We start from the raw sequence: 57,671 nt of genomic DNA on the forward strand, positions 1-57,671 counted from the left end.
AGTTTTATCGGATAAATATGTCTATTCATCTATAGATGAGTTGATTTAGTTGTTAAAAATTTCCAATTAAAATAATTACTGTTTAAATTTGAACCTTATTATAGCCGCATAACCTAAATCAATTCATTACTAACTAACCACCTGCTATGGATAAACTTTACCCTGCTCAAATCAAGTATTTATTTCTATTATTTATTTTTTCTACTGTAACAAGTGGTTTTAGTCAATCTTTTACGGAAACGTATGATGATAATCCAGGATTTTTCATTTCTAGCAATGATTTTACAAATGATGACATTAGATATCAGATTAGTGGCATTAATCCAAACTATGAAAATGCAACATCCAATAATACGCAGGCCTTATCTGAGGGCGGGGCCGGCGACTATGCTCTTCAATTTGATAGCGGTGGATTAGGAGGGATCTCTGAAATTATCATAAGTCTAAGTTCAGGGGGGAATTTTAGCCTAAGCTCTTTATCGTTTGATATAATAGCTGATGCAAACATAACTTTTTCTAGTAGCTCTGGAGGGAATGTGAGCTTCGCTTCAAATAACATCTCCGTTCATAATCAAAACTATGACTTCTCATCTGAGACAGGCTTTGATGACATCACAAGCTTTACAATTTCAGGAGGAAACATAGTTGTAGATTTGGATGATTTATCATACACTATTGGAAGTCCGGGCAATGTAGACCCTGTCATCACAGGCTTGCCTACTGACATCACGGTGGAAGAAGATGCCACGACCGATGTGTTTGATATTTCTGCGGCTACCATAAGTGATCCGGATGCAGGCAGTGGAGAACTCACCTTGACGCTGGAGGCCACAGGAGGTATATTCGATATAGCTACCGGAACGAGCATCACGATCACAGGTCATTTGACAAGCAACTTGACCTTGATTGGTAACCTGACCAATCTGAACAATTATATCAATATACCTACAAATATTTATTTTCGACCTGATGCTAACCTTAATGGAAATAATGCTGCCAACGTAAAAGTCTACATTAGTGATAATGGCAATACGGGCCCTGGTGGTGGAAGTAAACTATTAATGGGAACGGTAAATGTGGACATCACAGCGGTAAATGATCCGCCTGATTTATCACTTCCCGTTTCAGTGACTGTTGATGAAGATGTTAGTGCTGCATTGACGGGGATTACCTTTTCTGACTTCGATGCTGCCTCAGGAAATGCCACCGTACAAATGAGCGTAGGTGCGGGGAGCCTTTTTGCCATATCAGGAGGAGGTGTGACTGCCTCAGGCAATGGAACCACTTCCATCTCACTGACAGGTACCATTGCTAATATCAACACCTACATAGCAGGATCCAATGTGGAATTCCAAAACCAGCCTGGGAATTTGGCTAACCAAACACTTTCAGTTTCCATCAATGACAATGGAAATACAGGGAGCGGAGGAAACTTGAGCGATACCGGAACCATGGCAATCACTATTACAGCGGGAAATACCAGCCCAACTGCGGCTAGTTTTGTGGCAGCCAATGGACCCTACGAAAACCTGACCTATGTATTTGGTACAGGCGATTTTGGTTATTCAGATAGTGATGGAGATGCGCTTGACCACCTCATCATCAAAAGCCTGCCAACTGCTGGTACCTTGTACATGGATGCGGACAATGACGATACCTATGATGGCGGAGAAGAATTAAGCACCAATGATCCTGTGGGCAAGGCAAATTTGGATGCAGGAAACTTGCAATATATCCAAAATGGAAGCACCAATACTTCATTCCAGTTTGATGTAAGTGATGGAACGGATGCTAGCACCGTAAATTACACGGCCAGCCTGAATGTATCATCAGTTCCCACGGTGACACTCAGTGTAAATCCAATTTCCAAAGCCGAAAACCAGACAACAGCGACCACCATTACAGCGACACTTTCCAATAGTTACGGAGCAAATACTACCGTAAACCTATCCACCACCGGAGGTACGGCTACAAGCTCGGTGGACTATAGCTTAAGCGGCACAGTAATCAACATTCCAGCTGGAAGTACCACCGGGACGGTCACATTGCAAAACATCAATGATAATTTGTACGAAAGTAACGAAACCGCCATCTTGGAAATTAGCTCCGTCTCGAATGGTATAGAAGAGGGTACCCAACAGGTAACTTATACTATTGTCAATGATGATACCCCGCCCAATGCTTCCTTGGAGATACTGGACGTTTATAACCCCATTACCAATGAAGCGGGTGGACAAGCTTATGTGAGAGGGAAGATAGATAATCCCGCCGGGGTAACGGTCTCCATTCCGTTGTCATTTTCCGGAACTGCTACAGGAGGCGGAACAGATTATTCAATAACTGGTAGTGTGATTACCATATCGCCTGGTGAGGTAAGGGACAGTATTCGAGTGACTTCCCTATTTGATGGGTTGGAAGAAGGCGATGAAACGGTCATCATTGATATGAATGCCCCTACCAATGCGGTAGAAAATGGGACGCAACAGGTAACGCTTACAATTAAAGATGCCAATCTTTCGCCTCCAACGGGATATAGTGTGGCGATTGACCAAGTTGAAATCACAGCCATCAATCAAACAGTAGCCAGCTTTACCTTTGCTGGGGCAGAAGTGGGGGCTACCTATAATTATACATTCTCCAGTGATGGGGGCGGTACCAACGTGACGGGATCGGGAAGCATCGCCACGGCTACCGACCAAATCACGGGGATTGATCTTAGTGAATTGGGGGATGGGACGGTTACCCTTTCCGTGACGTTGACAGACAGCTTTGGTGGTACAGGGACAGCTGCGACGGACACAGCACCTAAAGATACTGCCGCTCCGACAGCTTTTACTGTCTCGATAGACCAAGGTTTTATTAATAGTTCAAATCAATCTTCCGCTAGTTTTACTTTTTCAGGAGCAGAGGTGGGGACGGCCTATAGTTATTCCTTTACAAGCTCTGGAGGAGGAACCCTATCGAGTGGAAGCGGAACAATTGCCACGGCCACGGACCAAATCACAGGAATAGATTTGAGTGGACTTTCGGAGGGCATGATCACCCTTTCAGTAACCCTGACAGATGGCTTTGGGAATGAAAGCAGCCCTGCTACGGATACTGTCACAAAGGACACCACACCGCCATCAGGATATTCGGTTTCCATGGATTTATTGGGAGAATCGCTGATCAACAGTATCAATGAATCACTCATTGAGTTTTCGGGCTCGGGGCTGGAGGTGGGCGCCACCTTGGACTATTCCTTTGAAAGTGATGGAGGAGGAAGTGTCGTGTCAGGCACTCAAACGACTACATCCACTAACCAGCAGTTTGATAATGGTGGTGCTGGGTTTGACCTTTCCGGACTGTCCGATGGCACGGTCACCTTGACCATTTATTTGGTAGATGCCGCTGGCAATCAAGGGACAAGTGTCACGGATACTGAAACGAAAGACGCGGGAGCTCCCTCAGGGTATACGGTTTCCTGGGACGATGCTTTGGTAAATGCTTCGGAGGCCGTTTCTACTTCATTCACCATTTCAAATGCTGAAGTAGGCTCCATGGCAAATTACAATATTTCATCCAGCGGAGATGGCAATACTGCGATTATTACCGGCAACAAATCGGTCAATAACTCGGAAGAAACGTTGACCGTGGATGTCAGTGGTTTGATGGATGGCACCTTGACTGTTACGGTTTTCCTTACCGATAATGGAGGGAACATTGGTGCCTCTGTCAATGACAATTCGGCTGTACTGGACCAGACCGCACCAAATGGCTATAGCGTGGCGATAGACCAAGACCCGGTGGATGAATCGAACCAGGGCGCGGCCAGCTTTACCTTTGCAGGGGCGGAAGCGGGGGCCACCTATAATTATACATTCTCCAGTGATGGGGGCGGTACCAGCGTGACGGGATCGGGAAGCATCGTTACTGCTACCGACCAAATCACGGGGATTGACCTTAGTGGGTTGGCCGACGGGACGGTTTCCCTTTCCGTGACTTTGACGGACGGCTTTGGTAATATTGGGGCAGCTGCGACTGATACAGCTCCTAAAGACACCAATGAAGCCCCTTCAGTCAGCGATCTTTCCATATCGGGAGTACTTACGGTAGGGGAGACCTTGATGGCCAGTTATACCTTCATCGACAACGATGGGGATACGGAAATCGGCTCCCGTTATCAATGGTACCGTTCTGATAATGCTTCCGGAACAGGAAAAACAGCAATATCAAGCTCCGATAATCGGCAATATACTTTACAGGCAGTAGATAAAGGAAAATACATCAGCTTTGAGGTGACGCCAAGCGACGGTAAAGATGATGGACCGAGCGTGGAAAGCAGCTTGGAAGGTCCTGTAAAAGTGGATCAAAACATAACTTTTGGGGCCATCGCATCCAAGATATATGGAGACTCGCCGTTCACCTTGGGCGAACTACAGACAGATGAAGGCCTGACCGTCACGTATGTGGCAGATGATCCTTCCGTGGTAAGTATAAGCGGAAATGAAGTCACCATCCTCCAGGCAGGGACTACCCAGATTACCGCATCCCAATCTGGTGATGGCGTAACGAACCCTGCCGATCAGGTAAGCCAAACATTGACCGTAAATAAAGCAGCCCTGACGGTAGCAGCAGAAGGCAAGTCCAAGGTTTACGGCGAAGCCGATCCTGCATTGACAGTAAGCTACTCGGGCTTTGTGAGCGATGATGATGAGGCGGACCTTGGCGGCAGCCTGACGGTAGCCCGTGCCACAGGCGAAGATACGGGGACTTATGCGATCACGGCCAGTGGTAAGACTTCAGTAAATTATACGATCAGTTACACTACGGGTGAACTTGTAATCACGCCGGCAACTTTGACCGTTTCGGCCAATGCCGGTCAGATGAAGGTTTATGGTACACCTGACCCTGAGCTAACTTATACAATTAATGGCCTTGTAAACAACGATACCGAAAACGTCTTAACGGGGGCCTTGTCGAGGGCCCCGGGAGAAGGAGCGGGAAGCTATCCGATCGATCTGGGGGATTTAAGCGCAGGGGACAATTATGACATTGCCTTTGAAACTTCTGAATTTGTAATAACAAAAGCTACTCAAGAGATTGTTTGGAATCAAGAATTGAATTTTAGTTGTGGCAGTAGTCCTGAAATTGCCCTGACCGCAACGGCCAGTAGCGGACTGCCCGTTTCCTATACGGTACAGGACCCGTCCATTGCAGAGATCATGGCGGGCGTTTTAAATAAAAAACAATCGGGGAGCACCTTGGTCATGGCACATCAACCGGGCGATGAGAACCATCTTCCGGCCACTTCTGTTGAAAAACGGGTGCTTATAAGCCAGGCCGGTCTTATCCGCCGGCATTGGGGGGATGTCCTGGTATTTGATAACAGCAGCGGAGATTTTGTGGGTTACCAGTGGTATAAGAACGGTGTGGCCGTTCCGGGTGCTACCGGACAGTATTATCATGAGATCGGTACTTTGAACGGAAACTATTATGTAACGGCAACCACGGAAGGAGGCGCTGTCATTACTTCTTGTTCGCTGGAACTGTCAGGAGAAGATTTTACAAAGAAAGTGAGCCTTGTTCCTAATCCCGTAGCGGCGAATTCAACATTTGTCCTGGAGAGCGATTTTGAAGGATCGCTATTAAACGGGGCCACTGTTGGCATCATCGACATTAGTGGAAGAGTCCTACAAACGCTACCGGCGACCGGTAACCGGACAAGGCTTGGTGCGCCATCACAATCGGGAATATATGTGGTATCACTAAGCCTGCCCAATGGTGAGAGAAAAACAGTAAACCTTTTGGTAAAATAAATAGCAAAATCAATCAGCAACCGATGAAAATAAAATTATTAACAGGCTTGTTACTAATAGGGGTACTATTAGGACAAGCTCAGGAAATAACATTGAAATTAAATGGGGGACTATCGGGGATCTCTTATGAAAGCCCCGTGGGAGATGGATCTTTGGGTCTTGGAGGGGGTATTGGTTTTGGATACACCTATTTTTTAAATGATCATTGGGGCATCCAGACCGGGATAGAAGCACAATATAACAGTAATACCTTTGAGCTGGACGATGGTCGGCAGGTCACCTCCAATGAGATAGACGATCAGGAGTCGGCTTTTGAGTACAGGGTAAGCGCCGTAAGTTATAAAGAAGAGCAGCACTTTTATTCTTTTGCCGTTCCGTTGCTGTTGCAGTACAGGGGAAATATCTCGTCAAAAACAGGATTTTATATAGGTTTTGGGGGAAGGGTATTGTTCCCGACCGGACAGAAAATAAAGGCCAGTGCGCAGACATTGTCCCTGAGCGGTTACTATCCCGATCTGGACCTGGAGATAAATGACCTGCCGGTGCATGGATTCGGTACTGTCAATGACTGGGAAGATGATACCAGTGTATCTCTAAGAACATCGGTGTTATTGAGCATGGAAGGCGGGCTTAGTTTCCAATTAAAGAAGAACCTAAAGCTGTATACGGGAGTATATGCCGATTACGGCCTTACGGATTTACAAGGGGAAGGCCCATCGTCAAACTTGGTGAGTTATAGCGCCGAGGGCATTGAGGCAACCGCCGCCAATGGTGTAATGGGTACTGACGGGATAGTGAAAAAAAGCAATTACCTCTCCGCGGGGATCCATGTGAAATTAGGTTTTCAGCTCGGGAAGAAGGATGTTCCAGAACAAGGGGAAGAGCGAATAGTCGCAAAAGAGCCCATCGAAGCGGAGGAGCAGGCACCGGTAGTTGTAGAAGGGCCTAGAGAAGAGGCAACAAAGCGTCCCGTCTTTACCGGTACGGAAATCGCTTATATAGAGGAGCCATTGGTCTTCGGCAATATCGACCGGACGGACATACCCGAACCATTGACAGGACGGTTAAACACCATTGCCGGTATGTTGAATAAAGAGGAGACCGCACAGCTCCAGATCACGGGTCATACGTGCAATGTGGGAAGTGAACCCTTAAATGAAAGGATCGGGATGGAAAGGGCGGAGGCGGTGGCCTCTTATTTAGAGGCACAAGGGGTGTCCAGGGACCGGATGGAGTTGATATCAAAAGGGGAATCGGAGCCTTTGCTGCCCAACACCTCTGCTGAAAACAGGGAAAAAAACAGGAGGGTTTCCATTGATGTGATTTTTTAAGCGCCCATTGTAAATAGGGCCCTGTCAAGTTAAACAAGACCTTTTTCGGGATATGCCTATCCTGACGAACCGCTATTGTCAAACCTGTTTTTTTCTGATCGATTTGTCCGGTCCATAGGCATATACGTTGCTTTTGGTCATCAGGCCTGAGATAACTTCCAAGTTTAAGGGGACGTTTACCGTGGTGTCCTTATCGGCGAGGTAAATCGGCCAGTTTGGATGCTGCATTGTAATACCCAAATTCTTTCCCGTCGATGAGCAAAAAATTATGTTTGATATCTACATCGGCCAGCTTCCCCTTAACTTTGTTCTGTCGGATTATATCTGTTTTGTAATTCCATATGTTGACCTTGCCCATAGGCCCATCAAAGTAGATGTCCCCATTATCGGCTATATGTTTAGGGCGTATTTGCTTTAATTCATCTGGGGTATCCAACAGTTTGAAATTATTCATAAGGATTATTCCATATATAATGATTCCACTTAAAATCGAAGGTGGGCAGTATGCTGTTTATTCTTGGCCTAAGAACAGTTTCCCTTGAACCTAATTGAAACGTAATTGGCCTTTGAACTCATAGTATTCCTCCTCGGTTAATTTCAATATGTCACAGTAATATTGCTTGATTTGGTTTCACGGGAAGATGAAAATGAGTTTTTTTAGATAACTGGTCCGAATTTATTAAAGAGTCGAGGGAATAAGATTTTGAACTTTACTATTTAACAATAGTAATTATATCAACAGAGAACAATACCTGCCAGGGCGAAAACTTTTCACAAATGCTTGGTTGTATCTCATATCTGCCAAATGACAAATAGATAACCAGCAGTGATTATTGCCTTTATAAAAGGGGAACTCGTTGAATAGATACTACATTTGGAGAGTACTCAAATTGTTTTCTTCTTAGCATTTAATTGAACGATGCCCTATACTGTAAAGGTGTTTGGTGGGTTTTCTTTTTAAACATACTACTAAAGGATTGGGGGTGTTGAAAACCTAAATTATATGCTATCTCTTTAACGCTTAAATTGGTAGTTGATATTAAATCCTTGGCCTCGTTTATTATGAAATTTTGAATATAGGTCTGTGCATTTTGACCAAGGAGGTTCCGTAGCATATCACTGAGATAACTTGGGGACATATTTAATTCTTCTGATAGGTATTTAACTGTAGGAAGCCCCGAAATACTAGCTTTCGTATTTAGATAATCACGAAGTATTTCTTCTATTTTTATTAATAGATCATTGTTTTCAGCATTCCTTGTAAGAAATTGCCGGTTATGAAATCTTCGTGAATAGTTTAGAAGAAGATCTATATGAGATATTACCAGATCTTGGCTATAATTATCAATGTTGTTTTTTAACTCATTTTTGATTTGTTGGAGCAGCGACATGATTATTTCATTTTCTTTCTCCGAAAGATGGAGCGCTTCGGCAATAGCATAGGAGAAAAAACCATAGGTGTTAATGACTTTTCCTAAGGGCGAATGACGAATGAAATCTGCTTTAAAAACTAACATAAAACCGGTTACCGGATTATTTGAGATATTGGTGACTGAAAAAATCTGTCCTGGCTTGGTAAAACTCATCATCCCATCATCAAAGTCATAATCACGCTGTCCATACTTAAACTTTCCTGAAGAACCTATCTTGCAGGCAACGCAATAGAAGTCATAAAAAAAACTTTCCCAAATTTCCCTATCATCAAACTTTATATTTTCAAAGTCAATGACACTTACCAATGGATGGTCGGGCTTATTTAAATGAAATAAGCTATGGAGCTCGGGTATTGATTTTATTTTTACCGGACCGGACTTTTTAATAGACATTTTATTTAAAATCAGTTTGTAAAGATAACTGTTTCCATTTTTCTAATTCTTCCCGTTCCCTTTCACGACTTTCCTTTATTGCATTAAAACTATCAGATCCTAACGGAAGATGTACGGGTGGGGATGACATTTTGGAAATTTTCAGTAAAACTTGAGCCAACTTTTTAGGGTCTCCTAATTGCATACCATCATAGCTTCGGAAAATTTCAACTTGTTTTTCCAAGTTATAACCCTCAATTGCATTTTTGGCAATTGATAGACTATCCTCACTCATAAAACTTGTACGAAAAGTACCAGGTGCCAGAATAGTAACATTGATACCAAAAGGTGCCAATTCCTGTGCAAGAGCTTCGGACATTCCTATTACCGCAAATTTAGAAGCGTTATAGCTGCCATTACCCGCATACCCTATATATCCCATCATAGAAGAGGTATTTATAATATGTCCACTTTTCTGACTTCGAAGATAAGGAAGTACATGGCGTATGACGTTTGCCATTCCAAATAGATTTACATCCATTGTCTTACGGAATTCCGCATCACTTAATTCTTCGATATTTCCCAATAAGTTATATCCTGCGTTATTAACAACAACATCTATGCGTCCAAAATGATGACAGCCAATATTTATAGCTTCCTTAACATCCTGTTCATTTGTGACATCTAAATCAAGGGCTAACAAATCAATCAGATTCCCACCGAGCTTTTCTAACATATTTTTGGGATTTCTCGAAGTAGCGATTACTTTATCTCCATTATTTAAAATAGCTTTTGTTATTTCGAGTCCCATCCCTTTAGATGCTCCGGTAATAAACCACACTTTTTTTGTAACCATAACTTTATTCTTTTTGTATGAAGCAAAATTGCATAGTAATTATATTAACGAAGTATTCCAATTGAAGAAATAAGTATTTGAATCGAGTAGGAAGCAAAGTGTGAATATTAGTATGCCGGAGATAATAAAAAACAAAACCTTCCATGCAGATTAATGTTTTGTTCTATGTAAGATAACTTGGCTCAATTAATAATACCAATGCCTGCAATTTGAAAACATCTTAAAAAGGACAGTTTCTTGTGATTTATAGGGGTGATAGACAAAGGGTGTATCGAAAAGAAAGAGAATAATTAGTAAAGAAGCGACTTGTGTTTTTTATTTTCCGAAGACCAAAGGGGGCGTAAAGGGGTCAAACAGGTTATTATGGGGCATGAATTTCCTGATTCAAAATAAAATTTTCATTTATTTTGAAAGGCTTCGTTAGTTATTAATCAGTAGTATTATAGCCATTGCTTCATTGATTTTAGTGGTTCGAACTTTTCCAGATATTATCGTTAGTTTTTCAGGGAAAATGGAAGAAATTAACTTTTTTTAGCGAAATACATCCCTTTAAATACAGGATATCCAATTTTGATATGCAATTACATGCTTTTTTCCAGTAAGGAATTAATATTAAAATTGCCACCTTGAAAACCAGATATTTTAGGTTTTGTTTTGATGATTTCTTCTTCGCACTCTGATTTTATAGTACGGAAGTCCTAAGCATCAAAATTAGTATTTCCGTCAAGTCTTATATTTAAAAAAAAGAATAAAAGTTTTTTGAATTAATCAATTTATAGTATTATTGTGGAATAGAATAGAACAGTTTAATTAATAGTTGAAATTTAAATAATAATATTTATTAATATCATAGTAAAAATGTCAAGTACTTTATCCAATCTCAAGAAATGTTGCATTATGGCCATGGTAACATTTTTAATTCCATGCCTTTCTTATAGTCAGAAACTAGTTTCTGTTAATACCGAAACCAATGCATTGGTATTTACTGTTAATGAAAATAATGAATTAAATACATTGTATTTTGGGGATAAATTAAAAAATTCTTCAGAATATGAGCTCATTGCAAAGCATTATAAGCAAGGAACGGATTATTCTGAAATTTATAATTCTATATATACCCCGGCAGGGTCTAAAAATCTTTTGGAACCAGCAATAAATATCACGCATACAGATGGAAATACTTCTTTAAGCTTGGAATATATAAACGCTGAAACCAATGAGGTTGAACCTAATGTGCACCTAACTAAAATTGTTTTACAAGACAAAGTCTATGATCTTGAAGTAGACCTTTTCTTCAAAGCTTATTATAAAGAAGATGTTATAGAAACATGGACAGAAATACATAATAATGAAAAGGGAAGAATAAGATTGCATAAATTTGCATCGGTAAATTTGTACCTTTATGGGGATAATGATTTTTGGTTAACCCATTATAGTGGAGATTGGGCTCAGGAGATGAGACCAGAAGAAACAAGATTGTCTCACGGAATCAAAGTGTTGGACTCTAAGTTAGGAACACGAGCCAATTTATTTCAACCGTCAGTTTTTATGGTGTCTATAGGAAAACCTGCTACAGATAATGAAGGTACGGTACTAATGGGTGGTTTGGAATGGTCTGGGAACTTTCGCAATGAATTTGAGGTGGACCCATTGAATAACTTACGAATTCTTTCTGGTATTAATAACTATGCTTCTGATTTTGAATTAAAAAAAGGGGAAGCTTTTACTACGCCTAAATTTTGGTTCTCATTATCACGTACCGGAAAAGGAGATGCTAGCCGAAACATTCACAATTGGGCTCGAAACTACAAAGTATTGGACGGAAAAGGCACCCGTTTAACCCTACTTAATAATTGGGAAGCTACATATTTTGATTTCAATGAAAAGAAACTTAAAAAGTTAATTGAAGATGCTGATAAGTTGGGAGTAGACCTGTTTTTATTAGACGATGGGTGGTTTGGGAACAATTATCCGAGAAATGCCGATAATGCTGGACTTGGTGATTGGGAGGTGAATCAAAAAAAGTTGCCCAACGGAATAGGGACATTGGTAAAGACAGCGGAGAAAAACAACGTCAAATTTGGTATTTGGATAGAGCCGGAAATGGTAAATCCAGATAGTGACTTGTATCATGAGCATCCCGAATGGGTAATTAAACAACCCATGCGTGAGGAACATTACTTTAGGAACCAGCTGGTTTTGGATCTTTCCAATCCAGATGTGCAAGACTTTATATTTAATGTAGTTGATGGTCTCTTTACCGAAAATCCAAATTTGGCGTATATTAAATGGGACTGTAATTCGGTTATTTATAATGCACATTCTGATTATCTTAAAGATGATGAGCAATCTGAATTGTATATAAAGTATGTTCAAGGTCTTTATAATGTACTGGAACGAATTAGAGAAAAATACCCAAAAGTTCCAATGATGTTATGCTCGGGCGGTGGCGGAAGAGTTGATTATGGAGCAATGGAATATTTTACAGAGTTCTGGCCGAGCGACAATACAGATCCGCTTGAGAGAGTGTTTATGCAGTGGGAATATTCATATTTTTATCCATCTTCAACCATTGCTGCCCATGTTACGGATTGGGGAAATCAATCTATTAAATTTAAGACAGATGTAGCAATGATGGGGAAAATGGGCTTTGATATTGTGGTTGATGAATTGCCCAAAGATGAGCTTGAATTTTGCCAGAGAGCGATAAAGAATTACAATGAGCTGGAAAATGTTATTTGGCAAGGGGATTTATACAAGTTAAAAAACCCATGGAAAAACGAACTGGCTTCTTTAATGTATGTGGGACAGGATAAAAAGAAAGCTATTGTATTTAATTATTTGGTGAATTATCGTTACGAGAAAGGAAGTCATTCTCCAATTAAGTTAAAAGGGCTAAATCCGGCCTCCATATATGAAGTTGAGGAAATTAATGTTTTTCCTGGTCATGAACCAATTATAAATAAAGAGCATTATAGTGGAGATTTCTTAATGAAAATAGGGGTTAATCCAAAGGTAAGCTCGGGGCATCCAAGTGTGGTGCTTCGACTAAAAGAGGTTTCAAATTAGGGTAAATCCAATAGAACATAATATATTTAGCATAAAATAAAATATAAATGGATCAAATTGTCCAGCAAATTAAGGAATTAGAATCTGTTAATTCACTTTCGAAACATGAGCAGATCGTTCAAGGAATTTTGAATGCAATCAATGAAAAACATGTTTCAAAGGGAGATATGTTGCCCTCTGTTAATAAAATGATTCAGGAATTGGGTTTTGCAAGAGAAACCATTGTTAAGGCATATAAGGAACTTGTTCATAGTGGGATTATCGAGTCCAAAAATAGATTGGGATATTTTGTGGCTACTGAGGATACACAACAGGAGCTGAAAGTAGCCTTAGTTATTTTCGCTTTTGATATTTTTCAAGAAACATTTTATGAGAACTTTAGAAATGGTCTAGGCGATTCCATTCAATTAGATATTTTCTTTCATCATAATAATTTTGAAACATTTGATACAATTGTTAATAATATCAGAGGTAAATATGGAATGTATGTTATAGCGCCTATTCCTCATAAAAGCACCCCTGAATTGTTGAGACAGCTCCCGGTTAATCGGGTTCTGTTGGTGGATAGGTTTGTGAAAACAAAAGAAGATTATAGTTACGTGGTTCAGGAATTTAGAGAATCTTCTTATCAGGCATTTTGTAAACTGAAAGATAAAATCCAGAAGTTTGATCAAGTAGTTTTTTTCTTTAAATCAAATTCTGCCGAACCCAATGAGATATTGGAGTCGTTCAATCAATTTGTGAAAGATCACCATATAAACTCTGTTATTCGTGATAATTATAAGCCGGGATCTTTAGAAAAAGGAAAAGTATATTTTACCATACATAACCTGGAATTATGGGAAATGCTAAAAGATACCAAGGCCAAAGGTTTTGTTTTAGGTAAAGACGTGGGGTTTATTTCTCATAATGATGATATTGTAAAAGAAATCATCTTTGACGGCGTAACCACATTTTCTACTGACTTTTCCAAAATGGGAACACGGGCAGCAGAATTTGTTAAAAGTGGTGAGAAAATTAAAGTAGTTGTTCCAACAGTCCTTATTGAGAGAAACTCTTTGTAAAAATGAATGTAGTTGTATTTGGGAGTTTTGTATTTTGTACATTATTGATAGCGCAAACGGTTGTGTTTGAGAACCCCGACCGGATTTTAAAAGCAGTCTTGATTGGGACGAACCCGCCTGGACACAATAAGGAGCCCATTGAAGAAGCTTTTTACAAAGCTGCCCTCAAGCCCATAAACGATATAGAAGATGAATATGTTCTTTTCTTCGAACCGGCATCGGATGATAGTAAAATGGCGGCAGATGCCTCTCATAAACGTATTTATGATCGTTTGGATGTTGCAAAAATACCTTCAGACCAAGAAATTTTTCAACGTTATTTTTCAGCTTCAAAAGAATTTAGAGAAGACCCGTACCAGTATAGAGATAAGATTACGGAAATATCATGCCCCGTATTGGTAATATCGGGAGACCATGATATTAGTTTTGCTGTTGAAAATTGGTTTCCCCTGTTGAGAAAAGCAAAAAAAATTCAACATTTCATCCTGCCAGATAGCGGACATGGACCTCATCACCAAGCCCCAAAGTTAATTGCCGAATACATTAAAGTATTCATAATGAATAGCTAGTTTATTACGGTTCTCTGGTTTGCATTGGTTGTACATACATAAAAATGGTTTTGGCATATATTAATTTGACTTTCTAAGAACATAGTTTTTCATTACAAAATCTTGAGAAAACCCAACGTTTTTATAGATGTTCTTACCCATGGCTGAAGCTTGCAGTGTTGCCAAATTTTTCTTACCATCAATGGCTTGGTTGAGGAGCTTTAAGATTACTTCTTCAGCAAGGCCTTGTTTTCTATATGTGGGAACGATACCCATTCCATGAATTCCTATAACAGTACCTGTTTCGTATGTAATAGCTGTACCTATGGGTTCCGTGTCAAGATAGACCAAATAATAATTAATTTGCTTTTTTGTATGAAGGATGGTGGCTGCTGAAATAACATACCCAAAACTTTGCGGATATATGTTCTCCCAAATAGCAGCTTCTTTGTCCGTAACGATTCTTTTTAGCTGTACCCGTTTTTGATGTTCAAATTTCATTTTTAATTCAAGGGACATTCCTATCTGTTCGGATTTTACAAGAAACCCTCTTTTTTCAAAGAGCTCAAATGCATCACTCTTAAAATCATCCCAATAGCTAATGCTCAATACATGGTTTGAATGCTTTATTACTTGAGACATTTCTTCTATACTATCACGGTCGGCCAATCTGTTGAGCCAAATTCGGTTTGGCCATTGTGCGCCCGGTACAAGGCTGTGACTAAATCTTTTATCTTCGGTATATTGTCCTGAAGCAGTCCCGGCTATTTGCCATAGAGAAGTTAAATTGTGTATGTTTTCAGTTAAATTTTTCATTTTCATGCTATTTTGAAGTTATCAATAGTATTCCCAATATCATTGCTGCCATTCCCGTTAATCTTTTTGTAGTGATGGGTTCAACTGGTAAATTTAGCCAGCCAAAATGCCCGGCAATAATTGAAAAAATAAGCTGGCCGCACAGTCCTAAAGCCATCATTTTGGCGATGCCAATTTTTGGTATGGCAAAATAGTATAGTGTAATTCCGGTAACGCTAAAAAGGCCTCCGACAAACCATAAGTAGCACGGCACTTGCTTTGCTGTATGTATGCTGATATTATCTTTAGAAAATAGTAAAACAAAAACAATGGCAAATATTGCCCCGCTGGAATAGGTTGAAATCGATGCCAAAAATGGGCTTTTTAACTAGGGTTCCTAACTGTGCGCTATATGCAGATTGTACCGCCAAGCATATTCCACCAAAAAAGGCAATTATTGTTGTATAATATTGGTTCATAGCAGTTGCTTTATAAAAGTTATTTCAATATCTCAGCCAAAAATTGAAGTGCATGTTCCCATGCACGATTAGCCATGACTTTGTTGTAATCGGAAGATTTTGGATTGGTAAAAGTATGTTTGCTGTTCCCATATGTAATCAGTTGCCAATCGGCATTGCTTTCCTTCATTTCCAGGATCGAGTTCTCATAATCTTCTTTTGTAACTGTATGGTCATCTGCTGGGTGTTGTATTAAAACTTTGGCATCAAAAGCATCATTATTCCGTCTTGGGTCTTTGTAAAGCGAACCGTGGATGCAGATAATTCCGACAACGGGAAGTTTTCCCCGGGCAGCCTCCAGGGCTCCGGTTCCTCCGAAACAATATCCCATGACTGCTATTTTGTGTGGATTGGCTCCGGCTTTGATTAATTCGGTTAGCGCTACTGAAATCCGTTTTTGATAATGCTCAAAATGTTGTTTGTACCATTTTGAAGTTTTTGAAGCTTCTTCACTGTCTTCAGGAATGTTTCCTTCCCCATAAATATCGGCTATAAAAGCCATATAGCCTTCGGCCTGCAAATTTAAGGCCGCATTTTTTGCTTCGTCATCAATGCCTAGCCATGCCGGCAATATTAAGATTGCGGGAAGGTCTTGTCCTTTATTGGAAGTGATGAATCCATTTAATTTATCATCTTGGCATTGGTAGGAGATTGGCAGTACTTGTTGTGCGGGTCTCATATCTTTTCTGTTTTCTACAAAACAAAAGTATGAGCTTTACATTGTTCGACTCTTTACATATGTTGAGTGGACCTATTTTTCTTTCAATTTTTTACGGATCCGGCTCAATTGCGTGGGTGTGATTCCAAGGTTTGAAGCAATGTGCTGTAATGGAATCCGTTTATCGATATCCGGATATTTATTTAAGAGTTTTTCATATCGGGTACTTGCATCTTGCATAACGATAGAAATTTCCCTTTGCTCTTTTTCAATAACCCAATTCTTTTCCAGGTAAGCAATGTAAAAATTTTTTAGTTCCTCGTTGGAATAAATCAACTTTTTATATTGTTGGTGGTTAAGGCTTAACACGGAGGTGTCTTCAATGGCCTGTAATGTAAATTCGGACGGGGTATTTAATAGAGCTGAAACAGTAGAGCCCGCAAAATGATCTTCCATGAAGATATTTTTATTATAGGTGTTTCCGTGGTCATCGGTAAAATATGCAATTAGGGCGCCATTATGAATGTAGTATAATTTTTTGGATACCTGACCCATAGAAAGCAGCACTTCGTTTCTTTCTAATTTCTGAAATTCGGCTATGCTCGCAACTAGTTGAAATGCTTCATTTGAAATGGGGCAATAGCTCAATATAAACGTCTTCAATTTAGATAAAATTTTTTCTTCTTCATGCATATGTTTACATTTATTTGTTCGGGGTTAATTTTTCTTCGTGTTGTATACAAATTTATTCTTTATTTAGATGAGTTTTATGACATAACCCAACGTAAAACACAAAAAGATTAAGGCCTCCCTTTAAGTTAGTATTGTGGGATGATTAAAAAACCATAGCAGCGGCCGTTATATAAAATTTAATGCAGCATGCTCCATTAATTTATTTTAATAATTACATTATGTTTGGTTAACTTGGGTTATTATTGCATTATCATGAGGACTTGTTACATACCTTACTTTTTATTACTAATATCAACATGTATTTCCTGTGGGCCCAAGGAGGCCAAGAACCACATTCAGGTTGGTTTTGCACAGGCCATGAGCTCGGATAACTGGAGAAAGGAGATGGAAAAGGGCATGCAGGTCCAATCTTCTTTATATCCTCATGTAAAACTGGAAATAAAAAACGCCAATAATAATGTAGAAAGTCAAATTCAGCAAATCCATGACTTTATTGATGAACGCGTGGACGTTCTTATTGTTTCCCCCATTAAGTCCAAACCGGTAACCGCTGCTATTGAAAATGCCTTAAAGGCCGGGATCCCCACCATAATTATTGACCGTAAGATTGATGGCAATAACTATACGGCATATATTGGAGCAAATAATATGGATATAGGAAAAGATGCGGCTAAATATATTTTATCGGGAATAAAAGATTTTACTTCGGTCGTTCAAATTACCGGAGATATAGCCTCATCGCCTGCAAGGGAACGCCAGTTAGGGTTTGAATCTGTACTAAAGAAATCAGAAAAAGTGAAACTGTTGGCCACCATACACGGCGATTGGGAGAAACCATCGGTTACGGGGCCTTTGGACAAACTTCTCGATAGCATGACCCCTGGTTATATATTTGCCCATAATGACCGTATGGCCATGGGAGTTTGGGAAGTACTTAAGCAACATGACCTTCAAAATAAAGTAAAAATTGTTGGAGTAGATGGGTTATATGGTCCAAATGGAGGGATACAATATGTAAAGGACAAAATATTATTGGCTACCATTTTATACCCCACGGGTGGAGCAGAAGCAATCGACCTTGCAGTGAAAATAGTTAATGGGGAGTTTGTACATAAAAACAATACGTTGAACACAGTGGTAATCGATTCGGTAAATGTGGATTTGATGCAAAACCAGTTTAATAAACTTGTGGAGCAACAAAACGATATAGAAGGTCAACAACAAGTAATCAATGAGCAAGTAAAGGCCTACCAATCGCAAAACAGCATGATAAAATTAATGATTGGCTTGCTGGTTTTATTGTTGGCATTGGCACTATGGAGCATATATTCAGCTGTAAAAATTAGCCGCAGCAAGCGTAAATTGGAAATAATTAACGAAAAGATAAAAACGCAGCGTAACCAAATAAAAAAGTTTGCTCAACAGTTAAAAGAATCCAACGATAGCAAAATTAATTTTTTTACGGCTTTATCACATGAATTTAAAACCCCGCTCACACTTATTACAAGTTCGGTAGAAACTATTTTTGAACAAAATAAGGCCCTTGTTGGGCAATCTTCTTTTGAAATGAATCTTATTATAAACAATTCCAAACGTTTAATAAGGCTTATTAATGAATTATTGGACTTTAGAAAGTTAGAAACAGATTCTTTTACTTTAAAGCCAAGAAAATCCGATATAAAAGAAATCATGGAACACGTACTTGGCGATTTTAAACTGGAAGCTGTTAAGCACTCCGTTCAATTGAAGGTAAAGTACCCCAAGAGCCCATGCTATCTTTGGGTGGATACCAATGCCCTTGACAAGGTTTTCTTTAACGTGCTCTCCAATGCCATGAAGTTTACACCGGCTCATGGAAAAATAGAGGTCGAAATTTTTGAAGAAGAAGAAAAGGTGAAAATATGCATAAGAGATACCGGAATTGGCATTCCCCAAGAAGACATACAGAATATCTTTAATCCATTTGTACAAGCAAGTAACAATGATAGGCCTAGCTCTGGCTTGGGCTTATATATTGCCAAACAATTTATAGAATTGCACAAAGGAACCATAGCAATCCATACACAAAAGGGAACAGAATTCATTATTGTTATCCCCAAGGGAAATAAACACCTTCAACATATAAAAATATATCCCGATAATATACAAATTGCTGAAGAATTTGAGAATCACTTAAAACCTTCTGAACCTGAAAGTATATTGTTTGAGCCCGCATCTGTGCAGGATAATTTTTCTGATTTGCTTATTATTGAAGACAATACAGACCTGTGCCATTTACTGGTAAAACAATTAAAAAACGATTACAATATCTATATCTCCATAGGAAACGATGCCATTGAAAAAGCACTTGATATAATTCCAGATATCGTTATTTGCGATTTAAACCTTCCGGAAACTTCCGGTTTCGAATTGGCCAAAAAACTAAAAGAAGACCTTAGAACTTCACATATCCCGGTTATCGTTTTAACGGCCATGGGCGATGAAGATTCATATATAAAAGCAATGAATGCCGGAGCCGATTTTTATATCACCAAGCCTTTCCAGATGGATGCTCTTAAACAGGTATTAAAAACAATTTTATACAATAGGGAGCGTTTGCGGTATTATTATACAAATAAATTGGATAGTATTGCAAGTGTTGGTTTTGACAAAGACGAGCAGGACTTTGTAAAAAAAATAAATACGTATGTGCTCGAAAATTTAAACAACCCGGAATTTTCCGTCGAAGAACTGGCTAAGGAATTGCATATATCAAGGGTGCAACTTTACCGAAAGGTCAAGGCCATATTGGGGGTTTCTATCAGTGATTATATAAATGGCGTTCGCTTGGAAAAAGCCCAGGAATTATTACAGGATTCTTCACTCCATATTTCTGAAATTGCATACGGGGTAGGTTTTTCATCACCCGGATATTTTTCCACTGCATTTAAAAATAAATACGGAATTACACCAAAACGCTATAGGAATTAAAAACGATTTTTTTACTTCAACGTTATCGATAACCATTTTTATGTATCAATTTTTAAAGTAATGTTACATAATCAAAACTACAACGTTGTAGGGCTTAATTGGTTGTATGAAGTAACTTGCTGAAAATAAAATTGTTATATATGAATATGTTATTGATTAACAATTTTAGAACTTTTTGAATTTTCCTTAAAATATAGGTCGGTTTTTTAATCATAATTTAGTTTTCGAACATTTAAATTATGATATGAATAAATTGATACGCTGGTCAATTACTGCTGCACTGGCAGGATTTCTTTTTGGTTTTGATACCGTGGTTATTTCAGGTGCCGACAAACAACTTCAGGAATTATGGAACACAACCGATGCTTTTCATGGATCGGTGGTAATGGCCATGGCTTTATGGGGAACAGTGGTGGGAGCCATATTCGGCGGCATTCCAACCAACAAGTTCGGAAGAAAAAATACGTTATTCATAATAGGGATATTGTACTTGGTTTCTGCATTAGGTTCTGCTTTGGCAAACGGTCCCTTTACTTTTGCGGCTTTTAGGTTTATAGGGGGCTTGGGGGTAGGCGCTTCTACAATTGCAGCACCTACTTATATATCAGAAATAGCACCTTCAAAAAGCCGTGGACGTTTGGTGTCTTTATATCAGTTTAATATAGTGCTGGGAATATTGATGGCCTTTCTGTCCAATTACCTGTTAAGAGAAGCAGGAAATCAACCTTGGCGATGGATGCTAGGGGTAGAAGCAATTCCTGCTTTTTTATATATGCTCTTTGTGGTTGCCATTCCAAAAAGTCCACGTTGGTTGATTTCTAAATCCAAAAAAGCTGAAGCTTCAAAAATATTGAAGACCATTGGCAGTGATTTGGATGTGGAACAATTGTGGACGGAAGTCAACTCAACAAGTCAAAACAAATTTACTGGAGAATCTATTTTCATAAAAAAGTATAGTTTCCCGTTAATGTTGGCCTTTTTTATTGCCTTTTTTAATCAAATGTCCGGGATCAATGCCTTCCTCTATTATGCCCCCCGCATATTTGAAATAGCCGGATTGGAACAAAGCGCTTCGTTACTGAGTAGTATTGGCGTAGGGGCCATCAACCTTATTTTTACTTTAATTGGGGTATTCCTAATAGATAAAGCTGGAAGGAAACAATTAATGCTCGCCGGTTCTTTTGGGTATATCGTGTCTCTCTTATTGGTAGCCTCGGCTTTCTTTTTTAATTGGGGAGGCCTTTGGGTGCCCATATTCCTTTTCATGTTTATAGCATCTCATGCTGTTGGGCAGGGTGCCGTTATTTGGGTATTCATTTCTGAGATTTTCCCCAATCATTTACGGGCCTCTGGTCAGGCATTCGGGTCTTCCGTGCATTGGGTGCTGGCGGCCATTGTTCCTTCGGTGGTGCCGGTATTGTTTACATCAATTGGTGCTGGTTATGTATTTCTGTTCTTTGCCTTTATGATGTTTTTGCAACTCCTGTTCGTACTTTTTTTGATGCCCGAAACCAAAGGGAAATCCTTGGAGGCCTTAGGGGGAGAACTATCCTTGAAGACGAAATTAAAATCTAACCGGATATGAAAAATAAAATGCTAACCAATAATAATTATATATAAAAACAAGCAAACTAAAACTTTAAAACTCAAACTTATGAAGCATTATACTTTATTGTTTTTTTGTTTGTTGTGCTCCTTTTCACTTTGGAGCCAGCAAACGGAAGTTAGCGGTACTATTACCGCCGAAGAAGACCAGATGCCGTTACCCGGGGTAACGGTAATCGTAAAGGGCACTCAAAAGGGGGCCGTAACAGATTTTGATGGTAATTATTCCCTTTCAGAAGTAAACCCAGATGCCATACTGGTGATAAGCTATATAGGTTTTTCCACGGTCGAGATTCCCGTAAATGGAAATACTACCATCAATGCCGCCATGAAAATTGATGCACAACAACTGGACGAAGTAGTGCTTACGGGATATACAACGCAGAAAAAGGCAGACATTACAGGAGCGGTTTCTGTGGTTGATATAGCCGAGATGAATAAGCAGCCGCAGGCAAACCCAATGCAGGCCATGCAAGGCAGGGTTGCAGGTGTAAAAATAACTTCGGATGGATCCCCGAGCGGAGGAGGTACCAACGTACTAATTAGAGGGGTCGGTACCCTTAATAACACAGATCCTTTGTACATAATCGATGGAGTGCCTACCAAGTCTGGGATGCAGGAACTAAATCCCAATGACATTGAATCTATTCAAGTATTGAAAGATGCCGCTTCGGCCAGTATTTATGGCTCGCGGGCATCAAACGGAGTTATTGTAATTACCACAAAAACAGGTAAAAATGGAAAGATGCGCGTGAATTTTCAAAACTATACTTCTTTTTCTCAATATGCAAATAGACAGGAAGTGCTAGATGCAGATCAATACGGCCAAGTACTGTGGCAGGCCATGATAAACGACGGTATAGACCCAAATACCAATAACTTAAGCTATCAATTTGATTGGAACGAAAACGGTGGAACGCCAACGCTAAACAATATCATTATCCCTGAATATTTGGATGCCGAAAAGACCATAAAATCGGCCAATACAGACTGGTATGATGAAATATCAAGGCTGGGGATAGCACAATCTTATAATTTATCGGTCTCCAATGGGTCTGAAAAAGGAAATTACCTCTTGTCCTTGGGCTATTATGATAACGAAGGTATAATTAAGGAATCTAGCTTCAACCGAATATCGGCAAGGATGAATTCTTCATATAAGCTTTTAAACGGCAGGGTTACCATTGGAGAAAACTTTACCATTAACAGAACAGACGAGATTGAAAGTCCAAGTGTATTAGACCCTGCCTTAAAAGCACTTCCTATTATACCCGTTAGAACTGTAGACGGTCAAGGTTGGGGTGGTCCGGTGGGAGGAATGAACGACCGCCAAAACCCTGTAAGGTTATTGGAATACAATAAAGATAACAACAAGGAGTTTCAACGTATCTTCGGGAATGTTTACATAGATGTAGAACCTATTAAAAACCTTCATGTAAAGACAAATCTTGGGATCGATCAGGGAAGTTTTTATCAAAGGACGCTACAGAGGAGTTATGTGTCGGGGTATTTGAAAAACGACCAAAATGCAGTGAACATCGATCAAAATACAACCAATAAAATAACATGGAGCAACACGGCCACATATAACTTTGCCCTCGACAAACATCAGTTTAATCTTTTAGCGGGTACGGAATTATATAGGGAAAAATATCAAAATACCTATTTAAGAAGACAGGATTTTTTATTGGAAACCCCAGAATACATGTATCCCGATGCCGGAACAGGAGAATCTTTTACTGGAGGGGGGGCTACCGGCTATAGCTTGGTTTCCTTTTTTGGAAAATTAGAATATGATTTTGATAGCCGGTATTTATTTTCGGCAACCATTAGAAGGGATGGTTCTTCTCGATTTGGTGCGAACAACCGTTTTGGTACGTTCCCGGCATTTTCTGCCGGATGGCGCATAAGCAACGAAAGCTTTATGAAAAACGCAACCATGATATCCGATCTTAAACTACGGTTGGGATGGGGGCAAACAGGAAACCAAGAAATAGGGAACAACGCCATTTACTCACTGTACATAGCCGATTATGCCGGTGGCGATCCAACTTGGGGAACATCCTATGGTACTGCTTATGACTTTTCGGGCACCGGTAGCGGTTTGTTGCCATCCGGGTTTAGGTCTATACAAATAGGGAACGATGACCTAAAATGGGAAACTACCACACAGACCAATATAGGGTTGGATTTTGGATTTTTTGAACAGCACTTAAGTGGCTCGTTGGATTTTTATTATAAAGAAACCGAAGATATTTTGGTTTTACCACCTTATTTGGGGGCTATTGGAGAAGGCGGTAACCGTTGGGTAAATGGTGCGTCTATGGAAAATAAGGGAGTTGAATTGGCACTTATGTATCGTGGAGGTAATACTAGTGGCTTTACCTATGAAATTTCCGGAAATTTTGCATTGAACAGAAACAAGATAACATACTTGCCCATAGAAGTTCAAAACAATTATGGAGGAAATGGTACAGATGATAATATTCTTGGAAGACCAATTAATTCCATGTATGGATATGTGACCGACGGGCTTTTTAGAACGGATCAGGAACTTCAAAATTCTGCCGAGCAACAAGGGAAAGGTTTGGGAAGGATTCGGTACAAAGATTTAAATTCAGATGGTGTTATCGATGATCTAGACCGCGATTGGATAGGAAACCCGAACCCGAGCTTTACCTATGGACTTAATATGAGTTTTGGATATAAACAATTTGATCTTAATTTGTTTTTTGACGGGGTTGGCGATGTGGATGTTATCAACTCAAGAAAATACCAAACCGATTTTTGGAGCGTAGACGATGTAGGTTCCAATAAGGGAACAAGGCTGCTTAATGCCTGGTCACCAAGCAACCCGAATTCTGATATTCCTGCACTTACTACCATAGACAATAACGCAGAATCCCGGTTTTCGACATATTACATAGAGCCGGGCGATTATTTTAAACTTCGGAACCTACAAATTGGGTATACCATACCGCAAAATACCATTGAGCGTATTGGAATAAGCAAATTAAGGCTGTATACAGGTGGACAAAATCTTTTCACTGTACATAGCAAAGATTTTACCGGCGTGGATCCCGAGAATGCAGCCTTTGGATATCCTTTGCCATTAACAGTAACTTTTGGAATGGACCTTACTTTCTAAACAATAAAAATGAGAATGATGAAAACAATATATTATAGTATTTTAGGACTTTTGACCTTAGTTTTGGCTACTTCCTGCTCAGATTATTTGGAAAACACCCCTAACGCCGTCTTGGAAGAAAACGAATTGATAAACCCCGATAATATTGACGGATTTGTTACTGCTGCATATGCAGCCTTGGGCAACGACCATTACGATAGCCCCTTTAGCTTATGGCCTTATGGAAATGTTCGTTCTGATGATGCCTACAAAGGTGGGAGCGGGCCAAACGATATTCAGGTTTTTCATTTCTTTGAAGTGTCCAATAATATTCGGACCGATTTTGGAGAGCTGGACCGGTTTTGGTACAACTCTTATATAGCCATTTCCCGAGTTAATAAAGCTTTAAATGCTTTAGACCAGATTGATAAAAGTGATTATCCTTTAAAAGACGTCCGAATTGCAGAAATGCATTTTTTAAGAGGACATTTTTATTTTATGCTGAAGGAAATGTTTAAATATGTACCTTATATAACTGAAGATATCCCAATTGAAGAATATGGAAATATATCCAACCGTGAACTCTCTAATGATGGATTATGGGAAGCCATAGCACAAGATTTTGAAAGCGCCGCAGAAAACCTTCCTGCAAACCAAGACCAGGTTGGAAGGGTAAATAGTGCTGCCGCATATGCTTACTTAGCAAAGGTAAGATTGTACCAAGCTTACGAACAGGACGAGAATAACAATGTGGTAAATATCAATCAGGAAAAATTGCAAGAAGTTATTCAAGCTACCGATGAGGTTGTGGGAAAATATCAGTTGGAGGATGATTTTGGCTTTAATTTCCTTCCGGGGAGTTACCAAAACGGCTCCGAATCTGTATTTTCTATTCAGTTTTCAAACAACGACAACACACTTCACGGACGTTTGAATTATTCTGATGTACTGTCCACTCCACAAGGTCTTGGATGTTGCGATTTTCAAAAACCGAGCCAGAACCTGGTCAATGCGTTCAAAACTAATTCCGATGGGCTTCCCTTGCTTGATGATTTTAATGATTCAGACTTAGATTATAACAACCTAAATGCAACTACGGTAGACCCTAGATTATATCATACAGTGGCCATTCCTGGATTGCCATATAAATACAACAATTCTTATATTTATCAAGAAAGTTGGAACAGGAGCCCAAGCACGTATGGGTTTTATGCCTCTTTAAAAGAGAACGTTTCCCCCGATTGCGATTGCTTTGTAAACATAGATCCGTTTTATGGCAATTCTAAAAATAGAATTGAAATCCGTTATGCCGATGTTCTATTGATGCGGGCCGAAGCACTTATTGAATTGGGCAGGCACAAAGAGGCGCTGCCGCTGGTAAACCAGATTCGTCAAAGAGCAGGACAAAGCACTACTTTGATTAACGGGTATGCCAACAATACCCAAGTGGCCTTATACGAAGATGGGGTAAACTGTAATTGGACACAAGATTTTGCCAGAAAAGCAATGCGGTTTGAAAGGAGATTGGAATTTGCCATGGAAGGCAACCGTTTCTTTGACCTTGTAAGATGGGGCGTAGCCGATGAGGTTCTTAATAAATATTATGAAGGGGAAAAAGAAAAGAGGGTTTATTATGAAGAGGCGCATTTTGACCCTAATTTAGAAGAATATTGCCCGATCCCTTTGGCACAAATTAACTTTAGTAGAAACGTGTACAAACAAAATACAGGATATTAGATTTATTAATGATGCATAATATTACAGAGAAAACAAAATTTTTTAAACAGATGAAAAAGTTCTTTATATATATATTTATAGCTACCTTACCAATGCCTGTCATGGCTCAAGATGATCAAAATGGTCAGTCGCAACAGAGCCCCTTAAATATTCAGGCAAGTAAAAAATGGTTGTTGTTGCCCGTTAAAAATGGGGTAAAAAGAGAAAAAGTGGTATTGTACCATGGAAACGAACAACTTAGGTCCTTTGATATTGAATTGACGAATGAAGCCCCCGATTGGTATGCATACCTCGATATTAGTGAGTGGAAGGGCAAATCATTAAAGCTTGATGTTAAAACAGAAGCAAATATGTCCAAAGCGCTTTCAATGATACAACAATCCGATAAGGAAAAGGATGCAAAAACATTGTATCACGAGAAAAAAAGAGCACAGTTTCATTTTTCACCCAAAAGAGGCTGGAACAACGACCCCAATGGGCTGGTGTACTACAAAGGAGAGTATCACCTGTTCTTCCAGCATAACCCCTATGGCGTAGAATGGGGAAATATGCATTGGGGGCATGCGGTAAGCAAAGATTTGGTGCATTGGAAAGAAGTTGGGGAAGCATTATATCCTGATAGTTTTGGAACCATGTTCAGTGGAAGTGCCGTTGTAGATAAAAACAATACAAGTACTTTGGGCAAAGGCTCTAGGGTTCCCATGGTTTTATTCTATACTGCTGAAGGATCTTGGATTCAGGGACTGGCATACAGTACAGATGGCCGGGAATTTAAAAAATTGAAAAACCCAGTAGTTTCAAAGTTTACGGACGGAAACAGGGACCCAAAGGTAATTTGGCACGAGCCCTCAAAAAAATGGGTAATGGTGGTTTATGTAGAGCTTGAAGGAAAGCAGCACACCATGCACTTCTTAACATCGCCCAACTTAAAAGACTGGGAAACATCGAGTATTGTAAAAGGAGGAATAGACAATGACCGTTATTTATTTGAATGCCCAGAGTTTTATCAGTTGGAGGTAGAAGGAAACCCCGACATTAAGAAGTGGATTTTAACCGGAGCCAATAGCGAATATGCCATTGGCACATTTGATGGTGAAGAATTTACTCCCGAACAGGAAAAACTCAACGGGCAGCATGGAAGGGATTTTTATGCAGCACAAACTTTCAATAACGAACCCAAAGGACGTAGAATAGAAATTGGCTGGTGGCGAACGCATACAGGAGGAGACGGCAATAACTTTAACCAATCCATGAGCATTCCCATGGAAATAAAGCTACTCGAAACATCCGATGGATTGAGAATAGCCCGTCAGCCGGTCGAAGAGTTAAAAGAATTAAGAAAAAAGCACCATATATTTGAAGATAGCGAGATAAATGACGGGAAAGCTTTTCAGTTTAAGAATATTAAAAGCGACCTTTTGGAAATTCACACCAAATTTACTTCTATAACTTCCAACCAGATTGAACTTTCAATTAAAGGGGTAAAAGCAATTTATTACGTAAAAACAGAAACGTTGAGTATCGATGGTGTTGATGCACATTTACCATTAACAAGCAATGGGTTGGACCTTACCATATACGTTGATAGAACCGGACTGGAAATTTTTGCACAAAACGGGGTATTCTTTATGCCTGTCAATATTAATATAGATGGCAATAATAAAGATATCAACCTAACGGTAAAAGGTGGCAGCATACATGCTACAAGTGAAGTATATGAATTGAAGAGTATCTGGAAATAATTTTGAGAAAAGTACAAATGATAAAAAGGATAGTTATTTCTAATGAAAAATGATTTGAAAATTACCTGTTTCGGTGAGGTGCTATGGGATGTGTTTCCAGATGGCGAGAAAATTGGCGGGGCACCGCTAAATGTAGCTTTGAGACTTCAGAGTTTTGGCGTGCAAACTACCATGATAAGCAGTGTGGGCAAAGACATCCGCGGAAAAGAAATCATAACATATTTAAATTCGGCAGGGATCAATACCAATTGCATTGCGGTTTCTGCCGAATTTCCTACGGGTGTTGTAAATGTAAATCTGGATAAGAACGGATCTGCAAGTTATGAAATTAAATATCCTGTAGCATGGGATAAAATACCGTTGAGCTCATCCATGCTCCAATCCGTAACCCAAGCAGATGCTTTTATCTACGGTAGTTTGGTATGTAGGGATTCGGAGAGCAGAAAATCCTTAATAAACCTGCTTTCAAAATCTAAATATAACATATTGGATGTAAACCTGAGACAAGGTTATTACAGTCATGAGATTCTTATAGAATTAATGAAAAGCGCCGATTTTATAAAATTTAATGATGATGAGCTATTTGAAATTGGCGCAATGATGGGATCCCCATATAATTCATTGGAACAAAACCTTGAATATATAAAATCCTGGGTTAAGGCAACTTCTTTTTGTGTAACAAAAGGAAGGCACGGAGCACTGTTGTTCCATAATGAAAAGTACTATTATAACAGTGGTTACAAAATAAACGTAAAAGATACCGTTGGGGCTGGCGATTCTTTTTTGGCATCGCTGCTTACCAAACTGTTGGAAGGTGAAAACCCACAGCGTGCCTTGGATTTTGCCTGTGGTATTGGTGCATTGGTAGCCGCTGAAAGTGGCGCTAACCCAATATTGAAAGAAACCCGGATAAATAATTTTATCAACGGGAAAGAGAACGGTTGAAAAATCAATTTGTAGCGTTAGTTAGCATGAAAATGGTACGGATGCGGTTTTACCGTTATTTGTATCATTTTTTTGTATGCTATATTTTTAATCTACTTATAGATAATCCTGTAGGGCACAATGTTTATAGCCCTATTTTTAATTAAACAATAAAGGTCATCCTTTAGAAATTCCCATTCGATTTCGGAGTATTCTTTTTTAGGGTTTTGGTAATGTAAATATCAATGGTAGGGGTATAGCCTACATTGTTTTCCAAGCTTGTTTGTATGCCATTTTTAACTTCAACATCCTGTATGGCGTCTTTATAGTGTTTTTGGCATAAGATAACAATGTCCTGCCGGGTAACTACTCTTTCGTTTGAGATGAGGCTTTCCCGGTAGGCATATATCTTATCGGAATTTGTGAGTTCGTACCTTCCGCCAATTGTTGATGAAATAAATACCAGGGAATCTTTTTCAAAGGCAACGCCATTGTATAAGCTTAATTTGGAAAACGCATTAATGTTGTTTGCCTTCTCTCTGTCCTTGGTCCAATATTTTACAAAAAGGGTTCCATAATGTTCCGGTTTTTTTGAGTTCAGTATTAAATATGGTGCGGCTGTCCTGCTCATGGACAGGAGGTATAAAACAAATATCTTAGAAACATGAAAAAATGATATTACAGTCCATTATGTATAAAAGTAGCATCCCAGGAGTCATAGAGATCTATAAATATTACAACTTCAACTTAATGGTTCCTTTTAAAAAAATCCATTTCAAAATAAGTGCTAAAATGCTGGTGCATTAGCTCTTGAAATTCACTTACGGTGCCATTCTCCAAGCACTCAACCAATTGCATATGATTTACTTTTTTTGGCGGGATTTTATGCATTTCTGTTTGGGATTCTATTTCCAAGACATAATCAAAAACAATTTTTAAATATTTTTGAAAACCGTATAGCGTTTCATTTTTAGAAACTTTATATAAATAGGAGTGGAAGCTAATTTCGTAATCAATCTTGTTTTTAGAGCCATCATTGCCTTCATAAGAATGTATAATCTCCTTTAATTTAAAGATATCGTCAGGGGTAACGTTTCTAAATAATGCATTGGCCATCCCTATTTCAAGCATAATCCGTAGTTCAAATAATTCATGTAAGGTAGATTTATCCAAAACACTCGGGTCTAGAACACGTTCTAAGGCCGAAAAAAGATTGAACTTAATTAATTGTATCCCTTTTCTTTTATTTGAAGATATAAGTCCTAACATTCTAAACCTGCTCAAGGCTTCCCTAATTACATTTCTGCTCACATTCATGCTCTCGGCCAATTCCATCTCTGTGGGAAGGGCATCACCAGGTTTAAATCCATGGTCTTTAAAGTATATCCTCAAGTTTTTCTCTACCTGGTCTACCATGCTTTCTTTTTGTACAGGCTTGATGGTTGGTTTGCTTTCTTCTTTCATACTATTTTTTTAAAATCGGTATTGTCGTTTTGTAGGACAAATGTAATAAAGTTTTTCAGTTAATTTTTGTGAATTAAAATAAAATACTATATTAGCACAATAATATTGTCCTACAATATACAAAATTATGAAATCAATAAACCAACTAACACAAAAAAAAAGGCAGACATGGTGTTTGCTAATACTTATGACCATTGCGTCTATTATGTATGGTCAAGATGGAAAAACTATTACAGGTACTGTTTTTGATGAATCTGGAAATCAACCACTGCCTGGGGTCAATATTACACTCCAGGGAAAAAAGGTGGGCACGACTTCTGATTTTGATGGGAATTACACGCTTCAAGTGCAACCTACCGATGTGCTTGTGTTTTCATACATAGGCTTCCAGGTCGAAAAAATTCCCGTTAAGCAGCAAGAGGTCATAAATGTCTCAATGCAATTAGATGCTCAACAACTGGATGATGTGGTTGTAATTGGGTATGGTAAGCAATCTAGAAATTTAATAAGCAGTTCGGTTTCAAAAGTTAAAACTGAAGAAGTGGAAAATAACCCATCGGCAAATGCTATACAGGCTTTACAGGGTAAGGCGGCCGGCTTGAGCATTCAGGTAAATTCTGGGCAACCGGGCGCCGCCGGACAGGTGTATATACGTGGAGGTACACAGGTAAATGCCAATAGCTCGGCAAATAACCCATTATATATTATTGATGGGGTCTATAGAACTAGTTTAAATGGATTGAATGCTTCTGATATTGAAACGATTCAAGTGCTAAAAGATGCTGCTTCTACCGCTATATATGGTGCTAGGGCAGGTAATGGTATTATTCTCGTTACCACCAAATCTGGTAAAAGGAATACCAAAGGACAGGTAAGGGTAAGTTATAAATCGGGATTGGCACAACAACTTAATACATATCCCTGGACAAGTGCCGAAGATTATATAAGGGTTTCAAGAACTGCGGCAGAGCGGGGGATAAACTTGGAGAAACCTGGCGATAGGCTCGAGAATACAAATTTTGGTTATTCGGTCCAAACGCTTACACAGCGTGGACAATATGGGTTTAATCGTAACACATTAGCTTATTTAGATAATTTAATTGCTATTGAAGGTCAGGCCTATGTTAGTGATTTACTTGAAAATCAAGGATATCAATTAATGGATGATCCCGTGAGTGATAATACCTTAATCTTCAAGGATAATAATTATGATGACCTCATTTTTGTTACGGCCGAGGTGCATGACATTAACTTAGGCTTTAGCGGGGGTAGTGAAACTGGTAATTATAATGTTAGCTTGGGCTATCTGGATCAACAGGGAACATTTCTTGGGACCGGCTTTAAAAGGTTTAGCGGCCTTAGCAACGGAAGTTTTGAAGTGAGCGATCATTTTTTGATTAATTCCGGCGTTAACTTTAGTTATCAAGAGAGCAACCAGATCCAAGACGCTCGCAACTCTATCAATAGATCCTCAAGGTTGCCCCACACACTAAGGCTTTTAAACGATGATGGCACCCCGGCACTTGGAGAGAGTAGAAGCTCGCCAAGGAATAGGTTGCATGAAATGTACTATCAGGACATAGAATCAAAACAATATTTAACAACATTGAATTTAGGTGCCGAATGGGAGATGTTTGAAGGATTTTCTTTCAAACCGTCAGTTTCATTCTTTAGGGATGAGTCTACGTTTAACTTTTTTGAGAGGGCTTCACCTGAAATCCCAGACCGGGCATCGGTTCGGGAAGAATCTGGATTCAATCAGTTGCTCCTCAATGGATTGTTGAACTATAAAAAAAGTTTTGGCGAACATCATTTCGATGCTTTGTTCGGGGTTAATTATACCAAGGAACGGAGGGAATATATTAAGGGAGAAGGTTCTAATGCCCCTACAGATATAATAGCTACCATAAATGCATCGGCAACAGATCAAGAACGGGTTACCAGTAGTATTGTGGAAAACATACTGTTTAGCAATTTTGGTAGGATAAGTTATGATTATATGGGCAAATATTTGGTTTCTGCAAGTTACAGGAATGATGGGGCCTCTCAATTTGCCGAGGAAAACAAATTTGCATTTTTTCCCGCATTCTCTCTGGGATGGAACGTCCATCAAGAGCCTTTTTGGAAAGTTGACTTTATAAGTAAGCTCAAAGTTAGGGGGAGTTGGGGGCAAGCAGGTTCCCTTGCCGGATTGACCATAGAAGATACACAGGGCCAATACGGCACACGTTCTTATAATTTTCAGGGCGGTGCCTTGCTTTCCCAGCTGGCCAACACGCAATTAAAATGGGAGACAACCACAACAATAGATATAGGCCTGGATATAGGAGCTTTTGATAATAGGCTGAATTTTTTGGTAGATTATTATAAAAAAACTACCGAAGACCGTTTAATAGACCGCTTATTGCCTCAACAGACCGGTTTTAGCTCCATTAGGGATAATTTAGGAAGTATTCAAAACGAAGGAATTGAGATTGAAGTTGGTGTGGATATCCTGAAGTCGGATAATTTTACATGGCATACCGATTTTAACTATGCATACAACAAAACTAAAGTCGTTGAACTACCCGATAATGAAAGAGCCAAGAACAGGATTCAGGGGGGTGTGATCTACGATCCCGAAACTGGGGGTGAAATGGAAGTTGGTGGATTGGCAGAAGGCGAAAGACCATACGGTATTTGGGCATGGGATTTAATTGGGGTATACGCCACAGACGAAGAGGCAGCTAATGCCCCGGAAGATATGTATGTTTCAGGCTCTAAGTTTGGGGACCCTAAAAATGGTGGTGATGCTATATGGCGCGATGTTAACGGGGATGATAAAATAGATGAAAAGGATTTGGTTTTTGTAGGATATCAAACTCCAAACATGTTGGGAGGAATGGTTAATACGTTTAATTATAAAGGCTTACAGTTGAGAGTAGCCATGGATTACGCTTTTGGCCATGTCATAGCCAACGAATGGCGCGCAAGGGCCAATGGGAATGCCAGAAATAACGTAATGACAACTATCGATGTTTTGGGAGATGATTTTTGGCACAACCAAGGAGATATTGCTAAATACCCAAGGTACGACAATGCTTCTGATTATGATAACGGCTACAGGAACCATGTTAGGGGGTTGGGGGGAACTTCAAACAGCAATATAGGAAGCCGAAATGGCGGTGTAGACAATACGCTTTACTTCCATAAAGGCGACTTTGTTGCTTTTAGGGAGGTTAGCTTATCCTATGCTTTTCCTCTGCAAGATTCCAAGCTCAAGGATTTAGGCCTGTCCGATTTCAACTTAAGTCTAAGTGGTTACAATCTTGGTTATATCACTGCCTATGACGGGTTAACACCAGAAATATACGACGGTGTGGATGAAGGGATTTATCCAAGACCTTTTCAAATAATTTTAGGATTAACAGTTTCCTTTTAATGTTAAAAAAAAGACACATGAAAACTATATATGGTATTTTAATTAGTTGCTTTCTTCTTGTAAGCTTACAATCTTGTATAGAAAGTGCCGTAGAAGCCGAAGTCCCTTCTAGTATAACGGGGGGGAATTTTCCAAAAACGCAAGGAGATTTAAGGGCGTTGCTCACAGGGCTTTACGATGGTGAAAGAGATGAGTATAACAGAACCCTGTATGGAGAAGATAGAGGGGATTCTTTTGAAGTGGGGCTCATAGGTTCGGTATCAGATTCCTGGGGACAGAATTTAAATGGTGGAAATGGGCCTAATTGGCGTGTTAATTATAATTTAATCAATAACGTTAACATTATTATTGCGGCTTCAGAGAATATTGAATTCAATAGTGAAGCCGATAAGGGTCAAATTTTGGGCGAAGCCTACTTTTTAAGGGCCTTTATATACTTTCAGATGGCTAAAATATGGGGCGATGTTCCATTGATTACTTATCCCGTGGATCAAAATACTGAAATAGTGGGAAGAAGCCCTGTTGCTGAAGTTTTTGCCCTTGTTTTTACCGACATTGAAATGGCATTAAATTATTTCCCCAACCCAGGTTTTGTTTCTAAATATAGCGCAAGTATGCCTGCAGCCTATGCTTTAAAAGCCGATGCCAGTCTATGGAGGGGTAAAGTTTTAGGTGGTGGCGAGTCCGATTTTACAGCAGCTATAACGGCTATAAATAATATACAAGGGGTAGAACTTCTAGATGACTTTGGGGCTATTTTTGATACCAAGGCAAACAACGAAGTCATATTCAGTATTTTTATGGATTATAATGAACAGGCTGGAATGTACGCTAGTACAGTTACTTCAAGAGATGTGAATGTAGACCCTGTTTTAAATCCTGATGTGCCTACTTCTACAAGTTTCAATGCAAGGCATAACTACAGGCCCAGTGAGATTATTATAAATTTATTTACAAACGATAATGATCAAAGAGCAACAAGGACTTTTATCCCAATCCTTACTCAGGATGGTAATGATGCAGATACAGAACCGGATGTGCTTTCAATTAGTCAAAATAAATTTAAAGGAACCGATTTTAATAACGATACCTTTTATGATAATGATATTATAGTATACAGATGGGCAGATATGTTGCTTTTACGGGCTGAGGCAAAGGCAGCCTTGAACCAAGCAACAGGAGCTATTGCCGATTTGAATATTGTAAGGAACCGTGCCAACATTGGGGAGTATAATGGCCCAACCGATAAGGCGTCCGTAGAAAAAGAAATCCTGGACGAACGTGGAAGGGAGCTGTTTTTAGAATTGAAACGGTATTGGGATTTGGTTCGCTTTGATGCGGGGGGAACAATTAATATATACAATCAAGTTCCTAACCTTAATGGAAAGAACATACCGGTTCTATGGCCGGTAAATGAAAATGTAATGGCCGAGAATGAACTCATAGAACAAACAGAAGGATATAATTAGAGTAGCCTAGTTAGCAGATTTTAGGGCGGGGATTTATTTCCTTGCCTTAAAATCAATAACAATAACTATCAAAGGCAAAAGCGACCTTATTTTAATAGGTCCTCTATTGTATAGATAACCAGTGATTAACTTCACATTGATACTATTATAAAAATGAAATTAAACTTTAAAGGGTTGATAGCCGCGGGGTTTAGCCCGTTCAATTTAAATGGTGATATTAACCTTGAACAAATACCTGTGCTGGTTGATAAATTAATAAATAATGGCATAAACGGGTTTTATTTAATGGGAAGCACCGGAGAAGGGCTCTCCATAAAAGTAGATAAACGAAACAAAATAGTTGAAGCATATGCCGAGGCAATAAACAAAAGAGTGCCAATAATTGTAAATGTAAGTCATTCCAGTTATGAGGTAAGTGCCGACCTCACACGGCATGCAATTCAAATTGGGGCCGATGCCGTTTCTGCAACGCCTCCAGCTTATTACAGTATTGACAATCTCGGACAACTAACCTATGCTGTGGAGAAAATTGCAGACTGTCAAGATAGAATACCTTTTATTTACTATCATATTCCAGGTAAAACAGGCCTAAATTTTAAGATGCACCTGTTCCTTGAACAATTGGAAAAGCGGATACCTCAACTTGGAGGTATAAAATATACCGCTCCTGCATTAGATGATTTCATGATTTGCAAGGAAAATTTCGGAGATAGGTTTAAAATGTTTTTTGGTGTCGATGAATTGTTTTTACCTGCCTTGTCAATGGGTGCCGATACTTTTATAGGAAGCACTTACAACTTTATGCCTCCCTATTATCAAACAATATTGAAAAATTATGGTACTGAAAATCATCAACTGGCAGTGGATGCGTACCTTAAAGTAGTTGAGCTTATAGATGTCTTTTTACAGTTTGATGGCCTTGCGGCACAAAAATCTATTATGCAAATGATCGGGCATAATTTTGGGCCTCCAAAGGCTCCTATATTGCCGTTAACAACAAATCAATTTAATGTCTTGGAAAAGAATTTAGAATCTCTTGATTATTTTAAACTCATAAAAGAACATTAAAAAGCTTTTTTTAAATGATGATGATTTTTCAAAAGTATAAGTTGCAATATGTTTTACCAGTACTGTTAATGGTATTGTATATTTTTCCTGCAAGGTCTCAAAAACTTGATTCCATAACGGGGTTGCAGCATCAATTTTTACCCAATTTGCCTTCAACCACAGTTTCCGTACCTTCTTTAGGGTATGCGGGAATGTTTGGTGCCCCGGTGCAAAATGGCATATTGGCAATGGGGGGCGCTAATTTTCCAGAGGGAAAACCTTGGGAGGGAGGAAAAAAAGTCTGGAGCAGCTCTATTTATCTTTTAAGGGATAATAAATGGGAATTGCTAGACAAAAAGTTACCTTCCCCAATAGGCTATGGCGCTTCTATTGCTATTGATGAAGGTGTTTTATGTATAGGAGGTAACAATCAAAAAGGTAGCTCTTCTAAGGTTTTTTTAGTGAAACTAAATCAAAATGATGAAATATCCATCATAAATTTCCCCCCCTTACCACGGCCTTTGTCCAATCTTACGGCAGTTAGGGTTGAAAACAGCATATATGTTGCCGGTGGAGACAATAAAGGGCAGAGTTATGGCGGTTTTTATCAGCTAAATTTAAATGCCCATAAAAAATGGAAGGTTTTAAAAAGCATGCCCGGACCTGCAAGGAGTTTTCATAGTATGGCCGTTCAGGAAACTTCTTTTTCAAAAAAAATATTTGTGTTTGGCGGCAGATCATTGCAAAAGGGAGCTGGTACAGAACTACTCAACACATATACATCTTACAATTTAAAAACACAAAAATGGGACAGCATTTTACCTATAACGGTACATGGTGAAAGTAAAACAATAATGGCGGCTTCGGCTCAGCCCATAGGTTCCATGGGGATTCTTCTTTTTGGGGGGGATGACGGGAAGCTGTTTTCTGAGTTAGAAGCCTTGGAAACAAAAATTAGCAATACCGATAATGATGTTATAAAACAAGGGCTAATAAAGAAAAAGAGCGGTATTCTAGATACACATCCGGGCTTTAGCCCAGAAATATTATCATTCAATACCATTACAAAAAGTTGGATGGTTTACGATTCCATTGCAAGCTTTCCAGTAACTTCTTTGTCTTTTAAAAGTGGTAGGGATTTTTATTTTGTTTCTGGTGAAATCCGCCCTGGAATCAGAACTCCCAAAATAATGCGGTTGTCAATGGGAAGACATTCGAAATCTTTTGGAGCACTTAATTATGGCATACTTATAGCTTACCTTCTCATTTCCCTGTTTATTGGATTATATTTCTCCCGAAAACAAAAATCTACCAATGATTATTTTAAGGGAGGTGGCCGGGTACCTTGGTGGGCCTCTGGTTTAAGTGTGTTTGGGACTTTATTGAGTGCATTGACATTTATGGCAATACCTGCAAAATCATTTTTAACGGATTGGTCTTATTTTTTTCTTAATATGGCAGCTATTCTTATTGTTCCGGTTATTGCAATATATTTTATACCCTATTTTAACAAGTTAAAAATTAATACGGCTTATGAGTTTCTGGAAGTCAGGTTTAATTATACAGCCCGGGTCTTGGGCAGTATTTCATTTATACTTTTTCAATTGGGGCGCATAGGTATAATTTTGCTTCTTCCTTCTTTGGCTATTTCTATAGTAACGGGTATTCCAGTAGAAGCCAGTATTTTAATTATGGGGTTTTTATGTATGGCGTATACCACGTTTGGAGGGATTGAAGCTGTTATATGGACAGACGTCCTACAGGTTATTGTTTTAATGGGAGGAAGTATTTTGGTTATTTTCTGGATACTTTTCCATTCAGAAACCTCTTTGTTAGATGCAATCGATATGGCCTCTGCCGATCATAAATTCAATATTATAGACTGGGACTTTAACTTTACATCTTCTACCATATGGGTGGTGCTTCTCGGTGGGTTGGCATCTTCTTTGATCACGCAAGGAACAGACCAAACAATTGTGCAGCGTTATCTTACCAGCAGCAGTGTAAAAAATGCAAGAAAAACACTATATACCAATGCAGTACTTACCCTGCCTGCAACGGTTATATTTTTTGGAATCGGCACTTTGCTGTTTGTTTTTTATAGTAAAATGCCCGAAAAGCTTTCTCCAGATATACAAATTAACGATTCTATATTTCCATGGTACATAGTCAATGAGCTTCCCATAGGGGTGTCGGGACTTTTAATAGCCGGAGTGTTTTCTGCGGCCATGTCGAGCATTAGCAGTAGTTTGAATTCGGTTTCCACTGCTTTTTGCAATGATTTTTACCAAAAATATTACCCTAAGACCCCAGATTTAAAATTGTTGCTTATTGCTAGGGTCGCAACTTTGGTTATGGGAGCTATTGGGGTTGCTTTTGCATTGTGGATGGCCAATTCTAACATAAAATCATTATGGGATCAATTTTACCGTGTGCTGGGCCTAATAACCGGTGGTCTGGGCGGTATGTTTTTGCTTGGTATTATAACCAAAAGGGCAAATGCAGCCGGTACTTTATGGGGAGTATTGCTAAGTGCGGTGGCGGTATGGTACATAAGCAGTTATACAAAAATTAATTTTTTACTCTATTCATTCATAGGCTTGGCATTGAGCTACCTTCTGGGATATGCCTTGAGCTTGATATTAAAACCAAAGACCAATTAAATAAAAAAATCATAAAAATGTGTCAAGATAATATAATACTCAAACGATTTCTTTGTGCAACCATCTTTATTGCTATGATTGTTTCCTGCACAGAAAAGCCAGAAAATATTATTGTAGAACAACAACAAAAAATTTATCCGGTATTGAAGAATAAGGAGGTCAATCAATTATTGTTGATAGATGTTATACTGAAGGATACTTTGAAGCCGGCTGTTCTAAAAGAAATGAGCATCAATTTAAAAGGTACTGATGTAAACGATTTAAGTTCGGCAAGTATTTTTCATATAAAAGAAAAGCATAAAATAGGGGAGGACCCTATGTTGTTTTCAACCTTAAAAAAGCTTTCAGAAGAAATTACCTTCAAAGGAAATTTCAAACTAAACAAAGAACACAATTACTTTTTACTATCGTGTACACTGAAAGAAAACGTTGATATTACCCATAAAGTAATGGCCTATTGCGAGTCTGTTGCCACCGTGGATGGATTTGTTGCCGCTAGACCACTTAAAGCCCCAAAAAAATTAAGAATGGGGGTGGCAGTTAGGAAACATGGGGATGATAATGTACACACCTATCGAATTCCGGGGATGGTTACCACTAATGATGGAATATTGCTAGCCTCTTATGATGTAAGAAGAGACATGTCAAGAGACTTGCAGGGAGACATAGATATAGGAATTAGCAGAAGCTTGGATGGTGGCAATACATGGGAACCAATGATAATTGCCATGGACAAAGGTGAGTATGGAGGCCTGCCAGAAAAGTTTAATGGTATTAGTGACGCCTCTTTACTTGTGGACAAAAAGACGAATACAGTTTACTTGGCCGGACTATGGATGCACGGCGTTATAAATAAAGAAGGAAAATGGATTGAAGGCCTTACCGATGAAAATGATGAATGGAACCATCAATGGAAGAACAAAGGATCCCAGCCTGGATTTGGTATTAAAGAAACTTCTCAATTCCTTATTTCCAAAAGTAACGATAACGGTAAAACATGGGGTCAGCCCATTAACATAACCAAAATGTGTAAGAAAAAAGGATGGTGGCTCTTTGCTCCTGCACCGGGAAGAGGCATTACAATGCATGACGGAACCTTGGTATTTCCAACACAGGGAAGGGATGAGCAAGGAGTATCTTTCTCTAACATTACCTATAGTACAGATAATGGCAAAACATGGAAAACCAGTAATCCAGCACATAATAATACTACCGAATGTGCAGTTGTCGAGCTTTCTCCAGGTGTATTAATGCTAAATATGCGGGATAATAGAAACAGAAAGAATAAAAGCAAAACCAATGGACGTGCCGTCTATATTACAAACGATATGGGTAAAACATGGAAAGAGCATTCTTCTTCGCATAAAGCGCTCCCAGAACCGGTATGTATGGCTTCATTGTATCAATTTAATTTAAACAAGGACAATAGCAACAATTCCGTGTTATTGTTTTCTAACCCCAATACCAAAGAAGGCAGGAACAATATCACATTAAAGGCCAGTGTGGATAATGGTAAAACATGGCCAGAAGAAAAGCAGGTTCTCCTCGATGAAGGTTATGGTAGAGGATATTCTTGCATTACCCATGTAGGCAAAGATTATGTGGGGGTACTTTATGAAAGTAGCCAGGCAGATATGACCTTTCAAAAAATACCGCTTAAAGATCTTATGATAAATGATACAAACTAAAAGTTTTAAAAATGGAACAAATTCTTAAACTAAAATCACGAATGTTTATGATGAAGTGCTCAATATTTATATGCATGGCACTATTATTCTCAAATTGCGTAGAGGATCCAGGCGGAAGTTTAATTGTAGACGAAGACAATAATTCTTCTGATGGTACCAAGTATCCTGGAAGCGATGGGATAAACTTTATTTATGAAAAAGGACAGGAAGGGTACTCGTGTTATAGAATACCTGCGCTTTTAAACATAGATGATGAAGTGCTGTTGTCTTTTGCTGAGGCAAGAAAAAACAACTGCTCTGATACCGGAGATATTGATCTGGTTGTAAAAAGGTCTACCGATGGAGGTGCAACTTGGTCTGAAAATATTATGGTATGGAACGATGGTGGCAATACATGTGGGAATCCCGCTCCAGTTTATGACGCAGAAACGGGTGAAATAGTATTGTTGGCTTCTTGGAATAATGGAAACGATGATATTGGTCCCATTAACAGCGGGACTTCCATCGATACCAGAAGGGTATATGTAATTAGATCAGGCGATCAGGGGTTGACCTGGAGCGAACCGGAAGAGATTACTGTCGATGTAAAATTAAACAACTGGCGTTGGTATGCCACTGGGCCCGGTTCTGGTATCCAAGTAACCAAAGGAACTTATAAAGGGCGTCTGCTTGTTGGCTGCGATTATATAGACGCTCAACGAAAAGGATATTCTCATGTTATCTATTCAGATGACCATGGGGGATCATGGAAAATTGGAGGCATATCTCCAGAACCCCAAACCAATGAATGCGAAATTGCCGAGTTATCCAATGGGTCACTGATGCTAAACATGCGGAATAGCAACAGTGGAGATAAACGAAGAAAAGTGGCCATAAGCCAAGATGGCGGGGAAAACTGGGATTATCTTGGGCTCGACAATACTTTAATTACGCCTATTGTACAGGCAAGCCTACACAGGTATAGTTTTGAGGGAGACCTTATTGACGAAAATATTTTGTTGTTCTCCAATCCTGCTGATTTTAACGATCGGAAAAACATGACAGTCCGGTTAAGTAACGACGATGGCCAAACCTGGTCAAAGTCTTTAATGCTCCACAATGGTTTCGCAGCCTATTCAGATTTGGCAAATTACAAAGATTACAGAGCCGCGATCCTTTATGAAACTGGCGAGACCGAAGACGATCGATATGACGGAATATCTTTTGAAACCTTTTCGCTTGACAAATTAAAATAACCAATCAAACAAACAACTAAAACCTTAAATTATGAAAAATGTACATTTACCCTCGTTGCTTTACTTTCTGTTACTGACATTATTCTTTTCCTGTAGCGATGACGATAGCTTGGCGGAAAAAAATATGGATGCTGCCTTTAAAGCTGATATTCAAAACATTAATGCTGGGGAAACGGTTCAATTTACAGATATGTCCATTGGAAATATTTCTAAATGGAACTGGACATTTAAAGGGGGAACACCTCCTACATCTTCTCTCCAAAACCCAGAAGTAACATTTAATGCTTCGGGAACGTATGCCGTGTCCCTTCATATTAGTGGTAGCGGGCAATCATCATCTATAAGTAACGAAGAATTTATTGTTGTTAACGCACCTGAAATTCAGGTAGACTTTAAAGCAAATAAGACCAGTGCCAGAGAAGGCGAAAATATAACATTTACAGACATGTCCAGTGGAAATCCCAATAGCTGGAAATGGGAGTTTATCCCTTCAAACGGGGCTTCATTTATTTCGGAAGAGCAAAACCCAACGGTGGCCTTTGAAGATCCCGGTACATATACCGTAAAACTTACAGCCTCAAATGGAGATAAGTCTAGTCAAGGCGTAAAAAATGATTATTTAGCTATAATCGACGCAACTTCTGTTGAAGCAAACTTTACAGCTGATAAAACAAACACATATACAGGGGCTAGTGTTGCTTATACGGACACTTCAGTAGGAACGGCAACCTCATGGAACTGGACTTTTGAAGGCGGGACTCCAGCAACATCCAATGAACAAAATCCAACGGTAGTTTACAACACTTCCGGAAGGTATAAGGTTATTTTGACGGCCTCGAATAGTGAAAAATCGTCGCTGGTAGAAAAAGAAAATTATATAATGGTTATTCCTGGGGAAAGTTTGGCAGCCTTTTATCCCTTGAACGGAAATGCTAACGATATAGGCCCGAATGCAGTAACTACCAATGTGGCAGGCTCCATAGATTATACAGGTGCAAACAGAAATGGTATGGAGAATACTACAGCTACATTTACAGGAAGCAGCGCTATTATTGCATCAAATAATGCAGCCATGAATTTTGCGACTTCAGATTATAGCGTTGGGTTATGGGTTAAAACCGATAACACTACAAAAATGATGTTATGGCAGGAAAGTGGTGCCAATGGTCCAGGTGATAATCAAACATGGTTGCGTTTGGGAGATAATACCAGTGATAGGCTGTTGCGTTTTGCAACTGAGGATTCTGGTGGAGGCGCTATTTTAAATGTAGGTGCTGCGGAAGTCCCAACGGGCGTAGCTGATAATAATTGGCACTTCTTGGTTTGTGTAAGGCAAGGAGGCTTAACCAAGGTGTATGTGGACGGTACTTTATCTAAAGAAATGTCGAAAACAGTAACAAAAGAAGTATCAAATGGACAAGACTTTAAAATCGGAGCCCAAGAAACTTCGCCGGGAGAATTAGGGAACTATTATCAAGGAGCTATAGACGATATTGTTATATACAACAAGGCCTTAACTGAAACAGAAATTGCCACTTTATATGGATTATAAATTTTATAGGGTGTGGATATTAAATGGCGCTAAAGGGATATACATATTAAAAAATAATTAATTTGGTTCCACATTATTAATTATTGAAAACATACAAAATACATGACCACATTACCACCCAACATTAAAATCATAATGCTAACCTTGCTATCAGCATTATATGGCTTTTCCCAAAAACACCCAGAATGGGAGGACCTGTCCGTTGTCTCTGTCAATAGGGAAGAGCCACATGCAACTTTTTATGTATATAATTCCCTAGAGGAAGCAAAGAAAAATGATTTTGAAAAATCCGAAAACTATAAATTGTTGAACGGAGCATGGAAATTTCATTTTTCCAGTAAACCTCAAGACCGCCCAACGACATTTCATCAAATGGATTTTAATGTTGATAACTGGGAGGATATTCAAGTGCCGGGAGATTGGCAATTGCAAGGCTATGATTTTCCGCTCTATACAAATATTGAATATCCCTTTCCCATAAACCCACCGTATGTTAATAATTCTTATAACCCGGTAGGCTCGTACAAAAGGAAATTTACAATTCCGAAAACTTGGAACGGGAAAGACGTTTATTTATATTTTGGCGGCGTAAACAGTGCCTTTTACGTATGGGTAAACGGTAAAAAAGTAGGTTATAGTGAAGGGGCAAAAACCCCAGCGGAATTTAACGTTACGCCATATTTGAAAAAAGGCGAAAACGATTTGGCCGTTGAGGTTTATCGCTGGTCGGATGCCAGTTATTTACAAGATCAGGATTTCTGGCGTTTAAGCGGGATAGAACGCGATGTATACCTGTATGCAAAACCTAAAATAAGCATCAAGGATTTTTTTATAGCGGCATCTTTAGGCCAAAGTTATACTTTGGGGATGTATTCGGCAAACATACTGCTGAAGAATACATCGAAAAGCAAAAATGGATGTGCCATAGAAGTTACCCTTTGGGATGAAGAAGAGGTTTTGTACAGGGAAGAAAAGCAGTTGATGATTAAAGGTGAAGGCAACGATTCTGTTTATTTCGCATATGAACTAAAGAATGTTAAGCCCTGGAGTGCCGAATCACCAGAATTATATACGTCGGTTATCACTTTAAAAGCGGAAGGTGAGGTTCTGATGTCGACCAGCAATAAAGTGGGCTTTAGAAATGTGGAAATAAAAGGCGGAAATCTTTTGGTTAACGGGCAGCCTATTATACTTAAAGGTGTTAACAGGCACGAGCACGATGAGTATACAGGGCACGTAATTTCCAAAGAGAGCATGCTGAGGGACATTCGGCTCATGAAACAAAATAATATCAACGCCGTGAGGACTTCACATTATCCAAACGACCCTTATTGGTATGAGTTGTGCGATACCTATGGTCTGTATGTTTATGATGAAGCTAATATAGAAAGCCATGGCTTTGGTTATGATGAAGACAAAACCCCTGCTAACAAGCCGGAATTTGAAAAGATGCACCACGATAGAATATACAGGATGGTCGAGCGGGATAAAAACCATCCATCGGTTATTGTATGGTCCATGGGGAACGAAGCTGGCGATGGTCCCGCATTTGTAAATAATTATAAATGGATTAAAAACCGCGATGCATCTAGGCCCGTTCATTACGAACGTGCAGAGCTGGGGGAAAATTTTAAAGAGCGGCACACCGATATTATCGCATGGATGTACGCAAGTTTAGAGGATATCGATAAAAATTACATAGGCAAATATCCCGACCGGCCTTTTATATGGTGCGAATATGCACATGCAATGGGAAATAGTAGCGGGAATTTGATCGACCTGTGGAATTACGTGTATAAACACCCGCAACATCAAGGAGGATTTATATGGGATTGGGTAGATCAGGGATTGGTTAAAACAGATAATTCCGGTACAAAATATTGGGCCTATGGTGGAGATTTTGCCCCAAGCCAGTATCATAACGACGGTAATTTTTGTATGAACGGATTGGTTAACCCAGACAGGTCACCGCATCCGGCATTATTTGAGGTAAAAGATATTTATCAAAATATTGATTTTACTTTAAAAGAAACTCTTAATTATACCTTTGAGGTTAAGAACAGGTTCTTTTTTACAAACTTAAAAGAATATGCCTTTGGTTACGAGCTTATCGAAAATGGAGTGGGCGTAAAGCAAGGCATGTTGAAAAGTTTTGATGTGGCACCCCAAAAATCCATTTCCTTTACCGTACCGGATCTTGCCAATTCCTTAAGCAAATCAAAAGAATATTATATAAATTTTTACGTAAAGACGATAAAACAAAAAGGCTTGGTCCCCCATGAATATATAATTGCGCGTAAACAGATAAAACTAAACCGTGGAGTTGAATACGCAAAAATACAAGTGGCTTCTTCACTAAGGGGAGAAAAACCTCGGATAGAAGAAGATGGAGAAAAAATCAAGATTTTTAACCAGCGTTTTTCTGTTGAATTTGACAAAAAGAACGGGCTGTTAAGTTCGTATAAGGTTAATGGATATGAACTGATACAACGCGGGCCTAAAATAAACTTTTGGCGTGCTGCAACCGATAATGATTTTGGAAATGGATTGCCGAAAAGGGGGCATAAATGGAAAAAGGCTTCAGAGCATTACAAAATTAGCTCCTGTAAAATTTTAAACGCATCTAAAGAAAATGTTTCGTTAGAAATTTTATACAATATAGCCGAAGTTTATTCAACTTATAGAACAGTATATACTATTTATGGCGATGGTAGGATTAAGGTAGACAATAAATTTATGTTCGGATGGGAAGATAGCGCAACACCTGAAGAAAAAAAGCAAGGACTTTCGGAGTTGCCAAGATTTGGGATGAACATTATATTGCCCAAGGAATATAACAATGTAGAATGGTATGGGAGAGGGCCTCATGAAAACTATTGGGACCGCAGGCAATCGGCTTTTATGGGTATATACAAGGCCAAAGTAAAGGACTTGTACTTTCCGTACAGTCGCCCACAGGAAAATGGATACCGGACCGACAACCGCTGGGTTAAATTGACTAATGAAGAAGGCATTGGCTTGTTGTTTTCGGGGGTGCCGACCATATCCTTCAGTGCCCATCATAATTATATATCGGACTTTGATGCCGGGGAAAAAAAGCAACAACGGCATACCACAGATATAATCCCCAGGGATTTAATAAGCCTGAACATAGATTATAAGCAGATGGGCGTGGCCGGTGATAATAGCTGGGGAAGAAGAACATACGAAAAGTACCGGTTAAAGCCGGTTAATTGTGAATATAGCTATTACATATACCCAATAAATAAATAGTAAGTAGTTTTTTGTTTTTGATAGTTTACAATTGAATATTACATAACCTTGGCAATAATTTTTCAATGTCGATAAGAATGCATAAACATATTGAGTTAATTAATGATTTCAATACTATTTTATAATGCAAAATTAAAAGCTAATTTTATTTTTTATATTTTTAGATAATTATCTTTGTAATTTCTTACATAGATTTTTACCTCCCATATATTTTAAATAAAATTTATTGCATGAGTACTATCGACAGACACAAAAGTATACTTGAAAAAATTAACCAAGAAGGTCAGATCAAAGTTCAATATATATGCGATAAAATGGATGTTTCTCCTGTTACGGCAAGAAAAGATTTGAAGTTTTTGGAAGAAAAAGGGTTGCTATACAGGGTTCATGGTGGCGCTACATTGCATAACCCTTATGCTACCGATAAGCATGTTAGCGAAAAGGAAAAGATTCACTTGGACGAAAAAATGAGCATTGGCCTGGCAGCATCAAAGCTCATTACGGCCAATGACTCTATTTTAATAGGCTCCGGTACAACGGTATTGGCATTGGCAAAAAAAATAGAACCAAAAGAAAATTTAACGGTCATAACATCTGCCTTAAACGTAGCCCTAGAATTAAATAAGCACCTTGAAATCGAGGTTATTCAATTGGGGGGCGTGCTTAGAAAAAGGTCTTCGTCTGTTACAGGACTATATGCAGAAAACAATCTGGCCGATTTTTCTTGTAGCAAATTTTTTTTAGGAGTTGACGGGATTGACCTCGATTTTGGATTGACCACCGCAAATGTCATGGAAGCACACTTAAACAGGCAAATGATTCATGTGTCCCAAAAAACCATTGTGTTGACCGATTCCACAAAATTTGGAAAACGAGGGTTTGGAAAGATTTGCGGCTTTGATCATATTGATGAAATAATTACCGATGAAGGCATCTCTGATTTCACCAAAAATGCCTTGGAAGATTACGGAATAAAGGTAACCATTGTTTAAAAACAGTACGATTTTTTTCGATATTTACCATTCTTTTTTGCAATAGCAATATCAACATAGTGTGTCCTTATTATTAAAATAGCTTATAAAAAAGGTTAAAAAATGTTGCTTGAAAATAGTTACAAAACACTTCCCATTAATCAAAATCCCTTCAATTAATAAAATAAAAAATAATTTATTGACGCAGGTTCTATAAAGTTTCTTTATATTACGTATTATTTCTTTTTTTACATTATTTTATTTACTATGAAAACAAAAAGATACTATTGTATTGTTCTTATTACTTTAAGTTTTTGCATGTTAAATGCGCAAAATAAAACCATAGATACTACGTATAGGCCTAAAACATACAATGTTCAGGTTCGTCAATTTAAAAGCTATGCAGACAATCCAAATGATATTGTATTTTTAGGAAACAGTATAACGGCAAGGGCACATTGGAATGAATTGCTAGAGCTTCCCAATGCACGTAACAGGGGAATATCTGGAGATACAACTTTTGGAGTTCTGGAAAGGTTGGATGAAATAACCGAGGGCAAGCCCGAAAAGATATTTATGCTTATTGGCATTAATGATATTTCGCGCAATTTTCCAGACAGTGTAATTTTAGATAATTATGAAAAGATAATACAGCACATTCAAAGCAAATCCCCCCATACCAGATTGTTTGTGGAAACAATCCTTCCGGTGAATAGTAATTTTAAAGCTTATGAAAGGCATTACCATAAGGACAATCATATTCTTGAGGTAAATAAAGGGATAAAAGAATTGGCTGATAAATATAGTGTGACCTTGATTGATTTATATCCGTTGTTTTTGGATAATGAAGATAGGTTGGACGCTAAATATACGGATGAAGGACTTCATCTCAATGAAATTGGTTATTTGCACTGGAAAAAGATCCTCCAACCGTATTTGGCTAACTAAGCTAACATAATCTAACTAATTCTTTTGTTTAATGAGAAGAGTTTATTTTTACGTTCCATGCCCTGGAAACGTAATGTGTCTTTGCATTAACGGTGTCTTTACATGGGACTTCAATTGCGTGATGTTGTGTCCAAAAAGTTTTTAGGGTTTTACCGTTTAATTCCCGCACATTGGTTTCCGAATAGATTTTTTGGTCGTTTGGGTTTACAATAATTTTAATTCCGGTGGAGCGCTCCATCATCTCCAGATCTCCCCTGCTGTTCCCACCAACTATCATGGGGCTTGCTTTTATAAAGGTTTCAATGGTTTTTGCCTTGCCTTCTTCCTGCGGGATAGGGTATACAAGTTGATCGGTAAGAATGCCATTTGAAATAACAGACTTAACCCCTATAATCCTATTTTTAGGAATTCCAAGTTCTTCATTTACAAATCTTTGATAGAGCACTTCGGGTGAGGCAGTGATAACCCATACCTCAAAACCAAATTCTTTAAGGTTTAAAAGGAATTGCTTCATTTCTGGATAGAATTTCTGCCCGTACTTTTCTTTATAGGCATTCATGCCCATTGTTTCTACTTCGCTCACGGGAAGCCCTGCTAAAAAATTTATCCTTCGCTTTACATAATCGGTTCCTTGGTTATCGCCGTGCAATAAAGAATCTACTATGGCCATTTTGGAAACCGAAAGGGAATCTTTTTTGCCTTTATAATGTTCCATGGCATAAGCAAATAGGGCTTCATCGGCTAAATAATATGGCGCTTGACCAAAAAGGGTCCCGTCGCAGTCAAAAACGGCCACTTTTCTTCCTGTTTGGGACATGGTTGAATCGAGGTAGTTTTTTATGCTTGTATTGATCTCCTCATCCCATTGGGGTATTTTTTGATAAACCTGAGCATTTATCGATAAAAAACAGCAGAAAAATAGTAAAAAAATAAAGTTTGTCTGTATGGGGGTTTTTCGACTTTTCATCTTATAAATGGTTTATTGGGTAATTCCCATAAGCTTTTCGGGCGCATCGGTAGTTATAAAATCTGCTTCTAGTTTCAGCATCTCCTTCATGTCTTCAGCATTGTTAACGGTCCATACGTTCACGGTCATTTTTTCGTCATGGGCTTCTTTTACCCATTCAGGATGCTCCCTAAATACATTTATGTTGTAATCAATGCCTGTGTAACCATCCAATTTTGCCTTGTTGGGCGCAATATCTCCTTTAAGGTATGCAACTGGCGCATTGGCATCCAATTGATGGACCAATTTTCCGGCATCATAATCAAAACAGATATATTCAACCATCTCGGATCCGTTTAATTCATGGACCATGTCGACTGCCATTTTTGTTAGTTTAAGAGTGCGTTGCTTCCCCGAAGGCGCAGTTTTAATTTCTAATATGAGTTTTGTTTTGTGTTGCTTGAGCCCTTCTTCTAAATATGCTTTTAACGTTGGTATTTTTTCCCCGTTGGAAAGCGATTTGGAAAGTAGTTCTTTGTATGTTGATGTTTCAATGTCCAGTCCCTGAAAATCCTTGTCGTGATTAACAACCATTATGTTGTCTTTTGTTAGGTGGACATCAAATTCAGAGCCGTAACACCCCAAGTTTATGGCATGCTTTAACGATGCTATTGAATTTTCGGGCAATTGTTGTTTTTTCCATGCCCCCCGATGTGCAATGGTGGGATTTGTTGCATTTTCGCTACAACTTATTAAAAATAAGGCTGTTCCGGCAATTGCATAAATGAAATTTTTTTTTATAAGTTTAGTAAGGTTCATTTTTCCTGTTGAATATGTATGTTGAATGAATATGTTTAAAAGATTGAAACTTATGTTACCGCCCCAAGCCTGGTGAAATGTTTTTCTGGTTGATGGAAAACCAACTGTTTTGACATCCCAAGCTACAGAGCGGTTTTATATTGATGTTTTTTTATTTATAAGGCGTATTTAAATAATTTGATTATTCGTCCCACCAAACCTTGGTGTTAATATCATCGGGTCCGCCCAACATCTCGACGGCTTCTTGATAATTTGCCTGATTGTTTATCTGAACATCCGATGGGTAATAAAAACGGGAAGGCATCATGGCGTTGTTCTGCATGGCATCAGTGGTAGGCAAAACCGGTAGCCCTGTACGTCTGTATTCAAACCATTGTTGATAGTCGGTAAAATAGAGGGCATAATATTTCTGAAGCATGATTTGTTCCAAACTTCCATTGTATGCCACATCTGGATTGTCGAAAATAGAATCTTCAACTTCGGCCCCGATTTGTTCGATAGCTGCTTTAACGCCGTTTTCATAATGAGTTTCTGCATTGTCGATAAATCCCCTTTGGGCTACTTCGGCTTTAATAAACTCGACCTCTGCATACGTTAACAAGAATATCTGCATGGGGTTTTCTACTTGTTCTATATTAAAGGTAGATGCATCATAATCAAATTGCGACTCTGGCCCTGAATATGCACTGGGGATACCTTTGTAACCAATCTCCTCATTGTTTTCGTCATGAGCCAAGGTGGCTATAAAAGGTCTTCTGGGATCTTCAAATTGATTCAAGTTATCAAGAAAAAATGAAGCAACTTTTACGTTCAACCGAAAATCCTGTGGTCTTCCCCACGGAGAAACATTTGGTGTTACGCCAGTTACCTGAAGTATAGCCGACTCGTCTGTACTTTCAAATACAGGATATTTACTGGGGTTGTTAATCATGGCGGTTAATTTTTGGAAGGCATTGGTTTCCGTTTTGTTGGAAATCCTAAGCAACAATCTCATGTGGAGCGAATTGGTAAATTTTTTCCATTTCATAACATCATTAAAAAATAGAATGTCTTCCGCATAGATCATGTCTTCATCTGTTTCATACATTGCATTGGCTTTTTCCAGGTCGTCCAGAATGGTTTGATATATAGATTCTTGCGAGTCAAATGCCGGGTACAATATACCTTCTTCTCCTTTGCTGGCTTCTGTCATGGGAACAGGGCCGAAAAGATCGGTTAAATTGGCATATACCCATGCGTTTAAAGTTAAAGCAATGGCCTCGTAGTTGGCATCTTCCGCAGAAATTGCCGCTTCTTTCATTTCGTCGATATTGTTTAGCCATCTGTAGTACCAGTACCAAGATGAATTTCCTATGTTTTGGCTGACATCGTAGCGATGAAGCCCACCGGAAACACTTGGAAAAGGCAACGAGACTTGCATCAGGTCGAAAGTAATGCTGGCACTTCTATCTGCATTATGTGTTGCAAGACCGTAAATAATAGGGTTTATTAGGGTTCCCGGGCTTATTTCTGAAATGAGGTTCGGGTCTGTGTTTACTTCTTCAAAATCACTCGTGCAACCTGCCATTATATAAGCGGCAAGACAAAATATGATATATTTTATATTTTTCATTGTAGTTGTTTTATAGGTTAACTTTTAAACTAAAACCATAAGTGGCCGGTGAAGGCATTTGTCCCATTTCAATCCCCGGTAAAATAGTGTTGCCGTTTAGTGCGGCCGTTTCGGGGTCGTAAATAGGAAAATCGGATATTACGGCAAGGTTTCTTCCAAAAACACCTATGTTCAACGATCTTATTCCTGTATTGTCTAGCCATTTGCTGGGAAAATCGTAAGAAAGGTTTATTTCCCGTAATTTAATATAAGAGGCATCAAAAGAATTAGATTCGACATTGGCCCTTCTGTAGTATCTTGTGTACCAATCTGGTGTCACTACTTCCGTTGTATTTTCAGAATAGGTGCCATCGCCATTATCTACAACACCGTCGCCCACAATAAAACCTGTATCCCTTCCGTAGAAAGTTGAGGCAAGCTTTCCTTGCTCTGTAAGCTTGTGGTGTGTTTGCGAGTAGATAATGCCTCCATATTGCCCCGCCATCATGATGTTTACATTAACATTTCCTATTTTGAAATTATTGCTTAAGCCCGCTTCCCAATCAGGGCTGGCATCTCCTATGTATTGAATTTCATCGGGATATGCAGGCAGGCCTCCATCATCATAAACAATACGCCCATCGGGAGACCGCACGAACCCGTAGCCATATATGGCAGTGGTTGTCCCGCCTTCTTTGGCTATAAGTGTTGCCTGGCCTCCGGACCCTATTTCCTGTTGTCCTTCAATGCCGTCGGCTAATTCCATAACACGGTTCCAGTTTCTGGACCAAATTAAGGTTGAGCTCCATTTAAACTTGTCAGATTTCATGATTTTTCCCGTTAGGGTAAGTTCTACCCCGCGGTTTCTAACCTCCCCCGAGTTTAGCACTCCGGAGCTGTACCCGGTTGTTATGTCAAGGGGAACGGAAAGGATCTGGTTTTTTGTAACTGTTTGGTATATGGTAGCTTCTAAATTAATCCTATTATTAAAAAGCCTGGATTCGAAACCAGTTTCGTAGCTGGTGGTAATTTCTGGTTTAAAATTGCCATTGTACAAGGTGGTCGGTACGGTAGCGGCGCTCGGAAACTCGTTTTGACTATAATACTTACTGGTTTTATAGGGGTCTGTGTCATTTCCTACCTGGGCGAAAGAAAAGCGGTATTTTAGAAAATCAATGGCATCGGGTAAGTTAAAAATATCAGAAACTATAAAACTTGCGTTTGCAGAAGGATAAAAGAAAGAATTGTTTTGAACGGGCAGTGTGCTGGACCAGTCATTTCTTCCGGTAAGGTCCAAGTAGATTTTATTGTTGAACGATAAAGACAATAGGCCGTACAAGCTATTTACTTTTTTATTGCTGTCGTAAGTTTGAATCACTGGATTGTTTACGCCGTTGGAAAGCTTGTATACGCCCGGCACTACCAGTCCTTCTACAGAGGCATCGGTCCGTCTGTATTTGTAATCCCGTTGGTTTCCGCCAAGAGAAGCAGATAATGAAAATTTCTTGGATAGTTCTTTATTGTAGGTCAATAGGAAATCGTTGTTTATTTCCTGCTTCCATATATCCTGGTTTTCAAAATAACCCTTTGCATAACGGTTTATACTATATGGCCTGTGTTGTTCTCTATCTTGGCGGTATGTGTTCAAGGAAGAACGCACCATAAGTTCCAGATCGGGTGTTATTTGGAAGTTGGCATATATATTTCCTACAATCTGGTTGCTTTCAAGGGAGTTGGTGGCTTCGTATGCAATAAGGTACGGATTGTCGATATACGAGCTGAAAGGTTGTATTTGCTGAATGTTTTCCTGGCCATCCTGCCAAATAGGGCGGTACCAATCCAAGTCGACATTCGGATTTTGGAAAATCATAAAATAGGCTATTGAACCATTGTTGTAGCCCGTGCTTGGGAGATTGTCGCTGTTCCGGTTGTTATAGTTAATTACCGTACCTATTTTCACGCTTTTAGAAACTTGGTAGTTCCCGTTAACAGAGGCGGTAATCCTTTCAAAACCGGTATTTGGCATGATCCATTCGTTTTTTGAATGCCCAATTGATGCCCGCATGGAACCGTTTTCGCCCCCGCCTTGAATGGATACATTGTTGTTGATGGTCGTGCCCATTTTCCAAAAATCCTTCCTGTTGTCTTTGTATGGTTTCCAAGGCGTTCTTTGGGCCCCCTGTCCTTCTATTGTTGGGTCGTATTGATAAAAATCCTGACCATTGAATTCTGGTCCCCATGCACTACTGGTGCTTCCAGTGTTGTTTCCATCTTGCGAACTTCCGTAGGAGTAATACGGATTTCCGTCGTCATCAAAACTCTTTCCCGTTCCCTGTCCATATTTGTATTGCCAGTCCGGCCATCTTTGAATAACATCCAGGCTTAGGTTGGAGTTGTATGTAATGCCCAAGCCTTGTTTTTTTGTCCCCGATTTTGTGGTAATAATTAAAGCGCCATTTGCGGCCCTGCTTCCGTATAAAGCCGTTGCCCCCGGCCCTTTAAGGACGGTAACGCTTTCTATATCTTCAAGGTTTAAGTCGGAAATACCATTACCGTAATCTATGGGCGAATCATCTCCGGTATATGCAGAGGATGATCCCGAGGTTGTCATTTCACTACTTACGGGAACTCCGTCAACTACAATTAATGCATTGTTGCCATTAGGGTTAAGGGAATTATTGCCCCTTAATGTTATTTGTTGCGAATTAATAGGCCCGGATCCCGACGATACAATGTTGAGCCCGGCCACTTTCCCTTTTAATCCGGAAGACCAGTTGTTTGGCACCGTTTGCGAGAGGTTGTCGGATGAGACAGTGGCCTGTGAAAACCCAAGCTTTTTTTCTTCCCTTTTAATTCCCAGTGCAGTAACCACAACTTCGTTAAGTGTGTTTGTTTCGGCAGTCAGTGCAACCTGTACGGGGCTATTTGCTGTTGCAGCGACTTCCTGGGTTTTAAAACCTATAAAAGAAACCTCTAAAGTGGTTTGCCGTGCTGAAATTGACAGGCTGAAGTTTCCGTCAAAATCGGATGTAGTTCCATTGTTTGTGTTCTTTTCAATAATGGTAGCCCCGGGTAGTGGCATCCCTTCTTGATCGGTAACCTTTCCTGTTATTTGGTTGTTTTGCCCCCATGCTATTAAAGGTAACATGCACAATATGCATAACAGGGATCTAAGTTGTTTGTTTTTCATTACATTATCTTTTAAGTTTTTTTAAGTGAGTTAATTCGTTATATTTCGAAATAACAAATATTATACAGTCAGATTACGAATGTAATAAAAAATAACTAATAACAATGCTTTTATTTCAATATTTGCTATCTTTTTATTTTTTTTTATTCTTTTTAATGCTACATTTGTTTCTAAATTATGATATGTAATGAAAAACGAAACAAAAGAAAATATATACAACCGAAATAATTTACTAGAAAAAATAAGGGATAAAAATTGTGTTTGGGATGTTCTTGTTATTGGTGGAGGCGCTACGGGGTTGGGCGTTGCATTAGACGCTGCTTCAAGGGGGTATAAAACCCTGCTTTTGGAACAATCTGATTTTGCAAAAGGAACTTCAAGCAGAAGCACAAAATTAGTTCACGGAGGGGTACGTTATTTGGCCCAAGGGAACATAAAATTAGTATTGGAAGCCCTTTATGAAAGAGGGCTTATGATGAAGAACGCCCCTCACTTGGTAAATCCCCTTCCTTTTATTATTCCAAGTTACCGCTGGTGGGAAAAGTTTTTCTATGGTTTCGGACTTAAAATTTACGATTGGATGGCCGGCAAACTTAGGGTTGGTTCAACCCGTTTGTTAAATAAGGACACCGTGACAAAAGAAATGGGAAACCTTAAGTATAATAAACTGAATGGCGGAGTTGCTTATTATGATGGGCAATTTGACGATGCCAGGCTGGCAATTAACCTAGCGCAAACAAGTATAGAGAATGGTGGCGTTTTGTTAAACTACGTAAAAGTTTCCAAATTGTTGAAAGACCATGAGGGGAAAATCACAGGTGTAGAGGCTACGGATTGTGAAAGCGGAGAACTCTTTAAGGTGAATGCAAGAACAGTAATAAATGCAACGGGCGTATTTGTTGATGACATTTTAAAGCTGGACGACCCCCATGCAAATGCTCTTGTAAAAGTTAGCCAGGGAATTCATTTGGTGGTAGAACGCAGCTTTCTTAAAGGAGATAGTGCCCTTATGATTCCCGCTACCTCAGATGGCAGGGTTCTTTTTGCTGTTCCTTGGCACGACCATTTGTTGGTAGGCACGACCGATACCCCTTTGGACCGTCATCAATTGGAGCCAAAGGCATTAACGCAGGAAGTAGAGTTTATCTTGGACACACTCAAAGAATATTTAGATAAGGCGCCAACAAGAGAAGATGTTTTGAGTGTTTTTGCCGGATTGCGCCCCTTGGTTCTGCCGGAGGATAAAGAAAAAGGGACCAAAGAGATTTCAAGGGATCATAAGTTGAAAAAATCAAAATCGGGCTTGATTACCATTACCGGAGGAAAATGGACCACCTATAGAAGGATGGCAGAAGATACTGTAGATATGGCCATTAAAACGGCCACTATGGAGTACAGGCTTTGTGTGACCAAAAATTTGAAAATTCACGGGTTTCAAAAAGAAAAAAATACAGATACTATGCAGTTATATGGAAGCGATGCTGGACGGATACTTGAATTGGAAAACAAAATGCCCGAATTAAAAAAGAAATTGCATCCAGATTTTCCATATACCATGGCAAATGTAGTTTGGGCCGTAAGGTACGAAATGGCCCGTACCATCGACGATGTTCTGGCCAGAAGGTTGCGCATTCTTTTTTTAGATGCCAAAGCTGCTGTAGAAATGGCGCCCATGGTAGCCTCGATAATGGCCAAAGAGCTTGTAAAGGATAAAGAGTGGGAAAAAGCACAAACACTCCAGTTCTTGAAATTATCCAAAAATTATATGCTGAATCCATCCATAAATAATTCGGCTGAAAAAATCGATCAACCAGTTTCAAATTATTAAACCAAAAAAACAAAACTTATAAATTATGGCTAAATATATATTAGCATTCGATCAAGGTACCACCAGTTCCCGTGCATTAGTTTTTGATGAAAACGGTAAAGTGGTCAATATAGCACAGAAAGAATTTACACAGATTTTTCCTAAGCCGGGCTGGGTAGAGCACGATCCTAACGAAATCCTCTCCTCTCAAATAGGGGTCGCCGCAGAAGCTGTATCCATGGGAAAATTAAAATCGGATGACATTGCCGCTATTGGCATTACCAACCAAAGAGAAACAACCATTGTATGGGACAAAGAAACTGGAGAGCCTATCTATAATGCTATTG

The 57,671-nt window shown here is 39.1% G+C and carries 36 protein-coding genes (1 of these 36 running past the window's edge); 23 read left to right on the forward strand and 13 right to left on the reverse strand.

The features are described 5' to 3' along the window. Positions 1–146: 146 nt before the first annotated feature. Both UXI14_RS02855 and UXI14_RS02860 read left to right on the forward strand, forming a co-directional pair. The gene (locus UXI14_RS02855; RefSeq protein ID WP_335964730.1) at positions 147–5,798 is read left to right on the forward strand and encodes an MBG domain-containing protein; all 5,652 of its coding nucleotides are present in this window, start codon (positions 147–149) and stop codon (positions 5,796–5,798) included. 23 nt (positions 5,799–5,821) lie between these two features. Next, a complete protein-coding gene (locus UXI14_RS02860) occupies positions 5,822–7,129 on the forward strand; it encodes an OmpA family protein (RefSeq protein ID WP_335964731.1) in 1,308 nt (435 codons plus the stop codon). Between the two features lie 190 nt (positions 7,130–7,319). Here the strand turns inward: UXI14_RS02860 and UXI14_RS02865 are convergent, their stop codons facing one another. The 3 genes from UXI14_RS02865 to UXI14_RS02875 all read right to left on the reverse strand — a co-directional run bounded on the left by UXI14_RS02865 (position 7,320) and on the right by UXI14_RS02875 (position 9,790). Continuing rightward, entirely contained in the window at positions 7,320–7,583 is a 264-nt protein-coding gene (locus UXI14_RS02865; RefSeq protein ID WP_335964733.1) for a hypothetical protein, read from the reverse strand. A gap of 454 nt (positions 7,584–8,037) precedes the next feature. Continuing rightward, the gene (locus tag UXI14_RS02870) at positions 8,038–8,955 is read right to left on the reverse strand and encodes a helix-turn-helix transcriptional regulator (protein ID WP_335964735.1); all 918 of its coding nucleotides are present in this window, start codon (positions 8,953–8,955) and stop codon (positions 8,038–8,040) included. 1 nt (position 8,956) lies between these two features. Further along, a complete protein-coding gene (locus UXI14_RS02875) occupies positions 8,957–9,790 on the reverse strand; it encodes an SDR family oxidoreductase (protein ID WP_335964736.1) in 834 nt (277 codons plus the stop codon). An 858-nt stretch (positions 9,791–10,648) separates the two neighbouring features. Between UXI14_RS02875 and UXI14_RS02880 the strand changes: the two genes are divergently transcribed. The 3 genes from UXI14_RS02880 to UXI14_RS02890 are packed head-to-tail and all read left to right on the forward strand — an operon-like array spanning position 10,649 to position 14,492. Continuing rightward, on the forward strand, positions 10,649–12,859 hold the full coding sequence (locus UXI14_RS02880; protein WP_335964737.1) for an alpha-galactosidase: 2,211 nt from the start codon (positions 10,649–10,651) through the stop codon (positions 12,857–12,859). A 47-nt stretch (positions 12,860–12,906) separates the two neighbouring features. Then, positions 12,907–13,923, forward strand: coding sequence for a GntR family transcriptional regulator (locus tag UXI14_RS02885; RefSeq protein ID WP_277898319.1), 1,017 nt, complete (start codon positions 12,907–12,909; stop codon positions 13,921–13,923). 2 nt (positions 13,924–13,925) lie between these two features. Next, complete coding sequence (locus tag UXI14_RS02890; RefSeq protein ID WP_335964738.1) at positions 13,926–14,492, forward strand: alpha/beta hydrolase; 567 nt, start codon at positions 13,926–13,928, stop codon at positions 14,490–14,492. Positions 14,493–14,552: 60 nt separating this feature from the next. Here UXI14_RS02890 and UXI14_RS02895 read toward each other — a convergent pair whose 3' ends face one another. The 4 genes from UXI14_RS02895 to UXI14_RS02910 form a co-directional block, all read right to left on the reverse strand. Continuing rightward, complete coding sequence (locus UXI14_RS02895) at positions 14,553–15,287, reverse strand: GNAT family N-acetyltransferase (RefSeq protein WP_335964739.1); 735 nt, start codon at positions 15,285–15,287, stop codon at positions 14,553–14,555. Positions 15,288–15,294: 7 nt separating this feature from the next. After that, complete coding sequence (locus tag UXI14_RS02900) at positions 15,295–15,639, reverse strand: DMT family transporter (protein WP_335964741.1); 345 nt, start codon at positions 15,637–15,639, stop codon at positions 15,295–15,297. Positions 15,640–15,764: 125 nt separating this feature from the next. After that, positions 15,765–16,463 (reverse strand): dienelactone hydrolase family protein, encoded by a 699-nt coding sequence (locus UXI14_RS02905; RefSeq protein WP_335964742.1) that lies wholly within the window; start codon positions 16,461–16,463, stop codon positions 15,765–15,767. Between the two features lie 72 nt (positions 16,464–16,535). Beyond that, positions 16,536–17,105, reverse strand: a complete 570-nt coding sequence (locus UXI14_RS02910; protein ID WP_335964744.1) for a Crp/Fnr family transcriptional regulator — start codon at positions 17,103–17,105, stop codon at positions 16,536–16,538. 282 nt (positions 17,106–17,387) lie between these two features. Here UXI14_RS02910 and UXI14_RS02915 point away from each other — a divergent pair, with 282 nt between their 5' ends. From UXI14_RS02915 to UXI14_RS02940, 6 genes are all read left to right on the forward strand, one after another. Beyond that, entirely contained in the window at positions 17,388–20,105 is a 2,718-nt protein-coding gene (locus tag UXI14_RS02915; RefSeq protein ID WP_335964745.1) for a substrate-binding domain-containing protein, read from the forward strand. A gap of 244 nt (positions 20,106–20,349) precedes the next feature. Next, a complete protein-coding gene (locus UXI14_RS02920; RefSeq protein ID WP_335964746.1) occupies positions 20,350–21,690 on the forward strand; it encodes a sugar porter family MFS transporter in 1,341 nt (446 codons plus the stop codon). Positions 21,691–21,759: 69 nt separating this feature from the next. Then, positions 21,760–24,858: a TonB-dependent receptor gene (locus tag UXI14_RS02925; protein ID WP_335964747.1), complete on the forward strand. Its 3,099-nt coding sequence runs from the start codon at positions 21,760–21,762 to the stop codon at positions 24,856–24,858. A gap of 18 nt (positions 24,859–24,876) precedes the next feature. Next, on the forward strand, positions 24,877–26,574 hold the full coding sequence (locus tag UXI14_RS02930; RefSeq protein WP_335964748.1) for a RagB/SusD family nutrient uptake outer membrane protein: 1,698 nt from the start codon (positions 24,877–24,879) through the stop codon (positions 26,572–26,574). Positions 26,575–26,624: 50 nt separating this feature from the next. Beyond that, positions 26,625–28,316, forward strand: coding sequence for a DUF4980 domain-containing protein (locus tag UXI14_RS02935; RefSeq protein WP_335964749.1), 1,692 nt, complete (start codon positions 26,625–26,627; stop codon positions 28,314–28,316). A 42-nt stretch (positions 28,317–28,358) separates the two neighbouring features. Then, positions 28,359–29,261 (forward strand): carbohydrate kinase, encoded by a 903-nt coding sequence (locus UXI14_RS02940; RefSeq protein WP_335964750.1) that lies wholly within the window; start codon positions 28,359–28,361, stop codon positions 29,259–29,261. A gap of 163 nt (positions 29,262–29,424) precedes the next feature. On the opposite strand, the gene UXI14_RS02945 is transcribed toward UXI14_RS02940, so the two are convergent. Both UXI14_RS02945 and UXI14_RS02950 read right to left on the reverse strand, forming a co-directional pair. Beyond that, positions 29,425–29,871, reverse strand: a complete 447-nt coding sequence (locus tag UXI14_RS02945) for a hypothetical protein (protein ID WP_335964751.1) — start codon at positions 29,869–29,871, stop codon at positions 29,425–29,427. A 116-nt stretch (positions 29,872–29,987) separates the two neighbouring features. Next, complete coding sequence (locus UXI14_RS02950; protein ID WP_335964752.1) at positions 29,988–30,704, reverse strand: GntR family transcriptional regulator; 717 nt, start codon at positions 30,702–30,704, stop codon at positions 29,988–29,990. A gap of 127 nt (positions 30,705–30,831) precedes the next feature. Between UXI14_RS02950 and UXI14_RS02955 the strand changes: the two genes are divergently transcribed. The 10 genes from UXI14_RS02955 (at position 30,832) to UXI14_RS03000 (ending at position 48,971) form a co-directional block, all read left to right on the forward strand. Continuing rightward, on the forward strand, positions 30,832–34,125 hold the full coding sequence (locus tag UXI14_RS02955) for a SusC/RagA family TonB-linked outer membrane protein (protein ID WP_335964753.1): 3,294 nt from the start codon (positions 30,832–30,834) through the stop codon (positions 34,123–34,125). Positions 34,126–34,142: 17 nt separating this feature from the next. After that, positions 34,143–35,594, forward strand: a complete 1,452-nt coding sequence (locus UXI14_RS02960; protein WP_335964754.1) for a RagB/SusD family nutrient uptake outer membrane protein — start codon at positions 34,143–34,145, stop codon at positions 35,592–35,594. A gap of 153 nt (positions 35,595–35,747) precedes the next feature. Further along, the gene (locus UXI14_RS02965; protein WP_335964755.1) at positions 35,748–36,662 is read left to right on the forward strand and encodes a dihydrodipicolinate synthase family protein; all 915 of its coding nucleotides are present in this window, start codon (positions 35,748–35,750) and stop codon (positions 36,660–36,662) included. A gap of 14 nt (positions 36,663–36,676) precedes the next feature. Continuing rightward, entirely contained in the window at positions 36,677–39,304 is a 2,628-nt protein-coding gene (locus tag UXI14_RS02970; RefSeq protein WP_335964756.1) for a sodium/solute symporter, read from the forward strand. A 17-nt stretch (positions 39,305–39,321) separates the two neighbouring features. Beyond that, on the forward strand, positions 39,322–40,992 hold the full coding sequence (locus tag UXI14_RS02975) for an exo-alpha-sialidase (protein ID WP_335964757.1): 1,671 nt from the start codon (positions 39,322–39,324) through the stop codon (positions 40,990–40,992). 74 nt (positions 40,993–41,066) lie between these two features. Next, positions 41,067–42,227, forward strand: coding sequence for a sialidase family protein (locus tag UXI14_RS02980; RefSeq protein ID WP_277898349.1), 1,161 nt, complete (start codon positions 41,067–41,069; stop codon positions 42,225–42,227). Positions 42,228–42,258: 31 nt separating this feature from the next. Further along, a complete protein-coding gene (locus UXI14_RS02985) occupies positions 42,259–43,779 on the forward strand; it encodes a PKD domain-containing protein (protein ID WP_335964758.1) in 1,521 nt (506 codons plus the stop codon). 102 nt (positions 43,780–43,881) lie between these two features. Then, positions 43,882–47,052: a glycoside hydrolase family 2 TIM barrel-domain containing protein gene (locus UXI14_RS02990; RefSeq protein ID WP_335964759.1), complete on the forward strand. Its 3,171-nt coding sequence runs from the start codon at positions 43,882–43,884 to the stop codon at positions 47,050–47,052. Between the two features lie 230 nt (positions 47,053–47,282). Beyond that, on the forward strand, positions 47,283–48,044 hold the full coding sequence (locus UXI14_RS02995; RefSeq protein ID WP_335964760.1) for a DeoR/GlpR family DNA-binding transcription regulator: 762 nt from the start codon (positions 47,283–47,285) through the stop codon (positions 48,042–48,044). Between the two features lie 246 nt (positions 48,045–48,290). After that, positions 48,291–48,971, forward strand: a complete 681-nt coding sequence (locus tag UXI14_RS03000; RefSeq protein ID WP_335964761.1) for a GDSL-type esterase/lipase family protein — start codon at positions 48,291–48,293, stop codon at positions 48,969–48,971. A gap of 28 nt (positions 48,972–48,999) precedes the next feature. On the opposite strand, the gene UXI14_RS03005 is transcribed toward UXI14_RS03000, so the two are convergent. The 4 genes from UXI14_RS03005 to UXI14_RS03020 form a co-directional block, all read right to left on the reverse strand. After that, complete coding sequence (locus UXI14_RS03005) at positions 49,000–49,938, reverse strand: haloacid dehalogenase-like hydrolase (protein WP_335964762.1); 939 nt, start codon at positions 49,936–49,938, stop codon at positions 49,000–49,002. A gap of 12 nt (positions 49,939–49,950) precedes the next feature. Beyond that, positions 49,951–50,736 (reverse strand): glycerophosphodiester phosphodiesterase family protein, encoded by a 786-nt coding sequence (locus UXI14_RS03010; protein ID WP_335964763.1) that lies wholly within the window; start codon positions 50,734–50,736, stop codon positions 49,951–49,953. Between the two features lie 181 nt (positions 50,737–50,917). Next, a complete protein-coding gene (locus UXI14_RS03015; protein WP_335964764.1) occupies positions 50,918–52,348 on the reverse strand; it encodes a SusD/RagB family nutrient-binding outer membrane lipoprotein in 1,431 nt (476 codons plus the stop codon). 10 nt (positions 52,349–52,358) lie between these two features. Then, a complete protein-coding gene (locus UXI14_RS03020) occupies positions 52,359–55,517 on the reverse strand; it encodes a SusC/RagA family TonB-linked outer membrane protein (RefSeq protein WP_335964765.1) in 3,159 nt (1,052 codons plus the stop codon). A gap of 187 nt (positions 55,518–55,704) precedes the next feature. Here UXI14_RS03020 and UXI14_RS03025 point away from each other — a divergent pair, with 187 nt between their 5' ends. Continuing rightward, entirely contained in the window at positions 55,705–57,345 is a 1,641-nt protein-coding gene (locus UXI14_RS03025; protein WP_335964766.1) for a glycerol-3-phosphate dehydrogenase/oxidase, read from the forward strand. Positions 57,346–57,370: 25 nt separating this feature from the next. Next, positions 57,371–57,671, forward strand: the 5' portion of a protein-coding gene (glpK, locus tag UXI14_RS03030) for a glycerol kinase GlpK (RefSeq protein WP_277898358.1). 1,190 nt of this gene lie beyond the right edge of the window; the window shows 301 of its 1,491 coding nt (coding positions 1–301); its start codon is at positions 57,371–57,373; its stop codon lies off the right edge, out of view.

This window comes from Galbibacter sp. PAP.153, assembly GCF_037029175.1.
Lineage (GTDB): Bacteria > Bacteroidota > Bacteroidia > Flavobacteriales > Flavobacteriaceae > Galbibacter > Galbibacter pacificus.

Coding starts and splice junctions, on each gene's coding strand:
- UXI14_RS02890 (WP_335964738.1), top strand. CDS start 13,926: ATGAATGTAGTTGTATTTGGGAGTTTTGTATTTTGTACATTATTGATA.
- UXI14_RS02915 (WP_335964745.1), top strand. CDS start 17,388: ATGAGGACTTGTTACATACCTTACTTTTTATTACTAATATCAACATGT.
- UXI14_RS03000 (WP_335964761.1), top strand. CDS start 48,291: ATGAAAACAAAAAGATACTATTGTATTGTTCTTATTACTTTAAGTTTT.
- UXI14_RS03010 (WP_335964763.1), bottom strand. CDS start 50,736: ATGAACCTTACTAAACTTATAAAAAAAAATTTCATTTATGCAATTGCC.
- UXI14_RS02980 (WP_277898349.1), top strand. CDS start 41,067: ATGGCACTATTATTCTCAAATTGCGTAGAGGATCCAGGCGGAAGTTTA.
- UXI14_RS02940 (WP_335964750.1), top strand. CDS start 28,359: ATGAAAAATGATTTGAAAATTACCTGTTTCGGTGAGGTGCTATGGGAT.
- UXI14_RS02955 (WP_335964753.1), top strand. CDS start 30,832: ATGAAATCAATAAACCAACTAACACAAAAAAAAAGGCAGACATGGTGT.
- UXI14_RS03025 (WP_335964766.1), top strand. CDS start 55,705: ATGAAAAACGAAACAAAAGAAAATATATACAACCGAAATAATTTACTA.
- UXI14_RS02895 (WP_335964739.1), bottom strand. CDS start 15,287: ATGAAAAATTTAACTGAAAACATACACAATTTAACTTCTCTATGGCAA.
- UXI14_RS03015 (WP_335964764.1), bottom strand. CDS start 52,348: ATGAAAAATATAAAATATATCATATTTTGTCTTGCCGCTTATATAATG.
- UXI14_RS02860 (WP_335964731.1), top strand. CDS start 5,822: ATGAAAATAAAATTATTAACAGGCTTGTTACTAATAGGGGTACTATTA.
- UXI14_RS02920 (WP_335964746.1), top strand. CDS start 20,350: ATGAATAAATTGATACGCTGGTCAATTACTGCTGCACTGGCAGGATTT.
- UXI14_RS02960 (WP_335964754.1), top strand. CDS start 34,143: ATGAAAACTATATATGGTATTTTAATTAGTTGCTTTCTTCTTGTAAGC.
- UXI14_RS02985 (WP_335964758.1), top strand. CDS start 42,259: ATGAAAAATGTACATTTACCCTCGTTGCTTTACTTTCTGTTACTGACA.
- UXI14_RS03020 (WP_335964765.1), bottom strand. CDS start 55,517: ATGAAAAACAAACAACTTAGATCCCTGTTATGCATATTGTGCATGTTA.
- UXI14_RS02875 (WP_335964736.1), bottom strand. CDS start 9,790: ATGGTTACAAAAAAAGTGTGGTTTATTACCGGAGCATCTAAAGGGATG.
- UXI14_RS02965 (WP_335964755.1), top strand. CDS start 35,748: ATGAAATTAAACTTTAAAGGGTTGATAGCCGCGGGGTTTAGCCCGTTC.
- UXI14_RS02930 (WP_335964748.1), top strand. CDS start 24,877: ATGAAAACAATATATTATAGTATTTTAGGACTTTTGACCTTAGTTTTG.
- UXI14_RS02935 (WP_335964749.1), top strand. CDS start 26,625: ATGAAAAAGTTCTTTATATATATATTTATAGCTACCTTACCAATGCCT.
- UXI14_RS02990 (WP_335964759.1), top strand. CDS start 43,882: ATGACCACATTACCACCCAACATTAAAATCATAATGCTAACCTTGCTA.
- UXI14_RS02855 (WP_335964730.1), top strand. CDS start 147: ATGGATAAACTTTACCCTGCTCAAATCAAGTATTTATTTCTATTATTT.
- UXI14_RS02870 (WP_335964735.1), bottom strand. CDS start 8,955: ATGTCTATTAAAAAGTCCGGTCCGGTAAAAATAAAATCAATACCCGAG.
- UXI14_RS03005 (WP_335964762.1), bottom strand. CDS start 49,938: ATGAAAAGTCGAAAAACCCCCATACAGACAAACTTTATTTTTTTACTA.
- UXI14_RS02885 (WP_277898319.1), top strand. CDS start 12,907: ATGGATCAAATTGTCCAGCAAATTAAGGAATTAGAATCTGTTAATTCA.
- UXI14_RS02925 (WP_335964747.1), top strand. CDS start 21,760: ATGAAGCATTATACTTTATTGTTTTTTTGTTTGTTGTGCTCCTTTTCA.
- UXI14_RS02950 (WP_335964752.1), bottom strand. CDS start 30,704: ATGAAAGAAGAAAGCAAACCAACCATCAAGCCTGTACAAAAAGAAAGC.
- UXI14_RS02880 (WP_335964737.1), top strand. CDS start 10,649: ATGTCAAGTACTTTATCCAATCTCAAGAAATGTTGCATTATGGCCATG.
- UXI14_RS02865 (WP_335964733.1), bottom strand. CDS start 7,583: ATGAATAATTTCAAACTGTTGGATACCCCAGATGAATTAAAGCAAATA.
- UXI14_RS02945 (WP_335964751.1), bottom strand. CDS start 29,871: ATGAGCAGGACAGCCGCACCATATTTAATACTGAACTCAAAAAAACCG.
- UXI14_RS02905 (WP_335964742.1), bottom strand. CDS start 16,463: ATGAGACCCGCACAACAAGTACTGCCAATCTCCTACCAATGCCAAGAT.
- UXI14_RS02970 (WP_335964756.1), top strand. CDS start 36,677: ATGATGATGATTTTTCAAAAGTATAAGTTGCAATATGTTTTACCAGTA.
- UXI14_RS02995 (WP_335964760.1), top strand. CDS start 47,283: ATGAGTACTATCGACAGACACAAAAGTATACTTGAAAAAATTAACCAA.
- UXI14_RS02975 (WP_335964757.1), top strand. CDS start 39,322: ATGTGTCAAGATAATATAATACTCAAACGATTTCTTTGTGCAACCATC.